Source organism: Paracoccus sp. KR1-242 (genome assembly GCF_049446195.1).
Taxonomy (GTDB): domain Bacteria; phylum Pseudomonadota; class Alphaproteobacteria; order Rhodobacterales; family Rhodobacteraceae; genus Paracoccus; species Paracoccus broussonetiae.
Map to the genome: position 1 here is coordinate 56,245 of NZ_JBMSED010000010.1, position 56,013 is coordinate 112,257.

Consider the following 56,013-nt stretch of genomic DNA (forward strand, 5'->3'; position numbering starts at 1 on the left):
AAGATGGTGGCCACAAAGCGGCGGATAAAGCTTTTCACCTTGCCGCTGGGCAGGTGGATTCTGATCGGCGCGGTTGAGCCATCGTTCAGGAAATGCGCCAGCGAGCCCAGAGTCTCGGTCGAGAAATGATAATAGTTGAAGCCGTTCTTCAGTTCGATCGCGACGCCCAGTTTCGCGGCCTCGGCCGCGTCATGGGTGCCGATCCGCGCCGGGCCCTTGGCGCGGGTGCGGCGAATGGCGCGGTTCAACCGCTCCAGCCGCCAGCGTTCGTCATTGGCGGTAGCGAATTGCGTCCTGACGCGGCTGCCCGAGGCACCGTTCAACCAGAAGCGGTTGGCAAGCTGCACCATGCCCCGTTCGAAGCGCGCGTTTTCAAGGACCACCGGAGCCGACAGGATCTCAAGCACGTTTTCGGTCATCATCCGGCCTTGGCGGACCAGCATCGCGTGCTGTCGCGCGCAAAGCGCGGGATCGTCGCTGCCCGCGAACAGGCGCACGGCGGCGGCCTTGGCGGGCCGGATGATCCAGTCAGGGGGGTCGCCGACATAGGACAGGCCGGGATGCACTGCCGGCATGTGCAGAATGTCCATGGGGGGACGTCGGAAATCAAAGGTCATGAAACGTCCAGACTGACTAAACTACTGACGAGGTTCCGGGCGACGACCCTGGGGTCAACGCGGCACCCGGCCCTGCCTGCGCAGAATAATCAGAATGCGACTGATTCGCTCACGTTTATGTGATTATTGCTTTACAAAAAGGCTTCCCGCGAATTTTCGGGCAATCCACGGGGAAATGCGCGGCGACCGGAGCCACCGCGCGGTCGGAAAGCTGCGTCAGCCCCTGAGTTTCATCCCGTGTTCGCGCGCGCAGTGCCGGGCTATGTCGGCATGGGTCGCGATCCAGCAATCGCCTTTGTCCGCGATCCGCCGCAGCAATTCCTCAAGGATGAAGATGCGCGAGCGATAGCCGGTGACATGGGGATGCATGGTCAAAAGGAACAGCCCGCCTTCTGCATAGGCGCCCTCGAATTCACGCAGGAAGATGTCGAGGACGGCGGTCGGAGGCGTATAGGGCCGCTGGCCGCCGAAGCGGTTCATCATGAAATAGGGCGCGTCGTCGCGGATCCATTCCACCGGCAGTTCCACGATGCCGGTCGGGCGACCGCTGCTGACAATCTCATAGGGGTCGTCATCGGCGAAAAGCGAGCTGTCATAGACCAAGTCCAGCTCTTCGGCGATTGCCAGCGTCGCCGGGCTGTAATCCCAGGACGGCGTGCGCATCCCGACCGGGCGGGTTCCGGTGATCCGCTCAAGCGTGTCTGCCGCACGCAGCATCAGCTCGCGCTCGCGTTCGGGCGGAACCTGGGTGTTTACCTCGTGAATCCAGCCATGCAGCGCGACCTCATGCCCGTCGCCCACCAGCGATTTCTGTTCGTCCGGGTAAAGTTCGGCCGCGACGCCAGGCACGAAGAAGCTGGCTTTCGCGCCGAAGCGGTCCAGCACCTCGCGGATGCGGGGGATCCCGCGACGGTTGCCATATTGCCCCCAGGACAGGCGCCCGATGGACTTGCCGCCGTCACGCAGCTCGTTCGTCTCGTGGTCGCTGTCAAAGCTCAACGCGACCGCGCAGCGTGCCCCACCCGGCCAGCTCGCCGGTTTCAGCGAGCGTCCGGCGCGGACGAAATCCACCAGGCCACGCCAGGTCGGTTCGTCCCAGCTATGGGGCGGGGTTTCGGGCGCAATGCTCATCGGGTTCTCCATCGGCAGAAAGGGAAGCCGGACCGGAAATTCCGGTCCGGGCTGGCAGATGCGCGTGGTGCCCTGCGCGTCCCCGTTTGCGGGGGCGCAGGGTTCGGGCGATCATTTCGCGGGGTGAACGTCCATGGCGACGGTGTCTTCGTCCGCGCGCGGTTCATAGCTGACCTTGTCGGCCTTCATTCCCCAGGCCGAGACATTGATCGCCAGCGGCAGGTCTGGGCGGTCGGTCGCGACCAGCAGGTTCGCCTCTTCCAGCAGGGACTTGCGCTTGGCCTCGTCCATCTCGGCCGCGGCGGCCTCGATCAGCTGGTCCATCTTGGGATTGGCATAGCCGCGCACGTTGAAAGCGCCGAGCCCCTTGTCGGGGTCGTTGCTGTGCATCAGCGAGGACAGGGTATAGTTCGCCTCGCCCGTCAGCGTGGCCCACGACGCCATATAAAGCGAATATTCGCCGCGCGTCTTGGCCGGGTTGAAGACGGTGGCGGGCACGCCCTGCACGTCCACGGTCACGTCGATCGCGGCCAGCATCTGCGCGATGGTCGGGCCAAGCTCGGTCGGCATCCGGTCGTTGGCATAGGCCAGCGTGACCTTGAACCCTTCGGGATAGCCGGCATCGGCCATCAGCTGGCGAGCCTTGTCGACATCGAATGTGGGCGCGGGGATCTGGTCGTTATAGCCGAAAATATTCGGCGTCACGAGCTGGGTAGCGACCTCTCCCATGCCTTCCAGCGCGAATTCGACGATCGTCTCGCGGTCCAGCGCCAGATCGAAGGCCTCACGGACGCGCGCGTCGGCAAAGGGGTTCTTTTCAAGCTTCTTGCCCGCATTGTCCCAGACCTGCGGCGAGTTCTCGCGGAAGTCGAATTCCAGATAGGGGATGAAGACCGAAGGGGCCTTCTCGACCTTCAGGGCGCTGTCCTGTTCGACGCTGGCAAGATCGGTCGCCGGGATCTTCGAGATCAAGTCGACCTGACCTGCCTTCAGCTGCGCGACGCGGGCGGCATCGTTCGGGATCTCCTTGCGGGTGACGTGGTCCCAAGGCTGTGCCCCACCCCAGTAGCCGTCGAACTTCTCAAGCACCAGATCCTGCGTCGGCGCCCAGCTGACGAACTTGTAGGGGCCGGTTCCGATGGTGGCCTTGCCCGAGTTGAACCCCTCGGCCGAGGTCTCCTTGGTCGAGTAATCGGCGGCCGCGGTGTGGGACACGATGAACAGACGGATCAGGTCGTTGGGCAGCGTCGGCGCCGGACCCTTGGTCTTGATGCGGATGGTATGGGGGTCGACGATCTCGACCCCGGCCACACGACGGACATAGATCGTGGTCGGGTTCGGCCCGGTCACGTTCGGGATGCGCTCGATCGAGAATTTCACGTCCTCGGCGGTGAAATCGGATCCGTCATGGAATTTCACGCCTTCGCGCAGCTTGAATTCCCAGGTCGTGTCGTCGATCGGCTTCCATTCGGTCGCCAGCGACGGTTCGATCTGCAGGTTGTTGCCCGATTTCAGCAGGGTGTCGAAGACCTGCTTGGTCGCCTCGGCATTGGCCGAGGTGGCGGTGAAATGCGGGTCCATCGAGGCCGGGCCGGATTTGGTGGCGATCACCAGATCGGCGGCCATCGCCGAATAGGGCAAGGCAAACGCGCTCATCAGCAGCGCGGCGCGAAGCATGGGCTTCAGGTTCATCGGTTCCCTCTTGGGTTGTGGTTGTATCGCCGGCTTTGCACCGGTCTGTTCTGGCATCGGGCTGTCATGGCTCATCCTCGGCCGGTTCGTTGCCAAGCGACTGGGGCCAGTCCCCCGAAGCCGCGACCAGCTTGGTCAGAATTTCGGACAGGCAGAGCCTTTCGGCGGGGCTGAGCCGTTCCAGCATCAGCCGTTCATGCCCCAGCATCTCGGCCTTGACCGCCTCGACCCCTGCCCTGCCCTCGTCGGTCAGGTGCAGGGTGACGCGGCGCTGATCCTCGGCATCGCCTTCGCGGTCGATCATGCCAAGGCGGTAGACCTTGTTTGCGGCGCGGCTCAGCGTGTTCTTGGGAAAACCCGAGGAGCGCACCAGATCGGTCAACGTCGAGGGTCCGCCCAGATACAGCGACCACAGCACCACGAAATCCGGCCTGAGCAGCCCCAGCCGTCCCTGGATGAAGCCATAGACGGGGCTGTTGAAGTGAAGCGCAAGATAATTCAGCCGGTACGAGAACCAGCACGGATTTTCCCAAAGACGGGTACGAAGCGGGCTGTCCTCGGCAATGCCTTCGGCCGTGATGGGCATGTCCCGGCCCGCCCTTCCTTCAAAAAGCGACTGCCTTATCTCGTCATCCATGAGAATGCCCTGATTGCGTCACAAGTTCCGTTTGGGACGTTATTGGCAACAAATACCTTGCGTCAATGATATTATTTGTTCCTTATGGAACCAAAAATACGGCGATTCACCGACCCTGGCCACCTTGCCCGGTGCCGTCCGGGGCGGCCCGCCAAAGCAGGAACGGGACCGGAAGAATGCGAATTCAGGACATGAACTGGGGCCAGGTCGAAGCGCGCGTGACCCAAGACGACCGTTGCGTGCTGCCCATCGGCTCGGTCGAGCAGCACGCTTATCTAAGCCTTGCGACCGACATGATCCTGGCCGAGCGCATCTCGGTTGAGGCGGCCGAGCCCACGGGCGTGCCCGTCTTTCCCTGCCTGCCCTATGGCATGGCCTCCAGCTTTGCGGCCTATCCGGGGACGATTTCGCTGAAGCTGCGCACCTATCTGGCGGTGATCGAGGACATGCTGGACAGCCTCCACCGGGGCGGGTTCCGCCGCATCCTGATCGTGAACGGGCATGGCGGCAATTCGCCCGTCAACCCGCTGATCAGCGAATGGCTGAACGCCCATCCCGACGCCTCGGTGAAACTGCACGACTGGTGGCGCGCGCCACGGACCTGGGCGAAAGTGATGGAAACCGACCCCGCCGCATCCCATGCAAGCTGGATGGAGAATTTCCCCTGGACCCGGCTGGACGGCGCGCCGGTTCCGAGTTTCAGCAAGGACCGCATCGACTTCGCGGCCGTCGCCCGCGTGGATGCGCAGCGCAAGCGCGAACGCATCGCCGAGGGCAACTATCACGGCGTCTTCCAGCGCCCGGACGCGGACATGCTTGCGATCTGGCAGGTCGGCGTCGAGGAAACCCGGCACGAGATCGAACACGGCTGGCACTGACGGCGGGGGCAGGCATGGCATCCTTCATCTTCCGACGGTTCGCGCAGGCGCTGATCGTCCTTCTGGTCATGTCGGTGCTGGTCTTCGCGGGCGTCTATGTGATCGGAAACCCGGTCGACGTGCTGATCTCACCCGACGCGACGCAGGCGATCCGGCAGCAGGTGATCCAGCAGTATGGTTTCGACCTGCCGATCTGGCAGCAATACCTGCATTTCCTGCAACGCCTGCTGACCGGAGATCTGGGCAGCTCCTTCGTCTTCAACATGCCGGTGGGCACGCTGATCGCGCAAAAGCTGCCCGCGACGCTGGAACTGACACTGATCGCGGTGCTTTTCGCCTCGGCCGTGGGTATCCCGCTGGGGGTCTATGCCGGGTATCGTCCCGACAGCCTCGTCTCGCGCGTGATCATGGCGGTGTCGGTACTGGGATTCTCGGTCCCGACCTTCTGGATCGGGCTGATGCTGATCATGGTCTTTGCAGTGCAGTTCGGCATCCTGCCCGCAGGCGGTCGCGGCGAGACAAGGGATCTGTTCGGCGTCCCCTTCTCTTTCCTGACGCTCGACGGCTGGTCGCATCTGATCCTGCCGGCGCTGAACCTGTCGCTTTTCAAGCTGTCGATGATGTGCCGTCTTGCGGCTTCGGGCACGCGCGAGGTGATGCTGACCGACACGATCAAATTCGCCCGCGCCGCGGGCATCCCGGAGCGTGTGATCCTGCGTCGCCATGTGCTGAAGCTGATCTCGATCCCGCTGGTCACGGTCTTCGGGCTTGAGCTGGGCTCGACGCTGGCCTTTGCCCTTGTGACCGAGACGATCTTCAGCTGGCCCGGCCTTGGCAAGCTGATCGTGGATTCGATCACCTCGCTCGACCGGCCGGTGATGGTGGCTTACCTCATGCTGGTCTCGGCGCTCTTCGTGGTCATCAACCTTTGCGTGGACCTCGCCTATGCGGCACTTGATCCCCGCCTGCGTCACGGAGGACGCTGAGATGTCGGTCGCATCATCCGCGGGATCGGTCTCTCCCCTCGCGCAGTTCTGGCGCGACTTTCGCCGGAGCAAGGTCGCCGTGGTGGCGCTGGTCGTGGTGGCGTTGATCGTCTTCGTCGCGATCTTTGCGCCGCTGATCGTGCCGCAGGACCCCTATGACCTGAAATCGCTGGTGCTGCGCGATGCGCGCCGCCCGCCCGGCTATGTCGGGCGCGACGGGATGCTGCACCTGCTTGGCACGGACAGTCAGGGCCGAGACCTTCTGTCCGCCATCGTCTATGGGTTGCGGATCAGCCTGCAAATGGGCCTGATGGCCGGTGCGATCGCCTTCGCCATCGGTGCGGTGGTCGGCTGCTCTGCCGCCTATGTCGGGGGCCGGATCGAGGCGCTGGTGATGCGCATCGTCGACATCCAGCTGTCCTTTCCCGCGATCCTGCTGGCCTTTGTCGTGGCTGCGATCCTTGGGCAGGGCAAGGAACAGCTGATCCTAGCGCTGGTCTTTGCCCAATACGCCTATTTCGTGCGCACCGCCCATGGTGCCGCCGCGGCCGAGCGGCAGAAGGATTATGTTCAGGCCGCGCTGTCCGTGCCGATGGGCGGCTGGTTCGTCATCACCCGCCATATCCTGCCCAATGCCCTGCCGCCCCTGATCGTGGTCGCGACGGTGCAGGTCGCCTCGGCCATCTCGCTTGAGGCGACGCTCTCCTTCCTCGGCGTCGGATTGCCAGCCACCGAACCCTCGCTGGGGATGCTGATCGCGAACGGCTTCCAATACCTGATGTCGGGTCGCTACTGGATCGCGATCTATCCTGGAGTGGCACTGATCATCCTGATCATGGGGATCAACCTTGTCGGCGACCAGATCCGTGACCAGCTGAACCCGAGGCTGCGCAAATGACAGACCTGCTTGAGGTGCGTGACCTGCGCACATGGTTCCACACCAACCGGGGTATCGTGAAATCGGTCGACGGCATCTCGTTTTCGCTGAAGCGGGGCGAGGTCATGGGGCTGGTCGGCGAATCCGGCTCGGGCAAATCGATCACCGGGTTTTCGCTGATCGGCCTGATCGACAGGCCCGGCAGAATCGAGCAAGGCAGTTCGATCCGCTTTGGCGGGCGCGAACTGGTCGGACTGGACGAACGCGAACTGCGCGGCATCCGGGGCAAGGACATCTCGATGGTGTTCCAGGACCCGATGATGACGCTGAACCCCGTGGTCCGGATCATCGACCAGATCGGCATGGCGATCCGCGCGCATGAGGCGGCCTCGGATGCCGAGGTCCGCCGCCGCGCCGTCGAGGCCTTGGCGCGCGTCCGCATTGTCGATCCCGAACAAAAGGTCGACCAATACCCGCATGAATTCTCGGGCGGCATGCGCCAGCGGGTCGCCATTGCCATCGCGCTGCTGCACCGGCCCCGGTTGGTGATCGCGGATGAGCCGACGACCGCGCTCGACGTCTCGGTGCAGGCCGAAATCCTGAAGGTGGTCAAGGCGCTGGTGGCCGAAATGGGCACCTCGCTGATCTGGATCAGCCACGATCTTGCGACAGTGTCATCGATCGCGGACCGGATCACGGTCATGCGGCGCGGACAGATCGTCGAGGCAGGACCGGTCCGCACAGTGCTGGACGCGCCCGCCCATCCCTATACGCAGGCGCTGCTTGATGCCCTGCCGTCACGCTCGAAGCCGGGGGAGATGCTGGCCTCTGGCGCGACCGAGGCGGCGGGCCAGCTTGATCCGTCGATGCTGCGCGTCGCTGCCATCGGCGCGCCTGCCGATCCGGGCTTCGTCACTGCGCGGGGCGTCGACAAGCTGTTCCAGCGCCCGCCGGGCAATCTGCGGCGGCTGGCGATGCGGCTGGGTCTGGCGGGCGCGCCCCCGCAGGTTCACGCGGTCAAGTCGGCTTCGCTGACGATCGCGCGGGGCGAGATCCTTGGCCTCGTCGGAGAATCCGGCTCTGGCAAGTCGACGCTGGGACGGATCCTGTGCGGCATCACCCCGCCCACCGCTGGTACCGTCCTGGTCGGCGGCGAACCTGTGATGAAGGGAGAGCGCAAGCATGGCACAAGGGTCCAGATGATCTTTCAGGATCCCTTCGCGTCGCTTGATCCGCGGCGGACGATCTTTCAATCCGTGGCCGAGGGGCCGGTTGCCCATGGCCTTTGCACCCGTGCCGAGGCGCGCCCCTATGTTGAGCGCTGGCTGCGCGCCGTGGCCTTCGACCCGGCGCTGGCAAACCGCTATCCGCACCAGTTCTCGGGCGGGCAGCGCCAGCGGATCGCGATCGCCCGCGCGCTGGCCATGCAGCCCGAGATGCTGGTCTGCGACGAACCGGTCGCCTCGCTGGACGTGTCGATCCAGGCGCAGGTCATCAACCTGCTGATGGAGCTGCGTCAGCACCTGAACCTGACGCTGCTGTTCATCAGCCACGACCTGTCGGTGGTCCATCACCTGTGCGACCGGGTCGTGGTGATGCGGCATGGCGAATTCGTCGAGACCGGCACCGCCGCCCGCATCTTCCATGCGCCGGAACAACCCTATACGCGGATGCTGCTGGAGGCGATTCCACGGCTGGAATCCTGAAGGCGGACAGGTCGGACAAGGAAAGGGACTGCATGGCACGGGCGCGCGAATTCGGACTTGAAGCGGGGATCATGTCCCCCGGCGCAGGAAACGCGATCACCGACGTGCCGGGCGTCCGAGTAGGCCACACCACCCTGCGCCGCGGCACGGTCAATACCGGCGTCACCGCGATCGTGCCGCAGCCGGGCAACCTGTTCCTGGACAAGCTGACAGCGGCGGTAGAGGTCATCAACGGCTTTGGCAAAAGCGCCGGGCTGGTGCAGGTGGCGGAACTCGGCACGCTGGAAACTCCGATCCTGCTGACCAACACCTTCGGCGTCGGTACCTGCGTCAATGCGCTGGTCCGCCGCGCCATCGACGAGACGCCCGCCATCGGGCGCGAGACCTCGACCGTGAACGCCGTGGCCTGCGAATGCAATGACGGCCCGCTGTCCGACATCCAGGCCCTTGCCGTGACCGAGGCGGACGCGCTGGCGGCGCTGGATGCGGCAGGGGTCGACGTGGCCGAAGGCTCGGTCGGGGCCGGGACCGGCATGTCCTGCTTTGGCTTCAAGGGCGGGATCGGCACCGCCTCGCGCCGCATCGCCATTGCCGGGCGGGATTGCCATCTTGGCGCGCTGGTGCTGGCGAATTTCGGGCGGGCGGGCGATCTGGTGCTGCCCGACGGACGCCGGCCCGATCCCCGCACTGCTCCGCAGCCGGAAAAGGGTTCGATCATCGTTATCCTGGCGACGGACGCACCGGTCGATCAACGCCAATTGCAACGGATCTGCCGCCGCGCGGGCGCGGGCATCGCCCGGCTTGGCGCGTTCTGGGGGCATGGCAGCGGCGACATCGTGCTGGGCTTCACCACCGCAAACCGTGTGCCGCATTTCCCTCAAGGCGACACGACCCCGCTTGCGCGCCTGTCCGACAGCCGCATCGACGACCTGTTCCGCGCCGCCTGCGAAAGCACCGAGGAAGCGATCCTGAACGCGCTTTGCACCGCGACCGAGGTCACAGGCCCCGGCGGGCTGACGCGTCCGCTGCTTTCGGACTGGCTGCGCGGGCACTGAACGCCTGCGCCGGGCTGGACCACAAGGCCCGCCCGGCGCGCTTTTGCGTTCAGTGCTGGCCGGCCGCGACCAGCGGGACCTCGTTTCCGGCGGCATCGAACAGCTTGCCATCCAGGAAGTAGTCCCCGTCCTCAAGCTGGGCGATATCGGCATAGCGCAGCGTGCGCTCGGACGCCGCACCAAAGACCGACGGCTCGGTCGGCGTGCCGGCCCGCAGGTGGTTGAACAGCACGTTCAGCACGATCGCCATCAGCGCGGACGAGCTGATGCCCGAATGGAATATGGTCTGCACCCAAGCCGGGAACTGATCGTAGAAGCCCGGCAGGACGATCGGGATCGTTCCGAAGCCGATCGCGGTCGCAACGATGATCAGGTTCATGTTCCCGGCATAATCGACCCGCGCGAGGGTGCGGATGCCGCTGGCAGTGACGGTGCCGAACAGCACGATCCCCGCACCACCAAGAACCGGGCTGGGAATGGCCGCGACCACGCGCCCCATGACCGGCAGCAGTCCCAGCGCGACCAGGATCAGCCCGCCCGTGGCCACGACATAGCGGCTTTTGACCCCGGTGACGGCGACCAGTCCCACGTTCTGGGCAAAGGCGCTTTGGGTGAAGGATCCGACAACCGGGGCCAGCATGCTGGACAGCATGTCGGCGCGCAGTCCGTCGCCCAGCCGGTGCGAATCCACCTTGGTCTCGACGATTTCACCGACGGCGAAGATGTCGGCCGATGTTTCAACCATCGTCACCAGGATGACGATGAACATCGACAGCGTCGCCGCGATTCCGAAGGTCGGCAGGCCGAAGTGGAAGATGCCCGGCAGCGCAAAGGTCGGACCGCTTCCGACCTGCGAAAAGTCGGTCATCCCTGTCGCATAGGCAATGACCGTGCCGAAGACCAGCGCCAGCAGGATCGACAGACGCGAGATCGCGGCATTCCCGACCTTGCTGAGCAGCAGCACGATGGCCAGCGTCATCCCGGCCAGCAGGATATTGGCGGGGCTGCCGAAATCGGGCGCGCTGCGGTTGCCGCCCATCGCCCAGGAGCCAGCGACCGGCATCAGGGTCAGGCCGATGGTGGTGATCACGATCCCCGCCACCAGCGGCGGGAAAAAGCGCGTGATGCGCGAAAAGACCGGTGCGATCAGCAGGCCCAGGAACGATGCCGCCATGACCGAGCCCAGGATCGCCTGAATGCCGCCATTGCCCGCAATCGCGATCATTGTCGCGACACCGGCAAAGGACACGCCTTGCACCAGCGGCAACTGGCAGCCGAAGAAGGGCAAGCCCAGCGTTTGCAGCAATGTCGCCACGCCCCCCGCGAAAAGCGATGCGGTGATCAGCAGCCCGATATCGCCCGGGCTCAGCCCCGCGGCCTGGCCAACGATCAGCGGGACGGCGACGATGCCGCCATACATGGTCAGGATATGTTGCAGCCCGTAGGCCAGATTGGCAGCAAGGCCGAGCTTCTCGTCCTCGGGGCGCGTCGCGACCTCTGCTCCAGTATTCTCCAATGTTTCCAAAGTCATCTCGCCCCTTTCAGCAATTTTGCCATCCCCCCGGCAGAGGGGGCGGACCATAATGGCAAAGGTCGGGTACGACTTTTCGATTAGGCTTTAAGCTATCTTAACCGATGGGATAAAATACGGGGGCTAGGCCTTCCAACGGAACAGCCTTCTCGCATCTGGTAAGTCTCAGGGGCGTGGCCGGGCGCTGCAAGTATCTGAAATAAGGCACAATCCGGAACGGCCCAAATGGGCTGCGAGGAATGCAGGGATCCGGCAGGATCATGTTATCCCCGCGCGCCGCGGTCATGTCCAGCATCGGGCGGCGCGTCATGGGAAAGCGTGGCACATGGATCACCATGTGCCACGCCAGTCAGTCTGCAAGGGGGCGGCGGACCGGTTCCGGCGCCCCCTTGCGGGATCAGGGGATCAGTCGGGCGATGATCAGGTCGGCCGCTTCTTCCGGGGTCATCGCGGTCGTGTCGATGCGAATCTCGGCCGAGTCCGGCGCCTCATAGGGCGAGTCGATGCCGGTGAAGTTCTTCAACTGGCCCGAACGCGCCTTGGCATAAAGACCCTTCACGTCTCGGCGCTCGGCCACTTCCAGCGGCGTATCGACAAAGACCTCGATAAACTCGCCCGGCTGCATCATGCCGCGCACCATGTCGCGTTCCGACCGGAACGGCGAGATGAAGGCGGTGATGACGATCAGACCGGCATCGGTCATCAGCTTGGCGACCTCGCCGACGCGACGGATGTTCTCGATCCGGTCGGCCTCGGTGAAGCCAAGGTCCTTGTTCAGACCGTGGCGGACGTTGTCGCCGTCAAGAAGGAAGGTGTGGCGGTTCATCCGCGCCAGCTTCTTCTCGACGATATTGGCGATCGTCGACTTGCCCGAACCGGACAGGCCGGTCAGCCACAGCACGGCGGGCTTCTGATGCTTCATCCCGGCATGATGCTCGCGCCCGATATCGGTCGCCTGCCAGTGGATGTTCTGGGCGCGGCGCAGGGCATAGTGGATCAAGCCGGCGGCGACCGTGTGGTTGGTCATCTTGTCGATCAGGATGAAGCCACCCAGGTCGCGGTTCTCGTCATATGGGGCGAACGGAATCTCGCGGTCCGTGGTGACGTTGGCGACGCCGATGGCGTTCAGGTCCAGCGTCTTGGTCGCCAGATGTTCCTGCGTGTTGACGTTCACCTCGTATTTCGGGGCATGGACCGTGGCCGAGACGGTCTGCGTCCCGATCTTCAGCCAATAGGCCCTGCCCGGAACCATCTCGTGCTCGTCCATCCAGACGATGGTGCTTTCGAACTGGTCGGCAACCTCCAGCGGCGACTGGGCCGCGACGATCACCTGCCCGCGCGAGCAGTCGATTTCGTCCGCCAGCGTCAGGGTGACGGATTCGCCAGCCACAGCAAGATCGCGATCGCCTTCCAGCCCAACGATCCGCGCGATGGTCGAGGTCTTGCCCGAGGGCAGCACCCGGACCGCATCACCCGGCTGGATCGTGCCCGAGGCAACCAGCCCTGCAAAGCCGCGGAAATCCAGGTTCGGGCGGTTCACCCATTGCACCGGCATCCGGAACGGCTTGGCCTGATCGGCGGTAGCGTCGACATCAACGGTTTCAAGATGCGGCAGCAGCGCGGTGCCCGAATACCAGGGCGTGTTTTCGCTGCTCGCAGTGATGTTGTCGCCCTTGAAGCCCGAGATCGGGATCGCGGTGAACTCCTCGATGCCGATGCTTTGCGCGAATTGACGGTAATCGGCGACGATCTTGTCGAAGGCGGCCTGATCGTAACCGACCAGATCCATCTTGTTCACCGCCAGCACGATGTGACGGATGCCCAGCAGCTTCACCAGATAGCTGTGCCGGCGGGTCTGGGTCAGCACGCCCTTGCGCGCGTCGATCAGGATCACGGCCAGATCGGCAGTCGAGGCACCGGTGACCATATTGCGGGTATATTGTTCGTGGCCGGGGGTGTCCGCGACGATGAACTTGCGCTTTTCCGTGGCGAAGAAGCGATAGGCCACGTCGATGGTGATGCCCTGCTCGCGTTCGGCGGCCAGCCCGTCGACCAGCAGCGCGAAGTCGATTTCCTGGCCCTGCGTGCCGACGCGCTTGCTGTCCGCCTCCAGCGCGGCAAGCTGGTCTTCGAAGATCATCTTGCTGTCGTAAAGCAGCCGCCCGATCAGGGTGGATTTGCCGTCATCGACCGAGCCGCAGGTGATGAAGCGCAGCATGGTCTTGTGCTGGTGCGCCTCAAGATAGGCGTCGATGTTCTCGGCGATCAGGGCGTCGGTCTTGTAGATCGGTTCTTGGGTCGTCATGGGGTCACCTGATTTCGGTGGAATTGCTGGGAGAGGCGGCAAAAGGGCTTAGAAATAGCCTTCCTGCTTCTTCTTCTCCATCGAGGCGGCCTGGTCGTGGTCGATCGCGCGGCCCTGGCGTTCCGAGGTGGTGGTCAGAAGCATTTCCTGAATCACCTCGGGCAGGGTCCGGGCCTCGCTTTCGACGGCGCCGGTCAGCGGATAGCATCCCAGCGTGCGGAAACGGACCGACCGCATCACCGGGGTTTCGCCCTCGGCCAGCCGGAACCGCTCGTCATCCACCATCAGGATCAGGCCGTCGCGCTCCACGGTCGGGCGCGGGGCCGAGAAGTACAACGGGACAATCTCGATCCCTTCCAGATGGATGTATTGCCAGATGTCCAGCTCGGTCCAGTTCGAGATCGGAAACACCCGGACGCTTTCGCCCTTGGCCTTGCGGGCGTTGTAAAGCCGCCAAAGCTCGGGGCGCTGGTTCTTGGGATCCCAGCGGTGGTTGGCCGACCGGAACGAGAAGACGCGCTCCTTGGCGCGCGACTTTTCCTCGTCGCGGCGGGCGCCGCCGAAGGCGACGTCAAAGCCGTATTTGTCCAGCGCCTGCTTGAGGCCCTCGGTCTTCCACATGTCGGTATGCATCGAGCCGTGATCGAAGGGATTGATCCCCTTCGCCACCGCCTCGGGGTTCTGATAGACCAGAAGCTCCATCCCGGCCTGCTTGGCGGCCTTGTCGCGCAGCGCATACATGTCCCGGAACTTCCAGGTCGTGTCGACATGCAGCAGCGGGAAGGGCGGCGGCGCGGGATAAAATGCCTTCTTCGCAAGATGCAGCATCACTGCGCTGTCTTTGCCGACGCTGTACAGCATGACGGGATTTTCCGCCTCGGCGACGACTTCGCGCAGGATGTGGATGCTTTCGGCCTCAAGGCGCTGCAGGTGGGTCAGGGTTTTCTTGTGCATTCGAAAGACTCGGTCAGAACAAAGATTGAAACTGATCTAGCGTTGCAATCCCGCGCTGTGCCCCCCCATATGGGGGGTAAATTCGACAACTGGACGAGGACCGGAAGATTTCCGCCGACGAAGACCTGATCCTGGCGCTTTTTGCCGCCGCCTCTGGCTATCCCGTGGGCGATGGACCCGAGGCGCGACAGCCCCGTGCCGACCTGTGGCCCGCCTTTCTTGCGCTGCTGGCGCGCCGCACCGGGGCCAGCGCCGCCACCATCGCGATCGAACGCAATGGCCGCCGAACCGAGATCTGGAGCATCGGCCAGCCCCCTGCCCCCGTGCCCGCGGACTTGGCGCAACTGCGCCGCAGCCGGGTCTATTCTCAGCTGGACCTGCCCGGCCAGCCGCCGGGGCCGGGCTTCCTGCGCGTGCTGAAATGGCCGATGGAACCGGGGGAATACGGAGTCGCGGCGATCCAGCGCCTAGACCGTGACTTTCGCGCCATCGACGCGGTCAAGCTGTCCGAACTGCTGCCCTTTCTGCCGCAGGCGCTGACAAGCTGGCGGCGCATCGCGCAGGAACGTGCCCGCGCGGAATGCGACCGTTTTCTGGCCGGGCGGCTGGCGACGGGCTGGGCGCTGTTCTCGGCCGGGGGGCAGGTGCTGGATCTGTCGGACAGCGCGCAGCGGCTGATCGCCGAGGCCGAGGGCATCCGCCTTGGTCCCGAAGGACGGCTTCAGTTCCGCGACATCGAAGCCGAGCGCCGCTTTCAGGGTGCCATCGCCGAGGCAGGGGCCGTGTCCGGAAGCACGTCGCTGATCCGGATCTCGGAAAGCCCGCTTCTGCACATGGTCGTTACCTCGACAATGCTGGCAGGCAGTCCCACGCCTTTGGGTCTTTTGCGCGGCGAAAGGATGGCACGCGGGGTGCCCGTGCACGAGGTCGCGCGCGCCTTCAACCTGACCCGAAGCGAGGCGCTGCTGGCCCTGCTTCTGGCCGATGGCTTCACCCTGGGCGATGCGGCGCAGGAACTGGGCTGGACGATCCAGACCGCGCGGTCCTGTTCGAAACAGGTCTATGCGCGGCTGAACGTCCACAGTCAGGCCGATGTCGTCCGGCTGATTCACCAAAGCGCCATCTGGTTCGCCTGAAAGACGGGCGCGGCGCGTTCACACCCCGCGCGCGTCCCTCAGGGCCTTTTGCAGCGCCCGGAACGTCGCATAGCGGGCATCATGGATCGCTGCGGCCCCGGCATCGGGGCCATATTCGCGATCCGGGCGCGACATGGCAGCCATCGCCTCGACCATTCCGGGATATTGGCCCGCGGCGACGGTGCCAAGGATCGCCGAACCCAGCAACACCGGCTCGGCCGCCTTGCTTGACAAAACGGGCTTGCCGGTTCCGTCGGCCAGGATCTGGCGCACCAGGTCAAGCTGCCCCGCCCCGCCCGATATCACGATCCGGTCGACGCTCACGCCCTGGCTGTCCTGCGCCTCGATGATCTGGCGCAGGCCATAGGCGATGCCGCACAGCCCCGCGACGTAAAGCGCGACCAGGCTGTGCAGGTCCCGCTCCATCCCCAGCCCGGCGATGACAGCGCGGGCGTGCGGGTCGGCGAAAGGCGCGCGGTTGCCCAGGAATTCCGGCACGACATGCAGGCCCGTGGCAAGATGCACCACATCGGACAGGTTTTCCGCCTTGCGCGCCGCGACCCCCGCCAGCCAGACCGGCAGCGGCTTGCCATCGGCACGGGCGGCGGCGCTGGCTTCGGGCAGGGCCGGATGAAGGGCCAGCAATTGTTCGATCGCCGCGCCCGCAGCGGATTGCCCGCCTTCGTTCAGCCACAAACCCGGCACCATCGCCTGATAGTAAGGTCCCCAGACCCCCGGCACGAAAGCCGGTTCGCGGGTCGAGGTCATGGTGCAGGAGGAGGTGCCGAAGACATAGGCAAGGTTGCTTTCCGGCCCCTCTGCCATGCCGACGGTGCCAATCCCGCCGGCATGGGCGTCGATCAGGCCCGCGCCGACCGGGGTGCCCGGGCGCAGGCCCAGTTCTGCCGCGGCACTCGCGGTCAGTCCTGCCCCCAGCGCGGTGCCGGGCGGCACGATCCTTTGCCCGATCCGAATGAAATCCTGATCGGCCAGATCGCCCAGCCCGATGCTGCGGAAATAGTCGGGATCCCAGCGATCCTCATGCGCAAGATAGGTCCACTTACAGGCCACCGTGCAGCTTGACCGGGTCAGATCACCCGTGGCGCGCCAGCCAAGGTAATCGGCAAGGTCCATGAATTTCCATGCATTACGATAGGTTGCGGGCTGGTTCTCAAGCAACCACAGCAGCTTCGGCGTCTCCATCTCGGGCGAGATCCTGTCCCCGACATAGCGCAGGACGGGGTGGCCGCCCGCGTTGATCCGCTCGGCCTGGGAAATCGCGCGATGATCCATCCAGACGATGATATTGCGCGCATCGTCACCCGACGCGCTGACGGTCAAGGGACGGCCACCTTCGCCAAGCACGACAAGGGAACAAGTGGCATCGAAGCCAAGCCCCTCGATCCGGGCCGGATCAATGCCGGATGCGGCTACCGTTTCGCGCGTGGCGGCGCAGATGGCGGCCCAGATGTCCTCGCTGGACTGTTCAGCGATATCCGCGCCTTCGCGCCACAAAGAGATGTCGCGACGCGCGCTGGCCAGCATCGTGCCCCGCGCATCGAACAGCCCCGCCCGAGCGCTGCCGGTGCCGACATCGATGCCAAGGAAGCAGGGGGGTGCGCTTGCCATGGTGTCAAAGATCGACGCTGTTGGGCAGGATCACCAGATCGCGGATCACCACGTTGCGCGGCCGCGTCAGCATGAAGATGACCGCATCCGCCACCTCGGTCGGCTGCATCAGCGACCCGTTGGCCAGCGCCTCATCCATCTTGGCCTTGGGCCAGTCGTCCAGCAGCGCGGTCACGACCGGACCGGGCAGCACCGCCCCCATGCGGATGCCATGCGGCGCGACCTGACGCCGCGTCGCGTGCAAAAAGGCCTGAACCGCGAATTTCGAGGCGGTATAGATCGGCTCCCACACCACGGGCACCACTCCCGCAACCGAGGAGGTGAAGATCACGTCGCCGGTCTTTCTGGCGATCATCCCGGGCAGGACGGCACGCACGCTGCGGAAGGCCGCGTTGATGTTCAGGTTCAGCATCCGGTCCCAGGCGTCGGGGTCGCCCTCGGCCGCGGGTCCGCCGACATAGGCCCCGGCATTGGCGTGAAAGATGTCGACCGGCCCGGCCAGATCCTCGATGCCCTGCGCGATGCCGTCAACTTCCGCGCCGCGCAGCAGGTCGACGACCAGCGGCTTTGCGTTCGGCCCCAATTCGTCGCAAAGCGCCTGCAGCCGGTCGGCCGCGCGGTCGATCAGCACGACAGTCGCCCCCTCGGCCAGCATCGCGCGCGCGCAAGCCAGCCCGATCCCGGATGCCGCACCGGTGACGGCCGCGACCTTGCCCTTCAATTGATCACCCATTCCCGTTTTCCTTTCCTATGCCCGGCCGTGGCTTGCCCGCGAACGGCGCGCCAGCGAGTCGACGATCACCGCGACCGCCAGGACCGCGCCCGTGATCATGTAGCGCAGGGACGAGCTGAGGTTCAGCAGCGTCAATCCGTTCGAAATCGCCTGGATGACGATGACGCCCAGCAGCGCCGACCAGGCCGATCCGCGCCCGCCGAACAGCGAAGTGCCCCCGATCACGGCAGCCGCGATCGCGTTCAGGTTCACGTCCCCCGTCCCCGCCTGCTGGCTGGACGAAGCCAGCCGAGACGCCGCCAGCGTGCCCCCCAGCGCCGCAAGCATCGAACACAGCATGAAGGCGGAAATGCGGATGCGGTTCACGTTGATCCCCGAACGCCGCGCCGCCTCGCGGTTGCCGCCGACGGCGAACATCGCCCTGCCCCATTTCGTGCGCGTCAGCGCATATTGCATGATGACGACCAGCAGGACGAACAGGCCGAACATCCACGGGATCCCCCGCCCCATGTTCAGGTAATGGACCGCGCCCAGCAGGATCAGCGTCAGCACTGCGACCTTGACCAGCAGGACGGAAACGCCGCCCGGATTGGACAGGTTGACCGCCGCCCGCCGCCGCATCCGTGCGAGCCCCAGCGCCAGCATTACCACCCCCGGCGCAAATGCGAGCACATAGCTGAACCATGCCGGCATGACGTAGATCTGCCCGAACCGCACCATGGGCGAGGCATAGGGCAGGTTGATCGATCCGGTCCCCCCCAGCAAATAAAGCTGCAGGCCCAGCATCGCCAACAATCCCGACAGGGTCGACACGAAGCTGGGCATTCCGAAGCGGTTCAGCATCGTCGCATAGACAAAGCCCATGAACGCGCCCGCGCACAGCGCGACCAGGATTGCCAGCGGCACCGGCAATCCCATCCTGACCCAGACGACGCCCAGGATGGCCGAGGCCAGCCCGCTCATCGAGCCGATGGACAGGTCGATCTCGCCCAGCATCAGCACGCAGACCACACCCAAAGAGATGCATCCCACCGCCGCCGCGTCGAACAGCAGGTTCGCAAGGTTGTTCGGCGCCAGGAAAATCGGGTTCAACGACCAGAAGACCGTTGCGATCAGGATCAGCCCGATGACCACCGGCAGGATGCCAAGATCGCCCGAGCGCACTCGGTCGATGAAGCCGCGGATCGCGCCCGCGACGCCCTGATCCTGGCGCAGGCGACTGTCGGATTGGTCAAGGGCGGTCCGGGTGTTCGGATCGGTCATCTCAGCCTTCCAGTTGTTCATGCTTGCGGGCCTGACGGCGCGAGACCGCGTTTTCGGTCGCGCCGGTAATCGCCGCGACCAACTCGGCATTCGAGGATTCCGCCGTGAAGACGCCATTGTTGCGGCCCAACCGCAGGACCACGATCCGGTCGGCGACGGCGCGCACATCCTCCATGTTGTGCGAAATCAGGATGACGCCCAACCCGCGGTCGCGCACGCGCTCGATCAGGTTCAGCACCTCGGCGGTCTGCGCGACGCCAAGGGCTGCGGTCGGTTCATCCAGCATGATGACCCTGGGGTTCAGCAGCAGCGAGCGCGCGATCGCGACAGTCTGGCGCTGCCCGCCCGAAAGCGAGGCAATGGGTTCGCGGACCGAAGGGATGCGCGCCGCAAGTTCGCGCAGCAGGGTCCAGGCGCGGACCTCCATCTGCACCTCGTCCAAGCTCCAGGGAGAAATTTCCTGTCCCAGGAACAGGTTGGCGACCACATCCAGATTCTCGCACAGGGCCAGATCCTGAAACACGGTCGCAATGCCCAGCTCCAGCGCGCTGCCGGGACTGTCCATCGTCACCGGACGGCCCATGAACTCGATACTGCCCTCGGTCGGCTGGTGGACGCCCGCCAGCACCTTGACCAGCGTGGATTTGCCCGCGCCGTTGTCGCCGACCAGCGCCACGACTTCGCCCGCATGGACGTCAAGCTCGATATCCTTCAGCGCCTGAACCGCGCCGAATTGTTTCGAGACGCCGCGCAGCTTCAGGATCGGGGCGGCGGGATGGCCTGTTTCGGTCATCGCGTTTCCTTTCCGAAGAAATGGCGCGCGCCCGGGGGGACGCGCGCCGTCGAGGCCTATTTCGTGATGCCAAGCTCGCGGCAGGCATCGGCGTAATCGGCGGTGCAGATTTCCTCGGGGGTCTGGATGCCCTTGTCGAAGATCTCGGCCTTGATGTTCTCGCGCGTGACGACGGCCGGCACGAACAATTCGGACGGGGTGTCGTAAAGCGAGGTCTTGGGCTCTGGCGTCTCGCCCTTCAGGAAGGTGGCGACGACATTGGCGGCGGCGGCGGCCACGATCTCGGACGGTTTCGAGATGGTGTTGTACTGGTCGCCCGCGATGATCAGTTGCAGCGCCGCGATGGTCGCGTCATTGCCAGTGACGGGCGGCAGCGGATCGACCCCCGCTGCCTTCAGCGCCGCGATGGCGCCGCCAGCGGTGCCGTCATTGGCCGCGACGATGCCCTTGATGTCTGCGCCGAAGCGGTTGATCTGCCCGGCGGTGAATTCCTGCGCCTTGGGCGGGGCCCATTCCGGCGTGTCATATTCGGCCAGGGTCTTGTATTCCGAACCGTCCAGCGCGGCGTCGATCCCGTCCCGGATCAGCCCCGCCGCCGCATCGGTGGGCGAGCCGTTGATCTGCAGCACTCCTGCCCCGGCGGCCACGCCCGACGCCTTCAGGTGGTCGACCAGCGATTGCGCGATGGCTTGCCCGATGCCCTTGTTGTCGAACGAGACATAGTAATCCGCCGGCGTGTCCGGGATCGGGCGGTCATAGGCGATGACCTTCACATCCTGTGAATGGGCCATCTGCACCAGTCCCGCGGCCGCCGCGGAATCCACCGGGTCAAGAACGACGATCTTGGCACCCTGAGTGATGACCGAGTTGAATTGCTGCTGCTGCAGCGTCGCATCGGCATTGGCGTTCTGATAGATCACCGTGCATTTCGGGCACAGCTTCTCCATTGCGGCCTTGAAGCCGGGGAAATCATGCTCCTCATAGCGGGTCGATGCCTGATCCGGCATCAGAAAGGCGACCGTCGCCGCCTCTTGCCCCAGGGCCGCACCGGCCAGCAGCGTCGTCGCCGCCAGCGAGGCCGCGGCGAGCGGGAATTTGGACTTCATCTTTGTCTCCTCCACATGTCGGGATGCGACCCGCAATGGCCATCTCTCCCCCGGCCCCGGTGTCGTTCCCCTTGTTGCTTCCCCCGGACTCCGGCGCACCGCATGGGTTTGCGCCATCGATGAAGCACGCTTGCTCAATCGATGTAGCAAAGCTGTGGCATTTATGATTACCTGTCAAGATAATCAATTGAGCAGGTATGCGGCTGCGCGTGCCAAACATGGCGGAACATGACCGAAAGCGACGACACTCCCGCGAAAAGGCCGACCATCTATGACCTGGCCCAGATCGCGGGGGCCAGCCCCAGCGCGGTCAGTTCGGTCCTGAACGGCACCTGGCAAAAGCGCCGGATCAGCGCAAAACTGGCCGAGCGCATCAGCCTGATCGCCAAGGAACGGGGCTATGCCGTCAACCTGCAGGCCAGCATGTTGCGCCGCGAAAGGTCGCGCATCGTCGGCATGATCATCCCGAAGTACGACAACCGCTATTTCGGTGCCATCGCCGAGCAGTTCGAGGCGATGGCCCGCGAACGCGGGCTGTTCCCCGTCATCACCTGCACCCAGCGCGACCCGGCGCTGGAGGTCGAGGCGGCGCGCGAGCTGATGTCCTATCAGGCGGAATGCCTGATCGCGACCGGCGCCACCGATCCCGACCGCATCGCCGAGATCTGCGCCCCCGCTGGCATCCGCACGATCAATCTGGACCTGCCCGGCACTGGCGGTCCTTCTGTCGTGTCGGACAATTTCGGCGGCGCGCGCGACCTTGCGCGGCTGATTCTGGACCGCGTGCGGCGCGATTTTGGCAGCGTCTCGCCGCTTTTCTTCATCGGTGGACGCGGACAGGACCACAATACCCGCGAACGCTTGCGCGGCTTTCTGGCCGCCCATGCCGAGCGCGGGATCGATGTGCCCGAAACCCGCCTGCTGATGCGCGGCTATTCCGCCTCAAAGACCGAGGCGAGCCTTGCCGGGCTGGACCTGCCGCAGGACTGCGGGATCTTCGTCAACTCGACTATCGCGCTGGAGGGGGTGATCCGCTGGATCCATGCCCACCCGATCCCGCCCCAAATGCGTTTCGGCTGCTTCGACTGGGACCCTTTCGCGGCATTTCTGGACCAGAATGCCGGGATGATGCGGCAGGATGTGAGCGCGATGCTGGCACAGGTCTTTGCCTTTGTCGAACAGCCCCCGGCGGGCGCCCCCCGGATCGAGGTGCCCTGCATTTTCGAACCGGCCCGCAGCGCACTGGCCGCCGCCGCGGGCTAAAGCCGCGCTGCTTCGGGGCGCGCCTTCCGACAGGGCCCCCTACGCGGGCCAGATGCGACAGGTTCCGAATACCTTTTCCGATACCCGATCCGAGGGTCCGGAGAATATTCTTGTCGTTTTCCCCGACACAATCACCGCCCGCCTGTCGTGCGCGATCGATCTTTGGGATCGCCTGCGGGGAATGGCCCCTCTAATATCCACCGAACAAGTCGTGAATAAGGAGGCGGAGATGACCCCTCGACTCACATATGCAGCCATCGCCCGAAACAGCCTTGCCGGCTCGTGTCGATGCATGTGCGGCTGCTGCCGCGGAACTGCGCTCGCCTGAGGGCCGCGCCCCTTCTTCCCCCTGTCAGCCCCGCCCCCCCAGCCGGTCGTTCCCGGCCGGTCGGCAGCACAATCCCCACGTTTTCAACTTTCCCGCGATCCCGTGCCGGATCGCGTCGGATCCCCCATGCGCCCCGAAAGGATCACAAGATGACCCGACACGAAACCTTTGCCCCCGCCATCCCGGCCACGGACGTACATCCCGTCACCCCGCGTATCGGGGCCGAGATCGCCAATCTGCGGCTGGGCGGGGATCTGCCCGACCAGACAGTCGCCGAGATCGAGGCGCTGCTGCTGCGCCACAAGGTGCTGTTCTTCCGCGGTCAGCACCATCTGGACGATGCAGGGCAAGAGGCTTTTGCGCTTCGTCTGGGCGAGTTGGTGCCGCATCCGACCCAGGCCGTGGTCAAGGGCAGTGCCGCGATCCTGGAACTGGATTCCAGCCGGGGCGGCGGGCGCGCGGATCGCTGGCACACGGATGTGACTTTCGTCGAGGCCTATCCCAAGGCGTCGATCCTGCGCGGGGTCGCGATCCCCGAGGTCGGCGGCGACACCATCTGGGCCAACACCGTCACTGCCTATGCCGATCTGCCCGAAGCACTGCGACTGCTGGCCGACAGCCTGAGGGCGGTCCATTCGAACGCTTATGACTATGCCGCCGAACGCCCGCGCGCCTCGGATCTGGACCGCAAGCACTATGCCGAGGTCTTCGCCTCGGCCGTATACGAGACCGAGCATCCGGTTGTCCGCGTCCATCCCCAGACCGGGGAAAGGTTGCTGCTGCTGGGCAGCTTCGTGCAACGCATCAGCGGGTTGTCGCGCGACGACTCGCAAAAGCTGGTCGAGATCCTGCAGGCCCGGATCACGGCGCCGGAAAACACCGTGCGCTGGCGCTGGCAGGCGGGTGACGTGGTGATCTGGGACAACCGCGCCACGCAGCATGTCGCGGTGAACGATTACGGCGACGCCCACCGGGTCGTTCGCCGTGTGACGCTGCAAGGCGACATTCCAGTCGGTCCCGACGGGCGCACCAGCACCGCGCTGACCAAACCCGCGATCTAAGGAGAAGATCATGACCCGCAAGATCAGACTTGGCGCATTCCTGCCCGGCGGCGGCCAGCACGTCGCGTCGTGGCGCCATCCCGACCAGCCCGCCGATGGCGCGGTCAGCTTTGCCTTCCACCTGCAACTGGCCCGCGAGGCCGAACGGGGCCTGTTCGACGCCTATTTCCTGGCGGATGGACTTGCGACCTCGACCGGGGGCCTGTCCGAGGGCGGTCCGGCCCGTGTCGCCGGGCTCGAGCCGGTGACGCTGTTCGCCGCGCTGGCGCCGCTGACCCAGAACCTGGGCTTCATTGCCACCGCCTCGACCACCTATGAAGAGCCCTATAACACCGCGCGCAAATTCGCGTCGCTGGACCTGATCTCGGACGGGCGGGCCGGCTGGAACGTGGTCACGACCGCGACTGAGGGCGCGGCGCGCAACTTCAACCTGGACCAGCAGCATCCCCACGCGCATCGCTATGCCCGCGCCGCCGAGCATGTGGAGGTCGTGAAGAAGCTGTGGGACAGCTTCGAGGATGACGTCTTCATCCGCGACAAGGACAGCGGGCGCTTCCACGACCGCGACAAGATCCACCCGGCCGCGCATCGGGGGGAACATTTCAAGGTGGCGGGGCCGCTGAACGTCTCGCGCTCGCCCCAGGGACATCCGGTGATCGTGCAGGCCGGCCAGTCCGAGGATGGGCGCGCGCTGGCAGCGGCCACCGCCGAGGTGATCTTCACCGCGCATCAGCGGCTGGACACCGCGCAGCAGTTCTATCGGGACATCAAGTCCCGCGCCGCGGCGCTGGGACGCGATCCGTCCCATATCCTGGTCATGCCCGGTGTCGCGCCCTTTGTCGGCCGGACCGAGGCCGAGGCGCGCGAGAAATACGACCGCCTGACCGCGCTGATCCAGCCCGAGGACGGGGTCGCGCTGTTGAACCAGCTGACCGGCGGGACGCTAGATCTGAGGGGGTTCGACCTTGACGGCCCCCTGCCCCCGGCTCCCCCGACCGAGGGGATGAAGTCGCGTCAGGCGCTGATCCGCCAGATCGCGGACGAGAACGGTTTTACGATCCGTCAACTTTACCAATGGGTCGCCTCGGCGCGCGGGCATTACACCGTGGTCGGCAGCGCCCGGCAGATTGCCGACACACTGCAGGAATGGTTCGAGAATGACGGCGCGGATGGCTTCAACATCCTGCCGCCCTGGCTGCCTACCGGACTGACCGATTTCGTCGATCTGGTCATCCCGGAACTGCAGCGCCGCGGGCTGTTCCGCACCGAATACGAAGGCCGGACGCTTCGTGCGAACCTGGGCCTGCCCTTCCCGACCAACCGCCATGCCGCGGCGCGCGCGGCCCGGCTTGCAGCGGAGTAGCGCGATGAGCATCGAAACACTCGACACGCCTCGTCCGCCCGCCAGACCGGTTCCGGCGCGGGATGCGGCCGCGCGGTTTCTGTCCCGCTGGGGGCTGGTGATCGGCTTCGTCATCCTATGGCAAGTCGCGGGTCGTGCTGGCTGGGTCAGCCCCGCCGTGTTCCCGCCGCTGGACAAGATCGCGGTCGCGCTGTGGCAGGGCCTGTCCAGCGGCGCGCTGATCGACGACATCGCCATCAGTCTGCAGCGCGCTGGAACCGCCTTCCTGGCAGCCGTGGCGCTTGGCATCCCGCTGGGCCTTGCCATGGGCCAGCTTCCGGCGGTCGAACGCGCGCTGGACCCGCTGCTGCAATTCTTCCGCCAGACCTCGGCGCTTGCGCTTTACCCGGTCTTTATCCTGCTGCTGGGACTGGGCGAAGCGTCGAAAGTCTTCGTCATCTTCTGGGCGACGCTGTTTCCGATCCTGCTCGCCACCATTGGCGGCGTGAAAGAGGTCGACCGCAAGCTGATCGAGATGGCGCGCAGCTATGGCGCAAACCACCTGCAGGTGTTCCGCCGGGTGATCCTGCCCGCCTCGATCCCGGCGATCTTCGTGGGACTGCGGCTGTCGGCGACGACCGCCTTGCTGCTGCTGATCGCAGCCGAGATGATCGGCGCGAACAAGGGCGTCGGCTTTCAGGTGATGAACGCCCAGTACAACTTCCAGATCCCGCTGATGTTCGCCGCGATCTTCCTGCTGGCCTTCCTTGGCCTTGCCGCGAATGGCGTGCTGGTCGCGCTGCAGCGCCGGCTGTGCCGCTGGTCAGCCACGGATCGCTGAACACCAATCTTTTCAGATATCAGGACCAAGACCATGAAACAATTCATCCTTTCCCTTGTCGTAACGACCGCCCTGACCGCTCCCGCATGGGCCGAGCAAGTGACGCTGCGCTATCTTGCCAGCCACGGCGGCGTCAGCGCGCATGAACTGGCGCAGGAGCTGGGCTATTTCGACGGCACTGATGTCGTGATCGAGGATGTAGGCTATGCCTCGGGCGGGCCGGAATCGCTGATGGCGCTGGCCGGCGGCTCGGTCGACATCGGCAGTGCCGCGACTGCGGCGGTGCTGAACTCGATCATCGGCGGAAACGAGTTCGTCGCCGCCTACCCGACGAACGGCGTCAACCATGACGTGAAGTCGATCTTCTATGTGCTTGAGGACAGCCCGATCCGCACGATCGAGGATATCAAGGGCAAGACCGTCGCCGTGAACACGTTGGGCGCGCATCTGGACTATACCGTGCGCGAGGCGCTGAACCAGAAAGGCCTGCCCCAGAACGCCGCAAACCTGGTGACGGTGCCGGGGCCGCAATTGGAACAGGTGCTGCGCTCGGGGCAGGTCGATGTCGCGGCCTTTGGCTATTGGCAGACCACGTTCGAGGGCGCCGCGCGTGAAAAGGGCGGCCTGCGCGCGGTCTTTGACGACACCCAGGTGCTGGGCGAGATCGCGGGCGGCTTTACCGTGCTGCGCAAGGACTGGGTCGCCGAGCATCCGAAGGCGGCCGAGGATTTCGTCAGGCAATCCGCCCGTGCGCTGGACTTTGCCCGCGACCACCCCGAGGAAACCCGAGAAATCCTGGCCCGCGTCCTGCAGGAGCGCGGCGAGAACCCCGAGATCGCCAAGTATTTCGCGGGTTACGGTGTGCGTCAGGGCGGGCTTGCGACCGACCGCGACATCCAGTTCTGGATCGACGTGCTGGAGCGCGAGGGCAAGCTGACCAAGGGCGAGCTGAAGGCCGGCGACATCCTGCTGGTCACCGGCACGGAGGTCGCCGGGAAATGACAGCCAGTTCCCAGATCCGACGCGGCGAGGTGGCCCTGCGCCACCTTTCCAAGACCTACAGTCTGAACGGCCAGCCCCTGCCCGTCCTGCGCAACCTGTCGCTTGATATCTGGGGCGGTGAATCGCTGGCCATCGTCGGCCCCAGCGGTTGCGGCAAGACCACGCTGCTGCGCCTTCTGGCCGGGCTTGAGGGCGCGGATGCCGGGCAGGTGGTGATCGATGGCAACCCCATCGCGGGCGTCGGCACCGAACGCGCGGTGATCTATCAGGAACCGCGCCTGCTGCCCTGGCTGTCCGTGCTGGAGAACGTGGCCTTCGGGCTTGAGCTGCGGGGCGTTCCGCGCGCCGAAGCGCAGGACCGCGCACGCCGCTATATCCGGCTGGTCGGGTTGGATGATTTCCAGAATGCCTGGCCGCGCCAGCTTTCGGGCGGCATGGCGCAGCGCGTGGGTATTGCCCGCGCGCTGACCGTGCAGCCCGAGATACTGCTGTTGGACGAGCCCTTGGGCGCGCTGGACGCGATGACCAAGCTGACCATGCAGGATGAGCTCGCCCGGATCTGGGCCGAGGAAGGGGTGACGATGATCCTTGTCACCCATGACCTCGAAGAGGCGATCTTCCTGGCTGACCGGGTGCTGGTCCTGACCAATGACGGCACTGCGCCCACGGTCTTTCCGGTCGATCTGACGCGCCCGCGTGACCGGAACTCGGCCGGGTTCGTGCAGATGCGCAGGATGCTGATGGGCAAGTTCGGGCTGCACTAGCCCTGCTGCCCCTGGGTGGCGGTGGCCGGCATTCTGCCGCCGCCCAGCCTGCCGGACATGTGGAAAACGTCCACGGGGCAGGAATCGATGCAGTTCCCGCAGTTCTGGCAGTCCCCGGACAGGATCAGCGGGCTGCCCTTGCCCTTCAGGGCGGGGACGATCACATGCGGCTCGGGGCAGATGTTGAAGCAGGCGCCACAATCCGTGCAGGCGTCTCGCCGCGCCGCCGATATCCGCAGGATCGAGGCGCGACCGATCACGCCGTAGAAGGCCCCGACCGGGCAAAGATGGCTGCACCAGGCGCGGCGGGACACGAACAGGTCCAGCAGGAACACCGCCAGGATGACCGTCCATCCCAGTCCGATCCCGGTGATGAAGGCGCGCTGCAGCAGGCTGACCGGGTTCACGAACTCCCAGGCAACCGTGCCCGTCACCGCCGAGGCCAGCAGCGTTCCCACCAGAACAGCCAGCCGCGTGCGCCGGTCCAGCTTGCGGTCCCGCGTCAGGCCGGTCTTCTCTCGCAACCAGAAGGCGGCGTCCGTTACCACGTTGACCGGGCAGACCCAGCCGCAATAGGCGCGGCCCCCGGCCAGAAGATAGCCCAGTGCGACGATGATCGCCCCCGTCACCACCGGTATCGCCGGGGACGTGCCGCCGAAGAGGCCTTGCAGCAGGATATAGGGATCGGCCAGCGTCACCACGCCCCCGATCCGGCTGGCGCCGAAATTGCCGCGCGCGATCCAGATCCCGGCCAGCGGCCCCAGCATGAACAGCCCCAGGACCGAAACCTGGCACAGCCGCCGCAGCAGCCACCATTTATGCGACCGCAACAGCCCACGGGCGGCGACGCTTTGGCGCCGGTTGTCAGAGATCAGGCGCCCGATCATGTTGCCCGCCCCGCGCGGTTGCGGCCCTCGCCGCCCAGGCCCAGGTCGCGTGGCAACACCCGGATCGAGGCATGGCCAGTCACGCAATGCTTCTCGCAGGTGCCGCAACCGGTGCAATGGCTGGAATGGACCGTCGGGACCATGATGCGCCGTCCGTTGAACTCGCCCGGTTCAAGCGAGATCGCGTCCCCCCGGATCGGGCAGACGCGCACGCAGATGCTGCAATTCATGCCCTTGTAATTCAGGCAGTCCTCGTGCCCGACCAGCACGGCGACGCCCATGTTCGCGTCCTGGATCGAGGGGATGTCCCTGTCCAGCGCGCCCGTGGGACAGGCCCGCGCGCAGGGAACATCGTGACACATGTAGCAGGGGGTTTCGCGCGGGGTGAAAAAGGGCGTACCGACCGCCGCCTCATCGCCCCATTCCGCCAGCGACAGGGTGTGATAGGGGCAGGCCTCGACGCATAGGCCGCAACGCACGCAGGCGGCCAGGAAATCATCCTCGGGCAGCGCGCCGGGCGGACGGATGGCGCGGGCATCGGCGCGGTCCGTGGCCTCGATCATGGCGATCAGGGAAAACCCGCCGAGGCAGGCGGCACCCGCGCCGCGCGCGATCTCGGTCATGGCGGTGCGGCGGTTCATCTTGCGCTTGCTGGATGCCATCCCCTTCCCCCTTTGTGTCCTGTCCCCGCCTAATTCCCCTGCGCGGCAGCAGCGCGCTTCTGTTCGGCCAGCAGCGGCTCGTATCGCCGGTCGGTCAGCGTCTCGAGGAAAGCAACCAGCGCATCGACCCGCGCATCGTTCAGCGCCAGCCCCGATTGCAACTCGGCCAGGGACAGGTTCTGTCCGATCTCGGCTGGGCCCCAGTCCTTTCCGGTTTCGGGGTTGATCTGCGCGTCTGGGCGACGGCTGGTATACTTGTTGTAGAACAGGACAGCCGTCCGCAGGTCCGAGAAGGCGCCGTTATGCATATAGGGCCCGGTCACGGCGACATTGCGCAGCGTCGGCACCTTCACCCGTCCGGCCTGTGCCGGGTCCGAAATGCCCGGCCGGTCCAGCAGACCGCGATCCAGATGTCCCAGCCCCAGCCCGTTCGCCTCGCGCGCGGCCGCGTTGACCGGGATGCCGATATTGTGGAACTCAAAGCTGGTGAAGGTCTCGTGCTCGACGATGCCCTGCTTTTGCAGCTGGTGGCACAGACGGCAGTTCCAGGTGATGAAGACGGTGTGGCCGAATTCCTCCTGCGGGGTCAGCCTGACCTCTCCGCGCAGATAGCGGTCGTATTTGGAATCGAAGGGCATGAACTCGGCCGTGCCCTGATAGGCGGCAAGCGCATCCGCGGCATGATCGAAGGCAGCGTCGACATCGTCCATCGCACCCGGCCCGAAAAGCGCGGCGAAGCTTTCGACATAACCGGCATCGGCGCGCAGCCGTTCGACCACGGCGGCGCGGTCGGGCATCCCCATCTCGGTCGGGTTCAGCATCGGCTGACCCGCCTGATCGGCCAGATCGTCTGCACGCCCGTCCCAGAACTGCCCGCCCTTGTAGCGGCCCATGCCGTCGCGATGAAAGCCGGGGCTGAGCGCCGCATAGGTCAGCGTCGGCGTGTTGCGGTCACCATAGGACTGCCCATCATCCCCCAGCGAAACCGCACGCCCCGCCGCACCTTCGCGCGGGTCGGTAAAGGCCTGGTCGGGATCGTGGCAGGTCGAACAGGATTGCGTGCCTTCGCGAGACAGCGCTGTATCGTGAAACAGCCTTTCGCCAAGCCCGGCCAGCCCGGCGCCCGGGTCGGACAGCGGCTCCTGCCGTCCGGCGGCGGCGCCGACGACGACGGCCCCCGCCAGCGGGATCGACAGGAACAGCACCGCAAGCAGGCTGATGCGCGGCATGGGTCAGGCCCCCGCAGCGCCCTGGGGCGCGCGGGCGGCCTCGCGCCGGGCGCGCAACTCGGCCAGGATCAGGCGATGCGCGGCAAGGTCGGCCAGGTTCGCCATCAGCGCCAGCCGCCTTTGCCCGGCCAGATCGTCCAGCACCGGCGCCAGTACGCCGCGCGGGCCGACCAGCCGGTCATGATGCGGACGCAGATGGGCGATCAGCGCGCCAAGTTCCATGCCCTGCAGCGGCTCGGGGCTGGCAAGGGCGCCGGAATGGATCAGCATGTCCTGCGTCACGCGAAAGCCAGCGGCATCGGCACGGGACAGCGCCGGGTGGGTCGCGGCAAGATCAAGGACCGCAAACGCGGCCATCAGGCGACTGGCCGCGTCGGGGGCATTCCTTGCGCGCTGGAACAGCTCGACCACCGGGGCAAGATCGGCGGCGACCGGGCCCAGCGGGATATGGTCCGCACGCATCGCGCTGGGACGAAAGGGCGTGCAGCGCCAACGCGCGCCGTGGCGGGGATCGGCGATGCGCCAGCCGGCAATGGCCATGCCGCGCCCGATCTCGGCCATCCAGCGCAGCAGCCGGCGCTGGACGTCGCCATGCGCCTGACCCAGCGCCTGTTCATGGGATGCGGCCTGCAAGCGATAGATGACCTCGGACAGCTTGCCGGCTTCGTTGCCGTGAAAGCTGACGCGGGCATCGGGAAGGTCAGGCCCGGCCGAAAGTTCGGTCGGGGCGCCATCGACCGAAATGTCCGCCTCCCAGATCTGGGTGACGGGATTGCGCAGGAAGAAGCCGACCAGGAATTCGCGCTGATCCGCGTCAGCAAGCGATTGCCTGACCGCATCCGGCGGGCTCTCCGCCTTGAGCGAGGCGCGGATGTCATAGGGGATCCACATGGCCAGCTCCTGCCTTAAGTCGGGTTACTCGACGATCACCTTGCCGCGCATGAAGGGATGGGGCGTGCAGGTGTAGTCATAGGTTCCGGCCTCGTCGAACTTGATCGCATAGGCCTGGTCCTTCTTCAGCATCTCGCCCTTGAAGGCTTCTTCGCCGACCACGCCCTTCTTGAAAGCGACGTTGTGGGGCATGACGTCGTCATTGATCCAGACGACCGTATCTCCGGGCTTCACCTTCACCTCGGGCGTGTCGTATTTCATCTTGGCGATGCGGATGACCACCACGGCCTCGGGGGCCTCGGCGGCGGCGACGGGCTTTTCATTCGGGATCGAGATCTTGTCGGCGGCGAAAGCTCCGGTCGCGGTAAAGGCGGCCAAGACCACGGCGGACAGGGCGATCCGGGGTTTCAGAAGGAAGTTCATGGAATGCTCCTGCAAGGAATGGGCCGGACGCGGGGATGCCGCGCCCGGTTGCAACGTCAGCTGGCTTTGCCGACGATGGGGGAAATGGTGCAGTGATAGGTCATGGCGTCATCTTCGGCGCCGAAGCACCAGATGATGTCATTGGCGAATTCGGGGCGATAGACGGGCAGCTCGCCTTCGGTATTCAGGCAGGCGCAGCGCCCCGAGACGTTCTGGCCGCAGCAGTCGCGATAGGCGATCAGATAGCTTTGGCCATCCGTCGGGTTATAGCAGCTTGCCACCCACGAGGCCGAGGCCAGCTTGGTCCCCGGCGGGCAGTTGGTCAGCGAACCGCCCGAGCAGTCGCAGATGTTGCCGTCGATCGAGCAGTGACGCCAATAGTCGCAGGCCTGCACGTCATTGTCCTGCGGCACGAATTTCGCGCGCGGATCAGTGCCCTCGGGGGCGCCGGCCGCATTGGCGCGACTGACGCGGCCGCGACGGTCCACCGGCAGCAGCGGCACGATCGCCGCCCCCATCAGGACCGTGCCAAGCCTGCCGATGGCGCCCCGGCGGCTGGTGCGCCCAGCGACGCGGCGCGACATCTTTTCGACCAGGTTGTCGAAATTGAAATTCCCCAGCATCGTTTATCCTCCCTCTGCTTGGGGTTGAGACCGGACGGCCGGGTCAGGCCGCGTTCTTCTTGCGGCTGGTCATGAACTGCTGAAGCGAGGCAAAGCCGGTCTTGTCGGCCTCCAGCAGGCTTTCCAGGTGCTCGCGCGTGTTGGTCAGGCCCTTGGCGCGGATCACGCCATCGCTGTCCAGAAGCACGCCATAGGGGATCTTGCCGACCTGGAAGGCCATGCCGATCTCGGCCGAGACGACATAGCGGATCTGGCCCAGGTCATGGGTTTCCAGGAAGCGGGCATGTTCCTCGGGTGCGCCATCGCTGATCATCACGACCCCGATCTTTTCCGCGCGGGCGATCGATTTGATGATCGGGAACAGCTTGTCGCAGACCGGGCAGGTTGGCGCGGTGAACATCAGCAGCGTGGGACGCCCGTCGACCGACGCGCCGCCGATCCGCGCGCTGCGGCCGAAATAGTCGGGCAGCTCGAATTCGGGGGCCTTGTCGCCAATGTCGGGGCCGTGATCGGTGATCATCGCGCCCATGGGCGACGAACGCTCGTGCAGCAGGCCCACCTGTCGCATGAGGCCCAGCATCACCACGACGAGGCCAAGGACAGCGACCCACAGCAGGATGTTGGAAGCAATAAGGAAAGTCATGTCAGCGGCCTTTCGTCGAAGAAGCCCGGTTGTTCATGGCGACAAGGCCGCCAAGCATTTCTGCGCCAAGGTAAAGCAAGGTCAGGGTCAGACCCGCGACCAGTCCGGTGGCAATCTCGCCCGGACCCGCCGCCCGCCCAGTCGCCAGCAGCGCACCCGCGCCAAGCGCCAGCGCGGTCAGGACCACGTTGCGCCCGACGGTCGCCCAGCTGATGCGCTGCTTCATACCGTTGCGGAAGCAGCCGCAGTCGATCTGGCTGCGGCCGCGCAGCACGTTGATGGCGATGGCCAGCCCGAAGACCGCCAGCAGCGCCGCCGCCACTAGCGCGGCGGGCCGCGCCAGCGGGCCGATCAGCAGCCCGGCCGCGACGGCCAGTTCGACCACCGGCAGGAACATCGCGACGGGACGGGCCAGCGCGTCGGGCAGCAGGCGGAAGTTGCGGACGACGCCGTGGAACTCGTCAATGGCGGTCAGCTTTGACAGGGCGGCGCTGGCGAACAGCACCGCAAGGAAGCTGCGCAGCGTCCAGGCCACCACGGGTTCCTGCACGATCTCCAGCATCTCAGGACCCCATGTCATGGGTCGTCAGAACCTGCGGTCCGCGACCCAGATGGGTGACATTGCGCAGTTCCTTGCCCGAGGCGGCGTCATAGATGTAAAGCGTCTGCGCACTGGCGGACAGGCCGTAAAGCAGCGGTTCGGCATCCTGGCTGACGTTGATCGAATCGACCTCATGGCCCAGTTCGATCTTGCTGATCCGCTCGCCCGTGGCGGCGTTCAGGACGACCACGAAACGGCTGGCGGACTTGTGGCGCCACTGATCGCGCTGGTCGACCAGCAGATAAATCCGGTCCGAGGCGCGGTGATAGGCCGTCTGCTGCCAGCCGCCCGGACGCCAGTTGTCGGCGCGTTCTTCCGCGGTCAGGGCCTCGATCGGCTCGCGGAACGTGGCCTTGTCGCCGGTCAGGTCCATCTGGAAGATCTTGCCGGTATAAGTCGGCCAGACCAGCCGACCCGCCCGCATGGAATAGGCGGGGTGGTTGATCAGCAGTTCGTCCTCGCCATGGAAGACTTCGGTATTCGTGACCTTGGGCTCGCCGCCCGAGATATCGACCCGCGCCAGGCTGCCATCGCGGCAGTTCATGTAGAACACGCTCGGGGTGGCCGGGAAGATGTGGTAGCAGTCCGGCACATCGACCATGCGGTCGAACTTCTTGTTCTCAAGATCGACGATGCCGACCGCTGGCGAGGGCGAGAATTGATAGAACAGCAGCTTCTTCTTGTCGGGCGTCAGCGCGTTCATCCACTGATAGGTGCCGATCAGGAAGCGCGAGGCCTCGGGCAGCTCGATATCCGCGGTAGGCTCGAAGGTCTGCGGATCGAAGACCTCGACATAATCGGTGCGGGTCCCACGGGCGATGCGGGAAAAGACCGTGCTGGCCTGCGCGATGAACGAACCGTCATCGGCAGACAGCGGCTGGGTCATGAAGCCGCCATCGGTGATCCCGACCACGCGGCCGGTTTCGCCATCGATCGCGAATTGCTGCGAAATCGCCGCGAAATGCGCCGGATCCTGGACATAAACGCGACGGTCGTCCGGTTTCGGCGCGCTCAGCACCGTGGGCTCGTCGGCCTCACCTGCGGCAAGCTGGCGCGCGGCCTCGGCGGCGTCGCGCTGCCCTTGGGACTGTGCCGCGGCATCCTGCGCGGCGGCCGCGCCGATCGCCATGGCCGAGGCCAATGCGCAAGCGCCGGCAAGGGTCAGGTATCTGGGAATTTGTCTGCTGCTAGAAGCCATGGTGTCCTCCCTGTGATGGCTCCCGGGCCCCGGCGACGGATCGCGGGCCGAGTGGGTGAATTTCGGTGGGATCGGGGTCCGTCAGGCCAGCGCGAGAACCGCGAAGGCTGCGCCAAGCGCCGTCAGGATCGCACCGTCCAGGATCGCCGCGCGTTCCTGATTGCGGCCAAGCCAAGCCTGGATCTGGTAATCCGTGACCGGGAACAGGTTCACCGCGACCGGCAGATAGCGGCCCAGGTTGAAGACGGCGATGATCGCGATGGCTGCGGCCAGGTTGCCGGTCAGGATCGCGGCGGCGGTCATCATGTAAAGCAGGGGCGTCTGCACATAGGTCAGGTAATCCAGACCCAGCGACAGCCCGTAAAGCCCGCCCACGACCCATTTCGGGAACCGCTGGCGTGCATCATGGGGCACCTGCGCCCGGCGCTGCGGATAGGGGACGCGCAGGAAGTCCAGTTGATGCGCGCCATAGACCAACCCGATCAACGCCAGCACCGCCAGCCCGAAACCGGTCGAGAATCCCTGGAACCTCGCCAGACCGCCGATCGCGCCCAGCAGCGTGCCAAGGATCAGCGCACCCGCGGCATAGCCCAGCCCGTGCATGGCGAATGTCGGCAGCCAGTCCCTGACTGCGCGCATGCCCCGCCCTGTCGGACGCAGAAGCGAAATCGAGGAATAGCCGCAAGGCGACCAGGTCGACAGCAGCCCACCGGCAAAGGCGGCGCCCAGAACCACGGTCCAAAGGGCGGTGCCGGTATCTGCCCGCGCCTTCAGGGCAAGCCCGGCCAGTCCGCCGACGATCAGGCTGCCGACTAAACAGGCAACTCGCCCTATGCGCGAAAAACTGTCGGGAAAGACGGTGCAATCCTGCACGCCAACGGTCTCACCCTGAGAAACTGAAGTCACCTCACGCCTCCTATCGTTCGGTATCTTCGAGAAATCGCCAGCGCGATATCACCCATTAACCCGACAAAAAGGCAGATTTCTCATACAGATGTATAACTGCGCCCGCTTCCGGTCGGGGGAAACCCGGAATTTCGGCAGGAGGGGCTGCAAAAATGCAGGGACCACGATTCATGGTTAAGATAGTCAAGTAATTGTTAGGAAATTTGCATTCCACTCAGGAAAAATCGGACAGCATAATCTGTCACAAAAAGTCGTCCTTTGGTGGCAGAGGTGCTGATTTTTTCCGCATTGCGAAAAGAGTGGGCAACCATGCGGACAGTTCTCTCGCGACAGGATCGTCGCGCAAATAGGGCTGGGACAGCAGCCAGACCTCGCGCGCGACGGTGATCGGCGTCGTGAGCAGATCGGCGCGGGCCGAAAGCCTGTGCGCCATGGCTTCGGGCAGGACGCCGATCGCACGGCCGCTCGCCAGCAATTCGCGGATCAGGTTCAGGTCCGATGTCTCGACCCGCGGCTGGCGGTTGCCTATCGTGTCGAACATCTCGACCATCTCGGGCATGTCGATCATGGCTTCGGGATAGGTGACCAGCAGAGGCTCGTCCGCGCCGGTCCGGGCGGGCTGCACCAGCACGAAGTTGATTTGCCCGATCCGCCGCATCAGGAACGAACCCTGCTTGGGGCGTCCCAACCGCAGGGCGAAATCCGCCTCCCAGCGGGACATGTCGACATTCTGGTCCGAGGTGTCGATGCTAAGCGACAGGTCGGGCAGCGCCGTCAGAAGCTGCGGCAGGTGCGGGGCCAGCCAATGTTCGGCGATGGCGGCGATGGTCGACAGACGGAACTGCCGTTGCAGGTGGTCGTGACCGCGCAGGGCGCGCCGGATCTCGTCCGCCGATTTCTCCATTTCACGCAGGTTGCGCATGATCGCGGCACAGGCCTGCGTCGGACGCCGCATCCCGTCCACCGCGTCGAAGAGCGTCAGGCCCATCTCGGTTTCCAGCCGGTTGATACGCCGGCCGACGGTGGTTTCGTTGATCTGCAGGATACGCCCGGCCCGCGTGAAGGAGCCGGTCTTGCAGACGGCGGAAACGATCCTGAAATCATCCCAGTTCATGCGGGCTGCTGCCTTTCCTTGCGCGCCCCAAGGGACGAAGAGGAGGGGTCGGTGAAAGCAGCGCCCGCATAGACCACGGGCCGGGTCCGGGCAAGGCGGTCCCAGCCTGCGACGGGGCCGAAGGATCCGGCCCCGTCGGCGCGGGTCAGGACAGCGGCTTGCGGTTCCCGACATGGCGTTCGACCAGCCGGCGCGCCATTCGGCCCGGCACCAGCATCCGCGCGGGAACCGGGTCCGGAACGCCCGCGGCCAGTTCCGGGAACAGGGCCAGGATCTCGTCCCGCGCCTGCGGTCCGACCGACTTCAGCGCCTCGGGCCCGGTGAACAGTGACTCCGTCTCGGCCCCGTTCGATGACACGATTTCGTGCCGGTCGAACAAGATGTGGAAATACTCGACCGCGCGTAGATCGGTTGCGATCTCGACCCCGTCCAGCCCCAGCAGATGTTTCGCGGCCACCAGAAGCTCATCGGTGCCGAACATCCGCTGCGCGATCCGCGACCGGACCAGCACCCGGTGTTGGGGCGAGACCAGCAGGTCAGCTGACGGAACCCCCTCGCCAAGTGCGCCGGCGCGGATGCGGACAGGATGGAGATGCGCCGGGATCCCAAGGCGCGCGCCCCCCAGCCTTGCCGAGCCGGTCCAGCGGATGGGCTGCAGGCCATGATCGCGCGTACGGACAAGATCGCCTTCGCGCAGGAGTTCCACCGCGACGGGCCCACGCTCGGTCCCGATCAGGGTGCCCCGCGCGAAGCAGGCGAATTCGGCCAGCGGGATCGGGGTGTTGAAGCTGGCCGTGCCTTCGGACCGGGTGATGTCGCCGCCGAAGGCATTCGTGATCTTTCCGTCGATGATCGGAAAGACGACCGGAACCTGATTGTCCGGCCCCACATACATAGTGACGGTCTGGATGGTCGTGCCGTCGATGACCACCGTGTCGCCGTAATAGATCAGACCGATCGCCTGCGGCACGCCGTCGATGGTGACGGTGTCGCCGGTATTGACCGCAATTGTGCCGTCGCCATTGTCGGTCAGCGTGACCTGAATCACGTTCGCGGACAGGTCATAGGCAGGCCCGCTGGAGCCGTAGACGCTGCTGTCGAAGGTCCAGCCTGGAATATGATCGCCCAGTTCCGTCAATTCGACGTTCCAGGCCGACAGGTTGATCGGCATCTTGTTTCCCTGTGATGTGTGCGCGGCAAGCATTGATTGTGCTCGGCGATTCCTGTCAACGGGGCCGCGCGTTGGCCCGCTTGGTCATCCCCGGCCCGCGTCATTTTTGCCCCGCATCGGCGCGCGCGGGGTCGCTGCCGCCCCATGCCAGCCCATATGCAAAACATCTGAACGTCGGCTTAAACCGATATTATACGTCTTGCCCCCGGCATGTGAGGGTCGGACCCAAGGGGAATCATCGATGTCATGAAGGGCGGGTCGCGCAAGGCGATCCGGGGGGCCGCGGCGGCGGCCTCCGGGCAGGTTATGGCCTGCCGCGGGGGAGACAGCGGGGTTTTCCGACCCGTCGGCCCGGGAGAGGCCGAGCAGAAGGAGACCAAGCATGATCATCGATACGAGCTGCTATCCGACGGACGTGGTCGATCTCGCCTGGCAGCATGACGGCGAGCCGTTCAGCGGCGAGCGGCTGATCCAGATGATGAACGGACCCTATACGATCAATGGCAAGCCGCGCCGGATCGACAAGGCCTTCATCCAGCCGCCGCAGGGCAACACCATCTATACCTGGACGGATGGAGAGCTGGACGGACGCCAGTCGATCGAGGCCTACATGGCCTATACGCTGAAGATGGTGCAGACCTATCCCGACCGCTTCATCGGCTGCTTCGTCTATAATCCGCGCTGCGGCGTGGCGAATGGTGTCGAGGCGATCGAACGCTATGTGACCCAGCATGGCTTCAAGATGGTACAGTTCCAGGCGAACATGCATGCCTATCGCCCGGACCGGGCCAAGGACTGGCTGCGCCCCGCGCTGGACAAATGCGCCGAGCTGGGCGTGATGGTGAAGGTCCATACCGGGGACGGCCCCTATTCGATCCCGTCGGAATGGATTCCGCTGATCAAGGAATATCCGCAGATCGACTTCATCATGGCCCATTTCGGGGTCCAGACCGGCGGCGTCTATACCTTCGAGCCGTTCCAGTGGGCGATGGAATTCCCCAACGTCTATTGCGAGTCGAGCTGGTGCCTGCAGTCCCGGATCGTGGAATTCGCCAAGGACCTGCCGACCCACAAGATCCTTTACGGCTCGGACACGCCGCCGAACGAACCGGGCATGTGGCTGAACCTGCTTGAGGTGCTGTGCCACGAGCCGCCCCAGGGTCTGAACCTCGATGAAGCCACGCTTGAGGATTACCTGGGCAACAACCTGGCACGGATGATCGGGATCGAGCCGACCCCCCATCCCGCCACCTACGAGGATGCAGTCGCCGAACTGGAGCGTCACGGCATCGAGAACAAGCACTACCTCGCCACGCTCGTCTGAGAATTCGGAGAACCTGCATGATCATCGACACCCACCTGCATCCGACCAACCTGGTCGACGAGGCCTGGCGCCACACCGGCGAGCCCTTCACCGGCGAACGGATGCTGAAGTTGATGGACGGGCCCTATATGATCAACGGCAAGCCGCGCCGGATCGACATGGGCTTCATCCAGCCGCCCCCCGGCAATACCGGCTATCGCGACGGCAACCGCCGCGGCCGCGATGGTATCCGCGATTACATGTCCTATGTCGCGGAACTGTGCCAGAAATATCCCGACCGCTTCATCGGCAACTTCAACTTCAACCCGCGCTGGGGACCGGAAAACGGCGCGCTCGAACTGGAATTCCACGTCAAGGAATACGGTTTCAAGATGCTGAAGCTGCATTCCAACATGCACGGCTATCGCCCCGACCGGGCGCTGGAATGGCTGCGTCCGGCGATGAAGATGTGTGCCAAGTACAACATCGTCGTGCTGATCCATACCGGCGACGGGCCCTATTCGATCCCGACGCAGTTCTATCCGATCATCCGCGAATTCCCGATGGTCAACTTCATCATCGGCCATTTCGGCATCCAGACCGGCGGCAACTATTCGTTCGAGGCCTTCTGGATGGGGATGGACACGCCCAACGTCTATTGCGAATCCGGCTGGTGCTTCCAGTCGCGGATCGTGGAATTCGCCAAGCAACTGCCGCCGCACAAGATCGTCTTCGGCACAGACTCTCCGCCGAACAACCCCGGCATGTGGCTGCGCGAGCTTGAGGTGTTGTGCTCCCCCGCACCGCAGGGGATGAACCTCAGCGAGGACATCCTGGAAGACTACCTGGGCAACAATATCGCCCGCCTGATCGGCATCGAGCCAACCAAGCCTCCCAAGGACCTGGCCGAAGCCGAGAAACGCCTCACGGCGACCTACGTCTGAGGCGGAAGGGTGCGGGGCCGGCCCCCCGCACCCACCCCCACCACAAATCACCCAGAACCCCCGAGGGCGAGATGCGCGAGTCACAGGATTTCCAAAGCTTTGTCGCCAATTACCGCGAGCGTTTCCCCGACGATATCCTGGACCTGCCCGCGCCCCTGGCCGACGGTCAGGATGTCGCCGCGATCGTCGAGGCCCTGGCCCTGCAGGGACGCGCGCCGATGCTGGCCTGCGCCAGCGTGCCGGGCAGCGACTGGCCGCTGGTGACGAATGTCTTCGCCTCGCGCCAACGCATCGCCCGCCTGTTCGGTGTGGGGGTCGAGGACCTGCACGCGGAATACCAGCGCCGCGCCAATGCGCCGGTCGACCCGGTCTTCGTCAATGACGGCGCCGTGGCCGAGGTGGTGACCGAGGGCGAGGCGGTAGACCTGTCCGCCCTGCCGATGATCCGCCATTTCGACAGCGACCGCGGCCCCTATGTCACCAATGCGATCATCGTTGCCTCTGACCCTGAAACCGGTATCGCGAACCTCAGCTATCACCGCTCGATGCGACATGCGCAGTCGGCGCTGGCCACCAGCCTGCATTCGCGCGGCCACCTGTGGCGCATGTACCAGACCGCACGCGAGGCAGGGCGACCGTTGCCCGTTGCCATGGTCATCGGTGCGCATCCGCTGTTCATGCTGGCCGCCTCGGCCCGCGTCGCCTTTGGTACCGATGAACGCGCGGTGGCTGGCGGCCTGATGCAGGCCCCGCTTGAGATGATCGCGACCCCGCGCCACGGCATTGGCGTCCCGGCCAATGCGGAGTTCGTGCTGGAAGGCAATCTCGACCCCGAGGCCCATGTCGCCGAGGGACCGTTCGGCGAATTTTCGGGCTATTCCTCGGACCGCTCGACCAACACGCTGTTCCATGTCACCGCGATGATGCGCAAGCGCGCGCCCTGGCTGGTCGACGTGGTCGGCGGCGCCACCGACGAACACCTGAACCTGGCCCGCCTGCCGCGCGAGGCCGAGATGCTGGAAAAGCTGAAGGCCCGCTTTCCCTCGGTCACCGGGCTGCACTATCCGACTTCGGGGACGCATTTCCATTGCTATGTCCGCATCCGCCAGACCCGCCCCGGCGAGGCGCGCCAGGTCATGCTGGGGCTGCTGGGCTGGGATCCCTATCTGAAGACGGTGATCGCGGTCGACGACGATATCGATGTGACGCAGGACAGCCAGGTCCTGTGGGCGCTGGCCACGCATTTCCAGCCCCATCGCGACATGTTCACCGTGGACGGCCTGCCGGGCAGCCCGCTTGATCCGTCCTCGACCGCGGATGGCACCACCTCGCGGCTGGCGCTGGACGCCACCCGAGGGCCGGATTTCCACGGCATCCGCGCGGTGCTGGACGCGGGCGCGCGCGACCGGGCGCAGGCGTTGCTGCGGGGTCTGGAGGGGGCGCGGCCATGAACGCCCATCACCTGCCCGACCCGCCACGGCGCATGGTGGTGGGTATCAGCGGCGCTTCTGGTTTCGTCTATGGGCTGCGCCTGCTTGAGATACTGCGCGAACTGGGGATCGAGACCCATGCCAGCGTCACCCGTGCCGCGCTGCTGACCATGACGCACGAGACAGGCTTCAAGCTGTCCGACATCGAGGCGCGCGCCGACTATCTCTATCGCCCCGACGATGTCGCGGCCAGCATCTCCAGCGGGTCGTTCAGGACCATGGGCATGATCGTCGCGCCCTGCTCGATGCGGACGCTGGCCGAGGTGGCGCAGGGTGTGACTTCGGGCCTGGTCAGCCGCGCGGCCGAGGTCACGCTGAAGGAACGCCGCCGGCTGGTGCTGATGGCGCGCGAGACGCCGCTGACGCAAAGCCACCTCGCCAACATGCTGCGGGTCACCGAAATGGGCGGCATCATTGCCCCTCCGGTGCCCGCCTTCTATGCCCGCCCGCGCTCTCTGGACGAGATGGTCGACCAGACGCTGGGCCGGGTTCTGGACCTTTTCGACCTCGACGCCGCGCAGGTGCGACGCTGGGTCAAGACACCCTGACTTCCAAGGGAGGGAAGACCATGCAGAAGACGGTGAAAGACAAGATCCCGGTCACGGTACTGACGGGCTTTCTGGGCGCGGGCAAGACCACGCTGCTGAACTATATCCTGCGCGAGAACCACGGCATGAAGATCGCGGTGATCGAGAACGAGTTCGGCGAGATCGGCATCGACGGCGACCTCGTCATCGGCAGTACCGAGGAAATCTTCGAGATGACCAATGGCTGCGTCTGCTGCGTGGCCGAGGCTCGCGACGATCTGTTGCGCGTCATCCGCCAGTTGCTGGACCGCCCCGACCGGCTGGACCATATCATCATCGAGACCAGCGGCCTTGCCGATCCCTATCCGGTGGCGCAGACCTTCTTCCTGGACGACCCGATCCGGGATGAAACCAATCTGGACGGCGTCATCGCGCTGGTCGATGCCAAGCACATCCTGCGGCATCTGGACGACGCCGATGTCGATGCTCTGGACAACCAGGCCGTGGACCAGATCGTCTGCGCCGACCGGATCGTCATCAACAAGGTCGACATCGCCACCGAGGCCGAGATCGCCGAAGTCACCCGCCGGGTGAAGAAGCTGAACGAGACCGCCGAGATCGTCCGCTCAAGCTTCGCGCAAATCGACCTGGGCAAGATCCTTGGCCTTGCCGCCTTCGACCGCAACCGCACGATGGCGGCCGAGATCGACCTTGATGGCGGCCATGATCATGTCCACCATCCCGCGCCCTGGGACCGCGACGCCAGCCACAGCCACGACGCCTCGGTCAGCTCGGTCGGAATCGAGCTGCAGGGCCACATGGACCCCGCCGCCATGACCCGCTGGCTGGACGAGATCCGCCACTCGGACACTGCCGACCTGTTCCGCATGAAGGGCATCTTCTCGGTCAAGGGCGACGACTACTGCTATGTCCTGCACGGCGTCCACGGCGAGATCGAGTTCCGCCCCAACCACCCGTGGGCGGATGAGCCAAGATGCAACAAGATGATCGTGATCGGCCGGAACCTCGACCGGAACACCCTCACCCAGAATCTGAAGAAATGTCTCGCAGCCGCGTGAAAGCACAAAGGAAAACGGCTGACGAGAAGGAGAATACCGAAGTCTGAGAGGGACATCCCAAGGGAGGGGATCATGACGAAGACGAAGGGAATACATCCGGTTGACGAAATCCTGCCGCTGCGGCCCATGCTTGCCTTGGCGCTTCAGCATCTTGCCGTGTCCTATGTCGGCTCGGTCGCGGTGCCGCTGATCATCGCCAATGCGCTGGGTTTCAGCCAGCACGACACCATCCTGTTGATCAGCGCGACCTTTTTCTGCTCGGGCGTGGCGACGCTTCTGCAGACCATCGGCTTCTGGCGCTTTGGCGTGCGGCTGCCGATCATGAACGGCGTGGCCTTCAGCAGCGTCTCGGCGATCATCGCCATCGGCACCATGCCGGGTGTCGGGATCAGCGGCGTCTGCGGCGCGGTGATCCTGGGCGGCATCCTGATCACCCTGATCGCGCCACTGGCCGGACGGCTCCGGCGGTTCTTTCCGCCGGTCGTCACCGGCTGCATCGTGACCGCGATCGGGGTCCAGCTTCTGCCGGTCGCCTATCAATGGGCCGGAGGCGGGCATGGCAACGCCAATTTCGGCAAGCCGGGATACCTGGCCATCGCGCTTCTGGTGCTGGTCACGATCCTGCTGTTCAACCGCTATGGCGGGCCGCTGATGCGCAACCTGGCGGTGCTGGGCGGGCTGACCGTGGGTGCGCTGGTCGCCGTCCTGTTCGGCATGGGCGACCTGACCCCCATGCGCGAGGCGCCCTGGCTGATCGCGCCCGCGCCCTTCGAATTCGGGATGCCGACCTTCGCGATCCTGCCCTTCGCCACGATCTTCATCGTCATGCTGGTGCAGACCGTGGAATCCATGGGCCTGTTCATCTCGATCGGGGATCTTGTCGAACGCGAGGTGACCCCTGGCCAGGTCGCGGACGGCATCCGCGCCAACGGGCTGGCCAGCGCCGTCGCCGGGGTGTTCGCGGGCTTCCCGTTCATCGCCCATATGGAGAATGTCGGTCTGGTCATCCTTAGCGGCGTGCGCAGCCGTTGGGTGGTGGCACTGTGCGGGCTGATCTTCTGTGTCGTCGCCTTCTTCCCGAAATTCGGCGCGATCCTTGCCGCGGTGCCAGCCCCCGCCCTGGGCGGCGCGGGCATTGCCATGTTCGGGATCGTCGCGGCGGCGGGCATCCAGTCGCTGGCCAAGGTCGACTACACCAACAACCGCTACAATATGCTGATCGTCGCGCTGACGCTGGCGATGGCCTTTATCCCGATCCTGCAACCCAGCCTGTTCGAGCAGCTGCCCGGCTGGTCGCAATCGGTCCTGCACAGCTCGGTCGTCGTGGCCTGCGTCGTCTCGGTCGTGCTGAACTTGCTGCTGAACGGCGCGGATGGCGAGGGCGACCACGCCCATGCCCCGCTTCAACAGGCCTGAGTCTGGCAAGTCACAGGAATTGCGTGTGAATGCCTGACAGAAGGGACCGGGTCCATCGGATCCGATCCCACCTATCCCGCCAGAGAGGACAAGATGAGCAAGACCGAACCTATCTCTGTTCCCGCGCGCCCGATCCTGCTGACCGGGGGGCGGATCGCCGCGGCGGACGGGACGCTGACCCGCGCCGAGATCCTGATCGATGCCGCGGGGCGGATCGCCGAGATCGCCGCCAGCATCACCCCCCCGCCCGAGGCGCAGCGCTTCGACGCCACGGGTTGCCTAGTCACGCCGGGCTTCGTGGATGTTCACCAGCATCTGGACAAGACGGGCGTGCTGCGCTTTGCCCCGAACCCCTCGGGCACGCTGCAGGGGGCACGGGACGCCTTTGCCGCCTATGCCCGGCAAGCCCCGCCCGAAGACATCTTCCGCCGCGCCTCGAAGACCATCGCGCAATGCCTGTCGCGCGGCACGCTGGCGATCCGCAGCCATGTCAATGTCGACAAGGATGCGGGCTTCAACGGCATCGAGGCACTGGCCCAGTTGCGCACCGACTGGTCCGACCGTGTGGCCCTGCAGCTTGTCGCCTTCATGACGCCGCATCCGGGGCAAGACCTGGCCTGGCTCGCCGCAAATATCGACCGCGCCGCGCAATCGGCGGATGCAGTCGGCGGCACACCGGCGGTGGCCGAGGATCCCGACCGCTACCTTGACCTGATCTTCGAGGCGGCGGCGCGCCACGGCCTGCCGGTCGACCTGCACATGGACGAGCATCTGGACCCGAACCGCCTGCATTTCGCCAAGGTGTTCGACCGCGTCCGCCGCTTTGGCATGCAGGGACGCACGGTGCTGGGCCACACCTCGGTGCTGAGCGCGATCCCGCGCGCCGCCTTCGAGCCGATCATGGCCGAGATCATCGATCTGGGGATCGGCCTTGTCACCCTGCCCGCTGCGAACCTGTATCTGCAGGGCCGCAGCGCCGACGAACTGCCGCCGCGCGGCCTGACGCGCGTGGCCGAACTGATCCGGGCAGGCGTGCCGCTGGCCACGGCCTCGGACAATATCCAGGATCCGTTCGTACCCAGCGGATCGGGTGACCTGCTGGAAATGGCCCGCTGGACCCTGCTGGCAGGCCACCTGAAGGGGGATGAGTTGGCCACGACCTATCGCATGATCACCGAGATCCCGGCGAAGCTGATGGGACTTCGGGACCATGCCATCGAAAAGGGCAGTCTGGCAAACTTCAACGTCATGCGCAGCGACGATATCGACACGCTGGTCGCGGGCGGGCCTTCGGCGTCCAGCATCTTCGCGCGCGGGCGGCTGGTGTCGCAGGATCCCCGTTCGGCGTTGCTGCCGGCCTGAACTGGCTATCACGCAAAAGCGCCGGCCGACACGTTCCTGAGTCGACCGGCGCATCCCGTTCCGCCCGGTGCCTCAGCCTTTCGGCAGGCGCATCAACTCGATCCGGGTGCCCTGCCCCAGATGGACCTGATTTCGCGCGATCCGGGTCATGCGCGACGTGCCCTCGGGCGCGCCGGTATTCGGGTTCACGTCGAATTTCGGATAGTTCGAGGACGAGACGTCCAGCCGCAGCCGGTGCCCTTTGGCGAACAAGTTCGCCGTGGCAAAGGGGTTGATCTCGATCTCGATCACGCCTTCATCCGCCGCGACCGGCTCGGGGCGATCCCAGCCCTCGCGATAGCGCAGTCGGAAGATCCCGTCCGAGATGATCAGCGCATAGCCGCGCGGGTAATCCGCGCTTGGCGGATAGACATCGACCAGCTTGGCGGTGAAATCCGTGTCCGGCGCGTCGGTCGAAACCGCCAGCCGCACCACCACCGGGCCGACCACGGCCAGCTCCTCGGCCAGCGGCGCGGTTTCGAAGCTCAGCACGTCGGGGCGCGCGGTCAGCGGCATCCCCGGATTGCGGCAGCCATAGAATTCCGGCGCCTCGACCTGATCGAAACCACCGCCCGTAAAGATCGGCTCGCCCGAGGTCAGCGCCCCTCCGATGGTCGGCACCGGGTCGCGCGGGTCGAAGTCATAGCCAAGCACGGCACCGGTTTCGGGCGCGTCCACGGCAAGGCTCATGTCCGGGCGGGGGTAAAGGACCAACGGTTCGGCAGCCGGAATGGGCCAGTCCGGCGCTTCGATCCAGTGACCGCCGTGGTCCAGATGTCCTGCCGACGTGCGCGTGCCGCTGCCCCCGCCCATCAGGAAGACATGGGCGCGGCCGTCCTGCGCGGGCTGATCCTCGTCCTTCAGCCAGCGGGCGAAGAATTTCAGCCGATACGTCAGCCAGTCGCGGTCGATCTGCCCGTCGAAGGTCGCGGCGGGGCCGAAATCGACGTCGCCGAAGGTGCTGCGCGAGCGGTTGCCATGCGTCCACGGCCCCATGATCAGGGTCAGCGGCCGCGCCGGATCACCCTTCAGCCCGGCGTAATTCTCAAGCGTGCTGGGGACATAGACGTCGTACCAGCTGGACATGAAGATGATCGGAACCTTTGGGAAGGTAGCGTAATGGCCCGCCGCCCAAAGCCCGGTCCGCTTCCAGAAATCGTCAAAGGTGCCGTGCTGCCACTGTTCCAGCACATAGGCTTCGAAATCAGGATCCCACTTGATGGGCGAGCGGCCCTTGGTCCAGGGCGTGCGGGCCATCCAGCCGGCCAGATCCTCGGCCTCGATCGCGGCCAGAACCCCGGGATCGCTGGCGGCAAGCGGACTGTCCTTGGCGTGGCTATAGGCCCAGGTGACCTGCTTCATCTCGAAGGCGCCACCCTGACGGATGCCGCAGCTGAACGCGTTCGAGAAACCGCCGGAATCGACGGCCATGCAGGCAAGGCCCGGTGGGTTCAGGCAGGCCATCGCCATCTGCACATGCGCGTCATAGCTGAGGCCCATCGTTCCGATCCGGGAATTGTTCCAAGGCTGCGCCTCGATCCAGACCATCGCGTCGAAACCATCCTCGGCCTCGTTCACATATTTGGTGAAGCGCCCTTCCGAGGCGAAGCGACCCCGGCAATCCTGCCAGATCACGATGTAGCCCTGCCGGACCAGCAGCACCGCGAGATCGGCCCGCGATTTCGAGACCGGCTCGGCCACAGAAAGCTCGGTCCGGGGGGTGCCCGACTTGTCATAGGGGGTGCGCTCGAAGATCACCGGCAGGGGATCTTCAAGCGGGCGGCCGCCCGACGCCGGACGATAGATGTCGGTCGCCAGACGGACGCCGTCCCGCATCGGGATCATCACGTTGCGATGGACGACGACATCCTGGGTGACCGGCTCGGCCGGCGTCAGGGCGACCAGGGGCATCACTTCGCGGTCCTCACGTTCTGGGGCAGCGTGTATTCGGACAGGCCCGCTTCCAGCGTCAGACCCTGCTTCATCGCCCAGTCGATCTTCTGCCAGTAAAGCGGCACGATCGGCGTCTTGGCGAAGGCGATGCGGGTGGCCTCGGCCAGCAGTTCGTTGCGCTTGTCCAGGTCGAATTCGGATTGCGCCTTGCTGAGCGCCGCGTCGAATTCCGGCGACGAGAACCGCATCCGGTTGAACGCGCCCGTGCCCGCTTCCTTGTCATAGGTGCGGATCAGCGAACCCAGCATCGGCGCGGCCGTGGGGGTCGAGGAGCCCAGCGAGAACACGAAGGCGCCATAGGCCCCGGCGGTCGCGTCCTTGGAATAGACGTTATAGGGGAAGACCTGCACCGCGTTCACCTTCAGCCCGCCGCGGGTCAGCATCTGGCCGATCGCCTGCGCCAGTTCGGCATCTCCTGGGAAGCGGTTGTTGGACGACACGACCGTGATCCCGAACCCGTCGGGATAGCCCGCCTCAGCCAGAAGCTTCTTTGCCTCGGCCGGATCGGGGGTCTGCGGTTGCAGGTCGGCCGCATAGCCACCCAGAACCTCGGGAACGATCTGCGCGGCCGGCACGCCCGCGCCGCCCAGCAGGCGGTCGACGATCAGCTGTCGGTCCAGCATCAGCGACACGGCCTTGCGGACGCGTTCGTCCTTGAACGGGTTCACCGTCAGCGGCTTGCCCTGAAGGTCGGTCACGCCCGGCGCGGTATCGCCGCGCATGCTGAGCGCCAGATAGACGACGCGACCCGACGGTTCTGACAGGATGGTGAAATCGCCGCCCGAGGAAATCTGCGTGGTGTCGGCCGGCGGGACCGAGTCGATCAGATCGACCGCGCCAGACAACAACGCCGCGACCCGCGCCGCGTCGTTCGAGATGAACTTGATGTCCACGTCCTTGAACTCGGGCTTGTCGCCCCAGTAGCCGTCATAGGCCTGCAGCTTCAGATCCTCGCCCGGCGTCCAGGACACGAACTTGTAGGGGCCGGTGCCGATGGCGGCGGTGCCCGCGTTGAAATCCTCGGTCGCCTTGCCGTCGCTGGCGGCCTTGCTGATGATGAAAACGCGGCCAATATCCTCGATCAGGGCGGGATCGGGGATCTTGGTCGTGATCTTCAGCGTCAGGTCGTCGACCTTTTCCAGCTTGTCGATATTCGACACCATGTCGCTGTAGGGCGCGGGCGAATTCGGGACGTTCGGCGCCCGCTCGAGCGAGAAGATCACGTCATCGGCGGTGAAAGGGCTGCCATCCTGGAAGGTCACGCCCTCGCGCAGCTTGACCTGCCAGGTCAGCGGGTCGAGATTCGTCCATTCGGTCGCAAGGCCGGGCGAGATCTGCAGGTTGCGGTCGAACTTCACCAGCTCCTCGAAGATCATGTTCGAGGTGTTCTGGTTGTTCCCCGTGCGCGAGAATTGCGGATCGATCGAGGATTGCTCGGCCGCAAGCCCCATGGTCAGCTGCTGGGCCGAGGCCGACAGCGCCGTCCCGCACAGAAGTGCGGCCAATGCCGCCGTCTTGAAAAGCGTGGTCATGGTGTTCCCTGTCATTTGTCGTTGCTGGTATTGCGTTTGATCGCGCGCAGGCCCGCGCCCCCGTCCAGGTGACAGGCCGCGGAATGGCCACCCGCGAAATCCTTCAGCGCGGGGCGGGTGGTCTTGCAGATGTCCATGGCAAACGGGCACCTGGGGTGGAAATGGCAACCGCCGGGCGGGCTCAATGGCGAGGGGATCTCGCCCTTCACGGTCGAGAAGGTATGGCCCCGCCGGTCGATCCGCGGCACCTCGGCCAGAAGTGCGGCAGTATAGGGATGGCGCGGTCCTTCCGGGCCAAAGATCTCGTCCGTGGGCGCGCTTTCGACGATGCGTCCCAGATACATGACCACGACCCGGTCCGAGATGTGCTGGACCACGGAAAGATCGTGGCTGATGAACAGCAGCGTCAGTCCAAGATCGCGCTTCAGTTCCATGAACAGGTTGATGACCTGCGCCTGGATCGAGACGTCCAGCGCTGCGATGCTTTCGTCGCAGACCAGGAAATCCGGCTGCACCGCCAGTGCCCGCGCGATGCCCAGCCGCTGGCGTTGCCCGCCCGAGAACTGGTGCGGATAGCGGCCCGCGACCGCCGGATCCAGTCCGACCCGCGCCAGCAGGTCCGCGACCAGCGCATCGACGCCCCCCGCGGGCAGAAGCCCGTGGACGCGCGGCGCCTCTCCGATGATCTGGCGGACGGTCTTGCGCGGGTTCAGCGAGGACATCGGGTCCTGGAAGATGATCTGCGTGCGCAGGCGCATCTCCATGCGGTCCCGACCTTTCAGCGACGCGATGTCGCGGCCCTGCCGTTCGACAACCCCGCCCGAGATCGGCAGCATTCCGGCGATGGCGCGGCCCAGCGTGGATTTTCCGCAGCCGGATTCGCCGACTAGGCCCACGACCTCGCCCTTCATCACCTCAAGGCTGACATCGTCCAGTGCATGGACGGTCGGAGGTGGCGGCGATCCGGCCAGGCGGCCCACGAAACGCTCGATCATGTCGGGCTTGCGCTGGAAACGCTTGCTGACGTCGCGTGCCGCGGCCAGCGGCGTGGCGGCTTCGGTCCCGCTCATGCGACAACCTCCATCGGGTGAAAACAGCGCCAGCCGTGATTGTCCGTCCCGCTTTCGGAGGGTTCGTGCAGGCATTCGGCGGAGGCACGCGGGCAACGGGGGCGGAAGGGACAGCCTTCGGGGCGGCCCAGCGGTGGAGGTGCGGCACCGGGGATCTGGCGCAGCGGCTCTCCGCGGCGGTTCGCCATCGGGGTCGAATCGATCAGCCCGCGCGTATAAGGATGGCGCGGATGGTCCAGAACCTGCGCAGTCGGACCATGTTCGACGATCCGGCCCGCATACATGACCGCGATCTTCTGGGCCAGCGCCGCGACCACGCCGAGGTCATGGCTGATCCAGATCATCGCAAGGCCCATCTCCTGCGACAGCTTCTGCATCTCGGCCAGGATCTGGCTTTGGATCGTCACGTCCAAAGCGGTCGTGGGTTCGTCCGCAATGATCAGGTCGGGTTCGTGCAGAAGTGCGATGGCGATCGCGACGCGCTGGCGCATCCCGCCCGAAAATTCATGCGGATAGGCGTCGATGCGCTCTTCGGGATGGGGGATGCCGACCTTGGCCAGCGCGGCAAGCGCGCGGGCGCGGGCCTCGGCCCGGCTGACCTTGCGATGGGCGCGGACGGTCTCGATCATCTGCGTCCCGATCTTCAGCACCGGGTTCAGGGTCATCATCGGATCCTGAAAGATCATCGCGATGCGGTCGCCGCGCAGTGCGCGCAGGCGCTTTGGCCCGGCGGCGCGCAGATCCTCGCCGCGATAATCGATCCGCCCCTCGACCACGCGGCCGGGCTTGTCGATCAGGCCAAGGATGGAAAAGCCGGTAATCGACTTGCCCGAGCCGCTTTCGCCGACAAGGCCCAGAATCTCGCCGCGCTTCAGTTCCAGGTCGACGCCGTCCACGGATTTCACCGTGCCCTTCGGCGTATCAAACCAGGTCTTCAGGCCCTCGACCTTCAGGATGATGTCGTCGGTCATTGGGCAAGCCTCGGGTTCAGGACCTCGCGCAGGCGGTCGCCCACGACGTTGATCGAAAAGACAAGGGTCAGAAGCAGCAGGCCCGGGAACACGCTCATCCAGTAAAGCCCGGCCAGCAGCACCTGATAGCCATTGGCGATCAGCAGCCCCAGCGAGGGTTCGGTGATCGGCAGGCCGATGCCGAGGAAGCTGAGCGTCGCTTCCGCCGCGATGGCATGGGCGACCTGGATCATCGCGATCACGATCAGCGGCGGCAGGCAATTGGGCAGGATATGCGACAACAGGATGCGCGTGGGCGACAGGCCCAGGCAGCGCGCGGCCTCGACATAGTCCTTGCCGGTCTCGATCATGGCCGCGGCGCGGACGGCGCGCGCGAAATAGGCCCATTGCACGAAGATCAGCGCCAGGATCACCTTCCACGTCCCTTGGCCAAAGATCACCAGGATCATCAGCGCGACAAGGATCGTGGGCAGCGACAGCATCAGGTCGACGAAGCGCATGATCAGCGTCTCGACCCAGCCGCGGGCATAGGCGGCGATCAGGCCCGCCAGCGTGCCGACCAGCATCGCCAGCATCCCCGCGGTGACGCCGACCCAAAGCGAGGTCCGCAGCCCGTAAAGCATGGCCGACAGCATGTCGCGGCCCTGCGTGTCGGTGCCCAGCCAATAGGTCATGCCCCCCATCGAGGTGCTGCCGGGCGCCAGCTTGCTGTCGAAGAAATCGATCGCCCCAAGGTCATAGGGGTTCTGCGGCGCGATCCACGGCGCCAGCAGCGATGCCGCAACCAGGATCACGCAGAGAAGCGCCGCGATGGTGGTCTTGGGGCTGGAAAGGATGCCGCACAGCAGGCGGGCGGACAGGGTGTCGCCTTGGGCGATTGCCCGGAACAGGGTCGAAGCCATCACTGACGCCCCCGGATGCGCGGGTCGAGCGCCGAATAAAGGATGTCGACCGTGAAGTTGATGAGGCTGAACAGGCAGACGATGACCAGGATATAGGCCACGATGATCGGACGATCGAGCCCGTTGATCGAATCGATGATCAGCTTTCCGACGCCCGGCCATGCGAAGATCGTTTCGGTCACGACGGCGAATGCGATCAGCGACCCGAACTCGACCCCAAGGATGGTGATGATCGGGATCATGATCGTCTTCAGCACATGCACAAACAGGATGCGCCGTTCCGAGATGCCACGAGCACGCGCGAATTTCACGAAATCCAGCGGCATGGTTTCCTGCACGCCCGTCCGGGTCATGCGGATGACCAGCGCGATCTGCGCCAGCGCAAGATTCGTCGCAGGCAGCAGCAGGTGCTGGATACCGTCCCAGGTCGCGAAGCTGGTGGTGATGCCCAGGATGGTTCCCGTCTCGCCCCGCCCGGTCGAGGGCAGCCAGCCCAGCCAGACCGAGAAGATCATGACCAGCATCATCCCCTGCCAGAAGTTCGGCAGCGAGAAGCCCAGGATCGAACCGGTAACGATGGTCTCGTCCGTGGTTGATCCGGGCCGCGTCCCGGCCAGAAGCCCGAGCGGCAGGCCAAAGACCAGCGACAGCACCAGCGCGGTGATGGTCAGCTCCAGCGTGGCGGGCAGGCGTTCGAAGATCACGTCCAGCGCCGGACGGTTGAAGACGAACGAATTTCCGAAATCGCCATGCAGCGCCGAAGACAGGAAGCCGAAATATTGCAACGGCAACGGCTGGTCGAGATGCAGCGAAGCCGCAACCTGCGCCCGCTCGGCCAGGCTTGCATCGGCCGGCAGGAGGATTTCCAGCGGGTCGCCGATGGCATAGACGCCCAGAAAGACGATGACCGAGGTCAGCAGAAGAACCAGCATGGTCTGGACCAGCCGCCTCAGGATAAAGACCGTCATGGGCGCAGCCCCGCCGCGGAGCTGCCGATTGGGTGGCTCATGTCTGGAAGTCCTCCGTTTCGGGAATGGTTTGCGAAACGATTCTCGACTATGCAATATTATGATGATTATGTTTCAGTTGATGCGTGGTACGCATAATGGATTCCGAACTTCTCCGCACCTTCCAGGTCGTATGCGACAAGGGCACCACCCAGGCTGCCGCCGAGGTGCTGGGCGTCTCGCAATCCGCAGTCAGCCGCCGGCTTGCCCAGATCGAGGCTGAACTGGGCCTTGCGCTGTTCACCCGCGAAAAGGGCAGGCTGATCCCGACCCGCGAAAACCGGGCGCTGCTATCGCAGATCTCGGCGGTGCTGGTCCAGAACACCCGGCTGACCCAGATGGCGCGCGATCTCGGTTCGGGGAATTCGCCCATGCTGACGCTGCGGGTGGCCTTTCCCGCCAGCCTGACCATGACCATCATCCCCCGGGTCTTGCAGGACTTCACCGCGACAAACGACCGTGTCCAGGTCGAGATCCATACCGGCACCTATGATACGATCGAACGGATGCTGCTGGACGATCGGGCCGAGATCGGCTTCCTGCGGATGCCGACGCAGCGCCCCGGCATCGTCTCGACCCCGCTGATCGAGGTCGAGACGGTCTGCGTCATGCCAGCCGACCACCCGCTGGCCGCACGCGACGTCGTCTCGGTCCGCGACCTGTTTCGCGAGCCGCTGATCCTGCTGGGCCGGATGCGCGCCCCCCGCAGCGAGATCGACCAGCTTCTGATGGAGATCGGCCTGCGTCCGCAGATCCGGATCGAGGCGCATTCGGTCATGTCGGCCTGCGCCCTTGCCGCGCATGGGCTGGGCATCACGCTGGTCAACGGGCTGATGGCGCGCGACTATGCCCATCTTCCCATCGCAATCCGCCCGCTGCGTGAAAGGCTGACGCATCACTTCGCCTTTGCCATGCCAGAATCCATGCCCCCCTCGGCCACGGCGCGCCGGTTCATGGAGGTGGCCGAGCGCCATTTCTCGCAGCTTCTGGTCGCACCGAAGGCCGGGGGTCCCGCCTAGATGCTGCGCGCGATGCCGCCGTCCACGCGGATATTCTGCCCGGTGATATAGCCCGCGCCCTCGGACAGCAGGAAGGCGATGGTGGCGGCGATTTCCTCGGACGTGCCATAGCGGCCCATCGGCACGCTCTCGCGGCGCTCTTCGGTCGCGGGCAGGCTGTCGATCCAGCCGGGCAGGACATTGTTGATGCGGATGCCCTGGCCCGCGTGTTCGTCGGCATAGATCTTGGTGAAACTGGCCAGACCCGCGCGGAACACGGCCGAGGTCGGGAACATCGCGCTTGGCTCGAACGCCCAGGCGGTCGAGATGTTGACGATCGCGCCCGTGCCCTGCGCCTGCATGATAGGGGTGACAAGCCGGATCGGCCGGACGGCGCCCAGGAAATAGACCTCCATCCCTTGATGCCAGTCATCGTCGCTCAGCCCCAGCAGCGGTCCCCTTGGCCCGTGCCCGGCCGAGTTGACCAGCGCATCGACCCGGCCCCACGCCTTCATCGTCGCGTCGACCAGCCGCGCCAGATCTTCGGGCGACTGGTTCGAACCGGTAACGCCGATCCCGCCCAGTTCCTGCGCCAGCGCCTCGCCCTTGCCGGAAGAGGACAGTATGGCAACACGATAGCCATCCCGGTGCAGGCGGCGGGCCGTGGCCGCGCCCATGCCGGACCCTCCGGCGGTGATAATGGCAACCTTGTCCATGATCATGACATCCTCTGCGTTCATTGCCCCGTGCTAACATAGCCCAACGCGATGCGGTTGCGCAGTCGAACGGCAGCCGTGACCATTGGCTGCGCGGATGCCTGCGCGATCCGCTCACATCCGCGTGGGCGGCCGCAAGGGCGGTTGTGCCGGAGGCGCGCGGATGGGATGCAGTCGGCCTGCAATGGAAAAGGACCAGATGACCGACCCAGCGAAAACCATCGGGCCGATCCTGTATCTGGATCACGTTGCCGGCGATCTTGTGCATCTGGCCGCGCTGTTCATCGCGCCTCGCGGGGCCGCCGTGCCCCCGGTCGAGGCCGCAGGAGCGTTGTTCCCCGCAATGCCGCTGGCCGAATACGCGGCCGCGACCGTCCATCGCGCCCGTTTCGCGCTGCCACAAGGGCAGGCCGAATACCGCTGGAACGGCCAGACGTTTGTCCTGTCGCTTGACCTGCATGGCGATGCGCGGCTGGCCTATGTCTCGTGCAATGGCGAAGAGGTCGGCGACCTTGACCGCGAGGGGTCCGAGCGCAACGCGATGTGGGAACGCCTGCGCGCGGAACATGGCAAGGCCCCCTTCGCGCTGCTGCTGCATGGCGGCGATCAGGTCTATGCCGACGAGGTGACGCAGGGCCATCCCCTGTCCGACGACTGGCCCGACCGCCTTCCCGACCCGGGAGCCGACCTTGGCGACCTGCGCCGGCACCTGCGCGAGCGGTTCCT

The 56,013-nt window shown here is 65.3% G+C and carries 52 protein-coding genes (2 of these 52 cut by a window edge); 21 read left to right on the forward strand and 31 right to left on the reverse strand.

Annotation, left to right across the window (positions count from 1 at the left end; genetic code table 11):
- The 4 genes from ACO2Q4_RS15470 to ACO2Q4_RS15485 all read right to left on the reverse strand — a co-directional run.
- Positions 1-617, reverse strand: partial view of a glycosyltransferase family 61 protein gene (locus tag ACO2Q4_RS15470; protein WP_423320384.1) — the 5' portion only. The gene continues 769 nt to the left of window position 1, outside the view; 617 of the gene's 1,386 nt are visible here — the first part of the coding sequence; it begins with the start codon at positions 615-617; its stop codon lies off the left edge, out of view.
- A 216-nt stretch (positions 618-833) separates the two neighbouring features.
- Positions 834-1,748 (reverse strand): polysaccharide deacetylase family protein, encoded by a 915-nt coding sequence (locus ACO2Q4_RS15475; protein WP_395133934.1) that lies wholly within the window; start codon positions 1,746-1,748, stop codon positions 834-836.
- A 111-nt stretch (positions 1,749-1,859) separates the two neighbouring features.
- On the reverse strand, positions 1,860-3,440 hold the full coding sequence (locus ACO2Q4_RS15480) for an ABC transporter substrate-binding protein (protein WP_423320386.1): 1,581 nt from the start codon (positions 3,438-3,440) through the stop codon (positions 1,860-1,862).
- Positions 3,441-3,504: 64 nt separating this feature from the next.
- Positions 3,505-4,026 carry a MarR family winged helix-turn-helix transcriptional regulator gene (locus tag ACO2Q4_RS15485; protein WP_311759590.1) on the reverse strand — a complete coding sequence of 174 codons (522 nt, stop codon included), beginning with the start codon at positions 4,024-4,026 and terminating at the stop codon, positions 3,505-3,507.
- Positions 4,027-4,253: 227 nt separating this feature from the next.
- On the opposite strand from ACO2Q4_RS15485, the gene ACO2Q4_RS15490 reads away from it, so the two are divergent.
- From ACO2Q4_RS15490 to ACO2Q4_RS15510, 5 genes are read left to right on the forward strand one after another with little or no spacing between them, the layout of a single operon-like run.
- On the forward strand, positions 4,254-4,955 hold the full coding sequence (locus ACO2Q4_RS15490; protein WP_311759591.1) for a creatininase family protein: 702 nt from the start codon (positions 4,254-4,256) through the stop codon (positions 4,953-4,955).
- Between the two features lie 14 nt (positions 4,956-4,969).
- Positions 4,970-5,941 carry an ABC transporter permease gene (locus ACO2Q4_RS15495; protein ID WP_311759592.1) on the forward strand — a complete coding sequence of 324 codons (972 nt, stop codon included), beginning with the start codon at positions 4,970-4,972 and terminating at the stop codon, positions 5,939-5,941.
- A gap of 1 nt (position 5,942) precedes the next feature.
- Entirely contained in the window at positions 5,943-6,839 is an 897-nt protein-coding gene (locus tag ACO2Q4_RS15500; protein WP_423320389.1) for an ABC transporter permease, read from the forward strand.
- A complete protein-coding gene (locus ACO2Q4_RS15505; protein WP_423320391.1) occupies positions 6,836-8,524 on the forward strand; it encodes a dipeptide ABC transporter ATP-binding protein in 1,689 nt (562 codons plus the stop codon). The genes ACO2Q4_RS15500 and ACO2Q4_RS15505 overlap by 4 nt, the downstream gene beginning before the upstream one ends.
- Before the next feature lie 32 nt (positions 8,525-8,556).
- Entirely contained in the window at positions 8,557-9,579 is a 1,023-nt protein-coding gene (locus tag ACO2Q4_RS15510; RefSeq protein ID WP_423320393.1) for a P1 family peptidase, read from the forward strand.
- Positions 9,580-9,628: 49 nt separating this feature from the next.
- Here the strand turns inward: ACO2Q4_RS15510 and ACO2Q4_RS15515 are convergent, their stop codons facing one another.
- The 3 genes from ACO2Q4_RS15515 to cysD form a co-directional block, all read right to left on the reverse strand.
- Complete coding sequence (locus ACO2Q4_RS15515) at positions 9,629-11,110, reverse strand: nucleobase:cation symporter-2 family protein (protein ID WP_423320395.1); 1,482 nt, start codon at positions 11,108-11,110, stop codon at positions 9,629-9,631.
- Between the two features lie 397 nt (positions 11,111-11,507).
- Positions 11,508-13,415 carry a sulfate adenylyltransferase subunit CysN gene (cysN, locus tag ACO2Q4_RS15520; RefSeq protein ID WP_423320397.1) on the reverse strand — a complete coding sequence of 636 codons (1,908 nt, stop codon included), beginning with the start codon at positions 13,413-13,415 and terminating at the stop codon, positions 11,508-11,510.
- Between the two features lie 48 nt (positions 13,416-13,463).
- Positions 13,464-14,369, reverse strand: coding sequence for a sulfate adenylyltransferase subunit CysD (cysD, locus tag ACO2Q4_RS15525; protein WP_423320398.1), 906 nt, complete (start codon positions 14,367-14,369; stop codon positions 13,464-13,466).
- A gap of 164 nt (positions 14,370-14,533) precedes the next feature.
- On the opposite strand from cysD, the gene ACO2Q4_RS15530 reads away from it, so the two are divergent.
- Entirely contained in the window at positions 14,534-15,505 is a 972-nt protein-coding gene (locus tag ACO2Q4_RS15530; protein WP_423320400.1) for a helix-turn-helix transcriptional regulator, read from the forward strand.
- Positions 15,506-15,523: 18 nt separating this feature from the next.
- Here the strand turns inward: ACO2Q4_RS15530 and ACO2Q4_RS15535 are convergent, their stop codons facing one another.
- From ACO2Q4_RS15535 to ACO2Q4_RS15555, 5 genes are read right to left on the reverse strand one after another with little or no spacing between them, the layout of a single operon-like run.
- On the reverse strand, positions 15,524-17,134 hold the full coding sequence (locus tag ACO2Q4_RS15535) for an FGGY-family carbohydrate kinase (RefSeq protein ID WP_423320402.1): 1,611 nt from the start codon (positions 17,132-17,134) through the stop codon (positions 15,524-15,526).
- Between the two features lie 4 nt (positions 17,135-17,138).
- Entirely contained in the window at positions 17,139-17,867 is a 729-nt protein-coding gene (locus ACO2Q4_RS15540) for an SDR family oxidoreductase (protein ID WP_423320404.1), read from the reverse strand.
- Between the two features lie 15 nt (positions 17,868-17,882).
- Entirely contained in the window at positions 17,883-19,130 is a 1,248-nt protein-coding gene (locus ACO2Q4_RS15545) for a sugar ABC transporter permease (RefSeq protein WP_395133955.1), read from the reverse strand.
- A 1-nt stretch (position 19,131) separates the two neighbouring features.
- The gene (locus tag ACO2Q4_RS15550) at positions 19,132-19,923 is read right to left on the reverse strand and encodes an ATP-binding cassette domain-containing protein (RefSeq protein WP_311759603.1); all 792 of its coding nucleotides are present in this window, start codon (positions 19,921-19,923) and stop codon (positions 19,132-19,134) included.
- Between the two features lie 56 nt (positions 19,924-19,979).
- Positions 19,980-21,029, reverse strand: a complete 1,050-nt coding sequence (locus ACO2Q4_RS15555) for a sugar ABC transporter substrate-binding protein (protein WP_311759604.1) — start codon at positions 21,027-21,029, stop codon at positions 19,980-19,982.
- A gap of 228 nt (positions 21,030-21,257) precedes the next feature.
- Here ACO2Q4_RS15555 and ACO2Q4_RS15560 point away from each other — a divergent pair, with 228 nt between their 5' ends.
- From ACO2Q4_RS15560 to ACO2Q4_RS15585, 6 genes are all read left to right on the forward strand, one after another.
- On the forward strand, positions 21,258-22,292 hold the full coding sequence (locus ACO2Q4_RS15560; protein WP_395133958.1) for a substrate-binding domain-containing protein: 1,035 nt from the start codon (positions 21,258-21,260) through the stop codon (positions 22,290-22,292).
- A 477-nt stretch (positions 22,293-22,769) separates the two neighbouring features.
- Positions 22,770-23,681: a TauD/TfdA dioxygenase family protein gene (locus tag ACO2Q4_RS15565; RefSeq protein ID WP_423320408.1), complete on the forward strand. Its 912-nt coding sequence runs from the start codon at positions 22,770-22,772 to the stop codon at positions 23,679-23,681.
- Positions 23,682-23,691: 10 nt separating this feature from the next.
- Positions 23,692-25,044 (forward strand): LLM class flavin-dependent oxidoreductase, encoded by a 1,353-nt coding sequence (locus ACO2Q4_RS15570; protein ID WP_423320410.1) that lies wholly within the window; start codon positions 23,692-23,694, stop codon positions 25,042-25,044.
- Positions 25,045-25,048: 4 nt separating this feature from the next.
- On the forward strand, positions 25,049-25,864 hold the full coding sequence (locus ACO2Q4_RS15575) for an ABC transporter permease (RefSeq protein ID WP_423320412.1): 816 nt from the start codon (positions 25,049-25,051) through the stop codon (positions 25,862-25,864).
- 33 nt (positions 25,865-25,897) lie between these two features.
- Complete coding sequence (locus ACO2Q4_RS15580; RefSeq protein ID WP_423320414.1) at positions 25,898-26,866, forward strand: ABC transporter substrate-binding protein; 969 nt, start codon at positions 25,898-25,900, stop codon at positions 26,864-26,866.
- A complete protein-coding gene (locus ACO2Q4_RS15585) occupies positions 26,863-27,630 on the forward strand; it encodes an ABC transporter ATP-binding protein (RefSeq protein ID WP_423320416.1) in 768 nt (255 codons plus the stop codon). Before ACO2Q4_RS15580 ends, ACO2Q4_RS15585 begins: the two co-directional genes overlap by 4 nt.
- Here the strand turns inward: ACO2Q4_RS15585 and napH are convergent.
- From napH to ACO2Q4_RS15645, 12 genes are all read right to left on the reverse strand, one after another.
- A complete protein-coding gene (gene napH, locus ACO2Q4_RS15590) occupies positions 27,627-28,517 on the reverse strand; it encodes a quinol dehydrogenase ferredoxin subunit NapH (protein ID WP_423320418.1) in 891 nt (296 codons plus the stop codon). The two genes, ACO2Q4_RS15585 and napH, sit on opposite strands and share 4 nt — an antisense overlap.
- Positions 28,514-29,179: a ferredoxin-type protein NapG gene (napG, locus tag ACO2Q4_RS15595; RefSeq protein ID WP_311759612.1), complete on the reverse strand. Its 666-nt coding sequence runs from the start codon at positions 29,177-29,179 to the stop codon at positions 28,514-28,516. Before napG ends, napH begins: the two co-directional genes overlap by 4 nt.
- A gap of 29 nt (positions 29,180-29,208) precedes the next feature.
- Positions 29,209-30,408, reverse strand: coding sequence for a cytochrome-c peroxidase (locus ACO2Q4_RS15600; RefSeq protein WP_423320420.1), 1,200 nt, complete (start codon positions 30,406-30,408; stop codon positions 29,209-29,211).
- Between the two features lie 3 nt (positions 30,409-30,411).
- The gene (gene mauJ, locus ACO2Q4_RS15605) at positions 30,412-31,299 is read right to left on the reverse strand and encodes a methylamine utilization protein MauJ (protein ID WP_423320422.1); all 888 of its coding nucleotides are present in this window, start codon (positions 31,297-31,299) and stop codon (positions 30,412-30,414) included.
- Positions 31,300-31,323: 24 nt separating this feature from the next.
- Positions 31,324-31,722, reverse strand: a complete 399-nt coding sequence (locus ACO2Q4_RS15610) for an amicyanin (RefSeq protein WP_423320424.1) — start codon at positions 31,720-31,722, stop codon at positions 31,324-31,326.
- Positions 31,723-31,778: 56 nt separating this feature from the next.
- Positions 31,779-32,345, reverse strand: coding sequence for a methylamine dehydrogenase (amicyanin) small subunit (gene mauA / locus ACO2Q4_RS15615; RefSeq protein WP_311759616.1), 567 nt, complete (start codon positions 32,343-32,345; stop codon positions 31,779-31,781).
- A gap of 43 nt (positions 32,346-32,388) precedes the next feature.
- On the reverse strand, positions 32,389-32,988 hold the full coding sequence (gene mauD / locus ACO2Q4_RS15620) for a methylamine dehydrogenase accessory protein MauD (RefSeq protein ID WP_311759617.1): 600 nt from the start codon (positions 32,986-32,988) through the stop codon (positions 32,389-32,391).
- A 1-nt stretch (position 32,989) separates the two neighbouring features.
- Positions 32,990-33,568 carry a MauE/DoxX family redox-associated membrane protein gene (locus ACO2Q4_RS15625; RefSeq protein ID WP_423320426.1) on the reverse strand — a complete coding sequence of 193 codons (579 nt, stop codon included), beginning with the start codon at positions 33,566-33,568 and terminating at the stop codon, positions 32,990-32,992.
- Positions 33,552-34,787: a methylamine dehydrogenase (amicyanin) large subunit gene (gene mauB, locus ACO2Q4_RS15630; protein ID WP_423320428.1), complete on the reverse strand. Its 1,236-nt coding sequence runs from the start codon at positions 34,785-34,787 to the stop codon at positions 33,552-33,554. Before mauB ends, ACO2Q4_RS15625 begins: the two co-directional genes overlap by 17 nt.
- A gap of 81 nt (positions 34,788-34,868) precedes the next feature.
- On the reverse strand, positions 34,869-35,693 hold the full coding sequence (locus ACO2Q4_RS15635) for a methylamine utilization protein MauF (RefSeq protein ID WP_423320430.1): 825 nt from the start codon (positions 35,691-35,693) through the stop codon (positions 34,869-34,871).
- A 241-nt stretch (positions 35,694-35,934) separates the two neighbouring features.
- Positions 35,935-36,807, reverse strand: coding sequence for a LysR family transcriptional regulator (locus ACO2Q4_RS15640; RefSeq protein WP_423320432.1), 873 nt, complete (start codon positions 36,805-36,807; stop codon positions 35,935-35,937).
- A gap of 145 nt (positions 36,808-36,952) precedes the next feature.
- The gene (locus tag ACO2Q4_RS15645; RefSeq protein ID WP_423320434.1) at positions 36,953-37,978 is read right to left on the reverse strand and encodes a Hint domain-containing protein; all 1,026 of its coding nucleotides are present in this window, start codon (positions 37,976-37,978) and stop codon (positions 36,953-36,955) included.
- 382 nt (positions 37,979-38,360) lie between these two features.
- Between ACO2Q4_RS15645 and ACO2Q4_RS15650 the strand changes: the two genes are divergently transcribed.
- The 7 genes from ACO2Q4_RS15650 (at position 38,361) to ACO2Q4_RS15680 (ending at position 46,099) form a co-directional block, all read left to right on the forward strand.
- Positions 38,361-39,302: an amidohydrolase family protein gene (locus tag ACO2Q4_RS15650; RefSeq protein ID WP_311759623.1), complete on the forward strand. Its 942-nt coding sequence runs from the start codon at positions 38,361-38,363 to the stop codon at positions 39,300-39,302.
- Between the two features lie 17 nt (positions 39,303-39,319).
- Positions 39,320-40,225: an amidohydrolase family protein gene (locus tag ACO2Q4_RS15655; RefSeq protein WP_311759624.1), complete on the forward strand. Its 906-nt coding sequence runs from the start codon at positions 39,320-39,322 to the stop codon at positions 40,223-40,225.
- Positions 40,226-40,296: 71 nt separating this feature from the next.
- Positions 40,297-41,676, forward strand: a complete 1,380-nt coding sequence (locus tag ACO2Q4_RS15660) for a UbiD family decarboxylase (protein ID WP_423320437.1) — start codon at positions 40,297-40,299, stop codon at positions 41,674-41,676.
- Positions 41,673-42,263, forward strand: a complete 591-nt coding sequence (locus tag ACO2Q4_RS15665; protein ID WP_423320439.1) for a UbiX family flavin prenyltransferase — start codon at positions 41,673-41,675, stop codon at positions 42,261-42,263. Before ACO2Q4_RS15660 ends, ACO2Q4_RS15665 begins: the two co-directional genes overlap by 4 nt.
- 20 nt (positions 42,264-42,283) lie before the next feature.
- On the forward strand, positions 42,284-43,321 hold the full coding sequence (locus ACO2Q4_RS15670) for a CobW family GTP-binding protein (RefSeq protein ID WP_423320441.1): 1,038 nt from the start codon (positions 42,284-42,286) through the stop codon (positions 43,319-43,321).
- A gap of 72 nt (positions 43,322-43,393) precedes the next feature.
- Positions 43,394-44,737 (forward strand): nucleobase:cation symporter-2 family protein, encoded by a 1,344-nt coding sequence (locus tag ACO2Q4_RS15675; RefSeq protein WP_423320442.1) that lies wholly within the window; start codon positions 43,394-43,396, stop codon positions 44,735-44,737.
- Positions 44,738-44,830: 93 nt separating this feature from the next.
- A complete protein-coding gene (locus ACO2Q4_RS15680; protein ID WP_395133982.1) occupies positions 44,831-46,099 on the forward strand; it encodes an amidohydrolase family protein in 1,269 nt (422 codons plus the stop codon).
- A 72-nt stretch (positions 46,100-46,171) separates the two neighbouring features.
- Here the strand turns inward: ACO2Q4_RS15680 and ACO2Q4_RS15685 are convergent, their stop codons facing one another.
- From ACO2Q4_RS15685 to ACO2Q4_RS15710, 6 genes are read right to left on the reverse strand one after another with little or no spacing between them, the layout of a single operon-like run.
- Positions 46,172-48,049, reverse strand: a complete 1,878-nt coding sequence (locus tag ACO2Q4_RS15685; protein ID WP_423320445.1) for a CocE/NonD family hydrolase — start codon at positions 48,047-48,049, stop codon at positions 46,172-46,174.
- On the reverse strand, positions 48,049-49,623 hold the full coding sequence (locus ACO2Q4_RS15690; RefSeq protein WP_423320447.1) for an ABC transporter substrate-binding protein: 1,575 nt from the start codon (positions 49,621-49,623) through the stop codon (positions 48,049-48,051). Before ACO2Q4_RS15690 ends, ACO2Q4_RS15685 begins: the two co-directional genes overlap by 1 nt.
- 11 nt (positions 49,624-49,634) lie before the next feature.
- Positions 49,635-50,693, reverse strand: a complete 1,059-nt coding sequence (locus ACO2Q4_RS15695; RefSeq protein ID WP_423320449.1) for an ABC transporter ATP-binding protein — start codon at positions 50,691-50,693, stop codon at positions 49,635-49,637.
- Positions 50,690-51,664: an ABC transporter ATP-binding protein gene (locus tag ACO2Q4_RS15700; protein WP_423320451.1), complete on the reverse strand. Its 975-nt coding sequence runs from the start codon at positions 51,662-51,664 to the stop codon at positions 50,690-50,692. The genes ACO2Q4_RS15695 and ACO2Q4_RS15700 overlap by 4 nt, the downstream gene beginning before the upstream one ends.
- Positions 51,661-52,566, reverse strand: a complete 906-nt coding sequence (locus tag ACO2Q4_RS15705) for an ABC transporter permease (protein ID WP_423320453.1) — start codon at positions 52,564-52,566, stop codon at positions 51,661-51,663. Before ACO2Q4_RS15705 ends, ACO2Q4_RS15700 begins: the two co-directional genes overlap by 4 nt.
- The gene (locus tag ACO2Q4_RS15710; protein ID WP_311759635.1) at positions 52,566-53,534 is read right to left on the reverse strand and encodes an ABC transporter permease; all 969 of its coding nucleotides are present in this window, start codon (positions 53,532-53,534) and stop codon (positions 52,566-52,568) included. Before ACO2Q4_RS15710 ends, ACO2Q4_RS15705 begins: the two co-directional genes overlap by 1 nt.
- A gap of 137 nt (positions 53,535-53,671) precedes the next feature.
- Between ACO2Q4_RS15710 and ACO2Q4_RS15715 the strand changes: the two genes are divergently transcribed.
- On the forward strand, positions 53,672-54,592 hold the full coding sequence (locus ACO2Q4_RS15715) for a LysR family transcriptional regulator (RefSeq protein WP_311759636.1): 921 nt from the start codon (positions 53,672-53,674) through the stop codon (positions 54,590-54,592).
- Here ACO2Q4_RS15715 and ACO2Q4_RS15720 read toward each other — a convergent pair.
- Complete coding sequence (locus ACO2Q4_RS15720) at positions 54,589-55,293, reverse strand: SDR family oxidoreductase (RefSeq protein WP_395134189.1); 705 nt, start codon at positions 55,291-55,293, stop codon at positions 54,589-54,591. The two genes, ACO2Q4_RS15715 and ACO2Q4_RS15720, sit on opposite strands and share 4 nt — an antisense overlap.
- A 193-nt stretch (positions 55,294-55,486) precedes the next feature.
- Between ACO2Q4_RS15720 and ACO2Q4_RS15725 the strand changes: the two genes are divergently transcribed.
- Positions 55,487-56,013, forward strand: partial view of an alkaline phosphatase D family protein gene (locus tag ACO2Q4_RS15725; RefSeq protein ID WP_423320455.1) — the 5' end (the start) only. Its footprint extends 892 nt past the window's final position; 527 of the gene's 1,419 nt are visible here — the first part of the coding sequence; its start codon is at positions 55,487-55,489; its stop codon lies off the right edge, out of view.

Excerpts from the sequence above, each read along its gene's own strand:
- ACO2Q4_RS15475 (WP_395133934.1), bottom strand. The coding sequence starts at position 1,748 with ATGAGCATTGCGCCCGAAACCCCGCCCCATAGCTGGGACGAACCGACC.
- ACO2Q4_RS15480 (WP_423320386.1), bottom strand. The coding sequence starts at position 3,440 with ATGAACCTGAAGCCCATGCTTCGCGCCGCGCTGCTGATGAGCGCGTTT.
- ACO2Q4_RS15485 (WP_311759590.1), bottom strand. The coding sequence starts at position 4,026 with ATGCCCATCACGGCCGAAGGCATTGCCGAGGACAGCCCGCTTCGTACC.
- ACO2Q4_RS15490 (WP_311759591.1), top strand. The coding sequence starts at position 4,254 with ATGCGAATTCAGGACATGAACTGGGGCCAGGTCGAAGCGCGCGTGACC.
- ACO2Q4_RS15495 (WP_311759592.1), top strand. The coding sequence starts at position 4,970 with ATGGCATCCTTCATCTTCCGACGGTTCGCGCAGGCGCTGATCGTCCTT.
- ACO2Q4_RS15500 (WP_423320389.1), top strand. The coding sequence starts at position 5,943 with ATGTCGGTCGCATCATCCGCGGGATCGGTCTCTCCCCTCGCGCAGTTC.
- ACO2Q4_RS15505 (WP_423320391.1), top strand. The coding sequence starts at position 6,836 with ATGACAGACCTGCTTGAGGTGCGTGACCTGCGCACATGGTTCCACACC.
- ACO2Q4_RS15510 (WP_423320393.1), top strand. The coding sequence starts at position 8,557 with ATGGCACGGGCGCGCGAATTCGGACTTGAAGCGGGGATCATGTCCCCC.
- ACO2Q4_RS15515 (WP_423320395.1), bottom strand. The coding sequence starts at position 11,110 with ATGACTTTGGAAACATTGGAGAATACTGGAGCAGAGGTCGCGACGCGC.
- cysN (WP_423320397.1), bottom strand. The coding sequence starts at position 13,415 with ATGACGACCCAAGAACCGATCTACAAGACCGACGCCCTGATCGCCGAG.
- cysD (WP_423320398.1), bottom strand. The coding sequence starts at position 14,369 with ATGCACAAGAAAACCCTGACCCACCTGCAGCGCCTTGAGGCCGAAAGC.
- ACO2Q4_RS15535 (WP_423320402.1), bottom strand. The coding sequence starts at position 17,134 with ATGGCAAGCGCACCCCCCTGCTTCCTTGGCATCGATGTCGGCACCGGC.
- ACO2Q4_RS15540 (WP_423320404.1), bottom strand. The coding sequence starts at position 17,867 with ATGGGTGATCAATTGAAGGGCAAGGTCGCGGCCGTCACCGGTGCGGCA.
- ACO2Q4_RS15545 (WP_395133955.1), bottom strand. The coding sequence starts at position 19,130 with ATGACCGATCCGAACACCCGGACCGCCCTTGACCAATCCGACAGTCGC.
- ACO2Q4_RS15550 (WP_311759603.1), bottom strand. The coding sequence starts at position 19,923 with ATGACCGAAACAGGCCATCCCGCCGCCCCGATCCTGAAGCTGCGCGGC.
- ACO2Q4_RS15555 (WP_311759604.1), bottom strand. The coding sequence starts at position 21,029 with ATGAAGTCCAAATTCCCGCTCGCCGCGGCCTCGCTGGCGGCGACGACG.
- ACO2Q4_RS15560 (WP_395133958.1), top strand. The coding sequence starts at position 21,258 with ATGACCGAAAGCGACGACACTCCCGCGAAAAGGCCGACCATCTATGAC.
- ACO2Q4_RS15565 (WP_423320408.1), top strand. The coding sequence starts at position 22,770 with ATGACCCGACACGAAACCTTTGCCCCCGCCATCCCGGCCACGGACGTA.
- ACO2Q4_RS15570 (WP_423320410.1), top strand. The coding sequence starts at position 23,692 with ATGACCCGCAAGATCAGACTTGGCGCATTCCTGCCCGGCGGCGGCCAG.
- ACO2Q4_RS15575 (WP_423320412.1), top strand. The coding sequence starts at position 25,049 with ATGAGCATCGAAACACTCGACACGCCTCGTCCGCCCGCCAGACCGGTT.
- ACO2Q4_RS15580 (WP_423320414.1), top strand. The coding sequence starts at position 25,898 with ATGAAACAATTCATCCTTTCCCTTGTCGTAACGACCGCCCTGACCGCT.
- ACO2Q4_RS15585 (WP_423320416.1), top strand. The coding sequence starts at position 26,863 with ATGACAGCCAGTTCCCAGATCCGACGCGGCGAGGTGGCCCTGCGCCAC.
- napH (WP_423320418.1), bottom strand. The coding sequence starts at position 28,517 with ATGATCGGGCGCCTGATCTCTGACAACCGGCGCCAAAGCGTCGCCGCC.
- napG (WP_311759612.1), bottom strand. The coding sequence starts at position 29,179 with ATGGCATCCAGCAAGCGCAAGATGAACCGCCGCACCGCCATGACCGAG.
- ACO2Q4_RS15600 (WP_423320420.1), bottom strand. The coding sequence starts at position 30,408 with ATGCCGCGCATCAGCCTGCTTGCGGTGCTGTTCCTGTCGATCCCGCTG.
- mauJ (WP_423320422.1), bottom strand. The coding sequence starts at position 31,299 with ATGTGGATCCCCTATGACATCCGCGCCTCGCTCAAGGCGGAGAGCCCG.
- ACO2Q4_RS15610 (WP_423320424.1), bottom strand. The coding sequence starts at position 31,722 with ATGAACTTCCTTCTGAAACCCCGGATCGCCCTGTCCGCCGTGGTCTTG.
- mauA (WP_311759616.1), bottom strand. The coding sequence starts at position 32,345 with ATGCTGGGGAATTTCAATTTCGACAACCTGGTCGAAAAGATGTCGCGC.
- mauD (WP_311759617.1), bottom strand. The coding sequence starts at position 32,988 with ATGACTTTCCTTATTGCTTCCAACATCCTGCTGTGGGTCGCTGTCCTT.
- ACO2Q4_RS15625 (WP_423320426.1), bottom strand. The coding sequence starts at position 33,568 with ATGACATGGGGTCCTGAGATGCTGGAGATCGTGCAGGAACCCGTGGTG.
- mauB (WP_423320428.1), bottom strand. The coding sequence starts at position 34,787 with ATGGCTTCTAGCAGCAGACAAATTCCCAGATACCTGACCCTTGCCGGC.
- ACO2Q4_RS15640 (WP_423320432.1), bottom strand. The coding sequence starts at position 36,807 with ATGAACTGGGATGATTTCAGGATCGTTTCCGCCGTCTGCAAGACCGGC.
- ACO2Q4_RS15645 (WP_423320434.1), bottom strand. The coding sequence starts at position 37,978 with ATGCCGATCAACCTGTCGGCCTGGAACGTCGAATTGACGGAACTGGGC.
- ACO2Q4_RS15650 (WP_311759623.1), top strand. The coding sequence starts at position 38,361 with ATGATCATCGATACGAGCTGCTATCCGACGGACGTGGTCGATCTCGCC.
- ACO2Q4_RS15655 (WP_311759624.1), top strand. The coding sequence starts at position 39,320 with ATGATCATCGACACCCACCTGCATCCGACCAACCTGGTCGACGAGGCC.
- ACO2Q4_RS15660 (WP_423320437.1), top strand. The coding sequence starts at position 40,297 with ATGCGCGAGTCACAGGATTTCCAAAGCTTTGTCGCCAATTACCGCGAG.
- ACO2Q4_RS15665 (WP_423320439.1), top strand. The coding sequence starts at position 41,673 with ATGAACGCCCATCACCTGCCCGACCCGCCACGGCGCATGGTGGTGGGT.
- ACO2Q4_RS15670 (WP_423320441.1), top strand. The coding sequence starts at position 42,284 with ATGCAGAAGACGGTGAAAGACAAGATCCCGGTCACGGTACTGACGGGC.
- ACO2Q4_RS15675 (WP_423320442.1), top strand. The coding sequence starts at position 43,394 with ATGACGAAGACGAAGGGAATACATCCGGTTGACGAAATCCTGCCGCTG.
- ACO2Q4_RS15680 (WP_395133982.1), top strand. The coding sequence starts at position 44,831 with ATGAGCAAGACCGAACCTATCTCTGTTCCCGCGCGCCCGATCCTGCTG.
- ACO2Q4_RS15685 (WP_423320445.1), bottom strand. The coding sequence starts at position 48,049 with ATGCCCCTGGTCGCCCTGACGCCGGCCGAGCCGGTCACCCAGGATGTC.
- ACO2Q4_RS15690 (WP_423320447.1), bottom strand. The coding sequence starts at position 49,623 with ATGACCACGCTTTTCAAGACGGCGGCATTGGCCGCACTTCTGTGCGGG.
- ACO2Q4_RS15695 (WP_423320449.1), bottom strand. The coding sequence starts at position 50,693 with ATGAGCGGGACCGAAGCCGCCACGCCGCTGGCCGCGGCACGCGACGTC.
- ACO2Q4_RS15700 (WP_423320451.1), bottom strand. The coding sequence starts at position 51,664 with ATGACCGACGACATCATCCTGAAGGTCGAGGGCCTGAAGACCTGGTTT.
- ACO2Q4_RS15705 (WP_423320453.1), bottom strand. The coding sequence starts at position 52,566 with ATGGCTTCGACCCTGTTCCGGGCAATCGCCCAAGGCGACACCCTGTCC.
- ACO2Q4_RS15710 (WP_311759635.1), bottom strand. The coding sequence starts at position 53,534 with ATGACGGTCTTTATCCTGAGGCGGCTGGTCCAGACCATGCTGGTTCTT.
- ACO2Q4_RS15715 (WP_311759636.1), top strand. The coding sequence starts at position 53,672 with ATGGATTCCGAACTTCTCCGCACCTTCCAGGTCGTATGCGACAAGGGC.
- ACO2Q4_RS15720 (WP_395134189.1), bottom strand. The coding sequence starts at position 55,293 with ATGATCATGGACAAGGTTGCCATTATCACCGCCGGAGGGTCCGGCATG.